This window comes from Hydrogenophaga sp., assembly GCF_050250835.1.
Classification (GTDB): domain Bacteria; phylum Pseudomonadota; class Gammaproteobacteria; order Burkholderiales; family Burkholderiaceae_C; genus Hydrogenophaga.
Genome location: NZ_JBFWNX010000002.1, coordinates 279620 through 335033 on the forward strand (window position 1 = coordinate 279620; position 55414 = coordinate 335033).

The following is a 55414-nucleotide window of genomic DNA, read 5'->3' on the forward strand; positions in this document are numbered from 1 at the left end:
CGTTCTTGCGCGGCGGGGGCTTCACCATTTCCTTGCGCGCCACGTACCACCAGGTGAAGCACAGCGCCGTCGCCAACATCAGGCCTGGGGCGATGCCGGCCAGAAACAGCTTGGAGATGGAGACGTTGGCCGCAACACCGAAGATCACGAATCCGATGCTCGGCGGAATGATCGGCGCGATGATGCTGGCCGATGCCAGCAGGCCGGCCGCCCTCGCCTTGTTGTGACCGGCATGCACCATCATCGGCAACAACAGGGCCGACAGCGCAGCCGCGTCTGCCACCGCAGAGCCCGACAGCGCGGCCATGAGCACCGCCGCCGTGATCGCCACATAGCCCAGGCCACCACGCACATGGCCGACCAGGGCCATGGCCAGGTGCACGATGCGGCGCGACAGGCCACCTGCGTTCATGATCTCGCCGGCCAGCATGAAGAATGGCACGGCCAGCAAGGGAAAACTGTTGGCGCCTTCGATCAGGTTCTGCGCCAGGATCTGCGCGTCGAACAGGTCCATGTGCCACATGAGTGCCACACCGCTCAGCAGCAACGCGAAGGAAATGGGAATGCCGATGGCCATGGCGGCCAGCAGAGCACCAAGGAAGATGGCAATGGTCATGGTGAGCGTCCTCGGCGATCAGGGGCGTGGGTCGCCGTGCGGCATGTCTTCAGACTCGCGGATGCCCACGAGCTCGCCGTCGGGCATCTGCCCGGCGAGAAGGCGCCAGAGATTGAACAGCAGCACCGGGGCGCCCAGAACAGCAAACGTCATGCCGCTCGCATAGAAGTACGCCATGGAGGTTTCCATGACAGCGCTGGTGGACTCCCAGTTGATCTTCACCTGCTCCCAGGCACCCTGGAAAACGAGCCAACAGACCAGCAGCATGAGCACCAGACTCAACGCCAGGCAAACCTTCTGCCCCGCCACCGGCAGGCGTGCCACCAGGGAATCGGTGCCCAGGTGCGCGCGTTCATGGAGCGCGACCACGGCACCCAGGAACGTCATCCAGACAAACAGCCAGCGAGACAGTTCCTCGGACAGGGTGATGCCTGAATTGAAGCCATAACGCATGACCACGTTGCCGAACACCATGACAACCATCAGCACCAGGCTGGCGACCATCAGCCACGACAAGGCGCGGCAGTACTGCTGGATGATTTTTTGAACCACGTTGGTCTCCTCTCGGGTAGGAGGCCATAATGTACGAACTGGTTAGTTTTTAATGATCAGGGAAAACCCTGAGACGAGCTGCCGCCCGTCGGCTGAGGTGGTGGAGCCTTGCCGGCTTCAGGCGCGCACGAAGCGCACGACCATGTCGGTGATGCTGGCGCGGCGTGCAGCCAGGGCTTCCGGCGAGTCCATGTCGCGCTTGAAGATCAGGCCGAAGGTGTGGCGGTTGGAAACGTTGAAGAACGACAGCGCCGAGATGGACGCGTGGATGTCGATCGGGTCCAGGCCCGGGCGGAAAACGCCGTCGGCCACGCCGCGCTCGTACAACTGCCGGATCGACGAGATCGCGGGCACGTTGAGCTCCTGGATGCTCTTGCTCTGCGCGAGGAACTGCCCGCGGTTCATGTTTTCCGACATGACCAGGCGGATGTAGTTTTCGTGGCTGTGGTGGTGGTCGTACGTGAACTCCACCAGCCTGCGCAGCGCGGCCTCAGGCGCCAGGTCTTGCAGGTGCTGCTGGCTCTCGATCTCGCGCATGCGGCGGTACGACTCTTCGAGCACGGCCAGGTACAGGCCCTCTTTGCTGCCGAAGTAGTAATAGATCATGCGCTTGCTGGTGCGCGTGGCGGCGGCGATCTCGTCGATGCGGGCACCAGCAAGCCCCTTGTCCGCGAACTCGGCCATGGCGATTTCCAGGATGTTGGCCATGGTGCGCTCGGGGTCGTTGGTGCGGCTGACCGCCTTCGCCTCCGGAGCAGTCCGTGCGCTGCGGCGCCTGGAATGTACCGTTTCGTTCATTTGCGCAGTATAGGGTCTGCGCCACCAGAAACGCTAGCTGTGGCTGGCCTCGAAGTGCTCGCGGCTCATCACACGCAGGTCGGTCGCGATCGCGGGCATGAACGCCATCTGGTCCAGCACGTCGCGCTGCAGGTCGATACCGGGCGCGATCTCGTAGAGCTCGATGCCCTGGGACGTGAGCCGGAAGCTCGCGCGTTCGGTGAGGTAGAGCACCTCCTGCCCGCGCACCAGGCCTTGCGGGCCACTGAAGGTGATCTGCTCGACCCGCGACACCAGCTTCTTCACGGCACCTTGCTGCAGCACGCGCATCTGGCCGTCGCCCGTCTGGAGTTTCACGCCCTTGGCCGCCAGCGTGCCGCAGAACACCACCTTGCGCGCATTCTGGGCAATGTCAATGAAGCCGCCCGGCCCCACGGTGAGGCCGCCCAGCTTGCTCACGTTGACGCTGCCTTGCGCGTCGAATTCGCCAAAGCCGAGAAAGGCGATGTCGAGGCCGCCACCAGCGTAGAAATCAAACTGCGTTGGCGCATCCAGCATGGCACTGGCGTTGCGTGCGTAGCCGAACAGCACGCCGTCCATGAGCGTGCCGCCATAGGTGCCGTGCTCGATGGTCTGGTAGAGGCGGTGTTGCTCGCCACGCGCGGCAATGAGCCGCGCCACCGCATCGGGCACGCCCACGCCGTAATTGACCACCGGGCGCGGCTTGCCGGTGTTGAACAGTTCCACCGCTGCGCGGCGGGCTATTGCCTGGCGCTCGCTGAAGGCTTCCTGCGCAGCGGCCACTTCGCGTGCCCGGTCGATGGCCTCACTGTGCTCGCGCGGCGTGCCGGTGAGCTCGCCGCTGAACGACGGGTCGAAGGGAATGTCGTAGCTGGTGCGCTGGTCGGGGTCCACCACGATGGCATCGACCCAGGCGCTGGGGATGCGCACCTCGCGGGCCTTCAGCGCACCCCGTGGCAGGCGCTCGGCCACCTGCACGATGACCTTGCCGCCACTGTTGCGAGCGGCCAGCGCGAGCGACTGCGCGTCCAGGTTCGCGGCTTCATGCTCAAAGCTGATGTTGCCCTCTTCGTCCGCTGCGCTGGCGCGCACGATGGCGATGTGAATCGGAAAGGGCTTGTACCGAAGGTACTCGCGCCCATCCATCTGCACCACGTCCGCCAGATCGTCCTTTGCGCTCGCGTTCATGCGGCCACCGCCCAGGCGCGGATCGCACACGGTACCCAGGCCGACGTGGGTGAACAGGCCTGGGCGGCCGGCGCCGATCTCACGCATGAGCTGGCTGCTCACGCCGCCCGGCAGGATGTAGGCCTCGATCTTTTCGTCCACGGCAAGTTGCTGCATGGCGGGCGACCACACCCAGTGCCCACCGATCACGCGCCGCACCAGGCCTTCGTGGGCAAAGCAGTTCATGCCCTTGGTCTTCTTGTCGCCGATGCCCAGCGCGTGCATCACCGTGAGGCCGCGCGGCTGCTGCGTGGCGAGAAAGCGTGCCTGCACGGCCTCGAACACGTGCGTGGCCTCCATCAGGCCGCCACCGCCGCCCATGAGACCCACGGTGTCGCCGTCGCGGATGAGCTCCACCGCCTGGGCGGCGGTCATGAATTTGCTCTCGCTCATGGCCAGCACCTGTTCACCGATGCACGTCAAACAAAGCGGCGCCTTTCTTCAGCGCGCTCTTGGCGATCACGCCTCGGTGGATTTCGCTGGTGCCGTCGAAGATGCGGTAGATGCGCGCGTCGCGGTAGTAGCGCTCGATCGGCAGTTCCTTGCAGAAGCCCATGCCGCCAAACACCTGCACTGCGCGGTCCACCACGCGGCCCAGCGTCTCGGCCGCGTGCACTTTCACCATGGCAATCTGTTCGCGCGCGTCCATACCCTGGTCGAGCATCCAGGCAGCCTGGTAGACCATCCAGCGCGCGGCGTTGATCTCGATCACGCTGTCGGCCAGCATCTGCTGCACCATCTGAAAGTCGCCGATGCGGGTCTTGAACTGCTGTCGCTCGCTGGCGTAGTCCAGCATGAGTTCGCACACGTGCGTGGCCTTGCCGACCGCGCGAGCGCCCACCTGCGCCAGCCGCACCACATTGAGCGCACCCATGGCAAGCTTGAAACCCTGGCCCTGTTCGCCGAGCAAGGCCAGCGGCTCCAGCGGCACGTCGTCAAAGAACAGTTCCAGGTGCGGTGTGCCACGAATGCCCATCATCTTCTGGTCCTTGCCCACGGTGAAACCGGGCAGGCCTTTGTCGACCATGAACATGGAGATCTCTTTGTCGCCTGTGCGCGCCGAGACCAGGAAGAAGTCGCTCCACTCACCGTCGCTGATGAAGTGTTTGCTGCCGTTGAGCACCCAGCCGGCCTCGGTCTTCTTCGCGTGGGTCTGGATGCCGGCAGCGTCCGACCCGGCACCGGGTTCGGTGATGGCGATGGCGCAGGTGCGTGTGCCATTCACTGCCGGCTGCAACCAGCGTGCGACCTGCTCGCCCTGGCAGTGCAGCAGCGGCTCGTAGACATTGCCGAAGGCGCGCCGGATCAGATAGTCGCTGGTGTGACCGAACTGTTCCTCGCACAGGATGCGATCCAGGTGGGACAGGCCCGCGCCGCCCAGATCGGCTGGCATGTTCAGCGCGTACAGCCCCAGTGCACGCGCCTTGTCGTGAATGGCCTGCGCCTGCGCGCGGTCCAGGCCACCCTGCGTTTCCAGTGCGTCTTCCAGCGGGCGAAGCTCTTCGGCGATGAACCGACGCACCGTGTCAATCATCATCTTCTGCTCGTCGTTGAGGGCAAAGTCCATGGATGCTTTCTGCCGGTTCAGGCCCGGGGTTCGACAAAAGGGCGGCTGGCGGCGAGGCACATGCCGGCCCACTCGCGCACGCCGGTGGTCTTCTCGCGCTCGACGTGGATCACTTCCACACTGATGGGCAGATCGGCCGGCAGCGCAGCGAACAATCCATGCAGGTCGATGCTGCCCTCGCCGGGCAACAGGCGCTCGCAGCGGGCGGTGTGGATCATTTCTTCGGTACTGAAGTGCGTGCCGGCCTGGGCGTCGCAGATCTGGGCGTAGTGCAGCAGCGCGCGCGGGATGGCACGGATGTCGTCCAGCGTGGTGTGCGAACGCCCGAAGTGCAGCGCGTCGACCAGGATGCCGGCGTTGGCAGGCTGCCCGGCACCACTGACCACGCGCATCGCCGACTTCGCATCGGGCACGCCGGTCCAGGGCATGAATTCGAGATCGGCCGTCAGGCCAAAAGGCGCCATCACTTCGCACAACCGGGCATAGCTGTCGGTCAGGCGCGCCTCGTTGCGGTCGTCCCCCGCCACCAGGATGGCCCGCGCGTGGAGCGCGGCGCCGGCGTCGTAGAGCGCATCCCAGGCGTGTGGATCGAAGCCTTCGTCGATGCGGATGATCTCCAGGTCGAACACGCCCACGCCGGTGTCGCGCTGCGCGGCCAGGGTCTCGCGCATGGCCTCGGGCCGGCCCAGCAGGAATTGCTGCGCAGCGCCCGGAGCGTTGGGCCACAGGCGCAGGCCCACATGTTGGTAGCCTTCGGCCGCCGCGACACCCATCGCCTCAGCGGGCGTGCAGCGGTGGGCGCCCAGATAGGCCAGGGAATAAATGCGCGTCATGGGGCGTAGATCGGTTTGCGCCCGGCGGCAGCGCCGCTGCCTCCGGTCTCGGCGGTGAGGTTGAAGAAAGGCGACGCACCACTGATGGCGGCGAGCTGGCTGGCCACCGAGAGCAACTCGGGGCCGAGCTCTCGCATGCGCTCGGGCGTGAAGCGCACCGTGGGTCCGGCGATGGTGATCACACCCATGGCCGCCTGGCCGGCGAAGCGCACCGGCGCCGACATGGCGGCCAGACCCAGGCTGTAGGTATCGGTGGTCATGCTGTAGCCGCGTTCGCGTGTGGCGCGGACGGCGTCCATGACCGCCTGCAGGCTGGTCGGCGCATGAGGACCGAACTCCTGCACCGAGCCCAGGCCCTGGCGCGCCAGCAGGCCCAGGCCCTCGTCATCGCTGAGCGTGGACAGCCACGCCCAGCCGGACGATGAACATGACAGCTGCGAATCGACGCCCATGTCAGGGTCGTAGCGCAGGCCCTGTCGCGCGCCCTGGGCACGGGCCACCCAGGTCAGGCGCTCGCCATCCACCACCGAGAGGCGCACCAGCTCGCCCGACACCTCGGCCAGGTGGTTCAGCAGAGGCTGGGCGACGTCCACGATGCCGCTCTGGCTGAGGTAGGACAGCCCCAGACTCACCAGGCGGGTGGTGAGCAGGTAGTCGCCGCGCCCACGCGCCTGGCGCACATAGCCCAGCCGCACCAGATCGGCCAGCAGGCGGTGCGCGGCGCTGCGCGGCATGCCGAGTTGATCGGCCAGCGCGGCCAGCTCCATGCCTTCGCCATGCCGCGACAGCAATTCCAGGATGCCCAGGGTTCGTTCCAGTACGCCACTCATGCAGGGGAGTCTAGCCAATTCTGGAAATAAGTTCAATAATTGAATTAAATTCCACTTTTTTCCTTTCTGCCTTCTCCCTTCTCCCTTCTCTTCTCATGTCCGCGCACCCTCCCTCTTCCTCCCTTGCCGTGCCGCTCGACGGCGCCACCCGCATCCACTACATCGTGGGCGACCCCATTGCGCAGGTGAAGTCGCCGTCCGAAGTCACGCGCGCGCTGCTGGCCCACGGACGCAACGCAATCGTGGTGCCCGCCCACGTGGCGCCGCAGCACCTGGCCGGCTGGGTGGCCGGCACGGCACTGGCACAGAACGTGGACAGCATCATCGTGACCGTGCCCCACAAGTTCGCCTGCTTCGACCTCTGCGTCAGCACATCCGGGCGAGCGGCCTTTCTCCAGACCGTCAACACCATGCGCCGCCACCCTGGTGGCGGCTGGCATGGCGACATGTTTGACGGCCTGGGGTTCGTGATGGCCCTGCGGGACAAAGGCTTCGAACCCGCAGGCAGGTCGGCCCTGCTGGCAGGGGCTGGCGGCGCCGGTTCGGCCATTGCGCATGCGCTGGTGACGGCAGGAGTAAGCCGGCTTGCCGTTCACGACACGGACACCGTGCGGCGCGGAACGCTGGTGGAACGCCTGGCGGGTCTGGGCCTGTGTCCGGTGGATCACGCCAGCGCCGACCCGGCTGGCTTCGATCTGGTGGTCAATGCCACGCCCGCCGGCATGCAGGCGGCAGATCCCTACCCGGTGGACGTGAGCCGGCTGCGGCCCGGCGCCATGGCCGCTTGCGCCATCACCGCCCCGGCGGTGTCCCCTTTCATCGCCGCCGCGCGTGAACGGGGTTGCGAGAGCCTCACCGGCATTGAAATGTTTGATCGCGTGAAAGATCTGATCGTTGAATTCCTGCTGAATCCCGGAACCCCTAAGGATTAACCCGCATTGCGTTCGATCATCGAACGAAACAGGGCGCTGATCGAACCCGCCACCCCAGATAAACATGGACCCCTGCGCAGCCTGCTTCTACATTGAAGACGGGGCCGGGGACGGCCAGAGAAAAACCCAGAAGCCCGGGTACGAGGGCTTGATACCTGACCAACGAAGGAGACCAAACCATGCAGAAGTTCAAACGTCAGTTCCTCGGGGCGGCCGTGGCCGCGCTGGCCGCCGCCACACTGGGCGGGCAGGCGCAGGCCCAGGGCTATCCCGAGCGCGACGTGACGGCCGTGATCCAGTGGGGTGCCGGCGGCGGTACCGATGTGGCCATGCGGGGCTATGCGCCCTACGCCGAAGAGGCGCTGGGCAAGAAGATCGTGCTGCAGAACAAGCCAGGTGCCGCTGGCGCCATCGGCGCGAACTTCGTGCTGCAGCAGCCCGCCGATGGCTACACCCTGCTCATGGGGGCGGAACCACAGGCGCTGTTCCGTGTGATGGGCATGGCCGACTTCGACTACGACAAGTTCTACCCCGTGAACATCGCGGCCATCGCCAACTCCATCATCCTCGTGGCACGCAACGACGCTCCCTGGAACACCATGCAGGATCTGCTCAGCCACGTGCAGGCAAACCCCAAGAAGCTCAAGCAGTACCTCGCCGGTCAAGGCACGGTGCCTTACACGGTCAACACCATGGTGAAAAGCCTCACCAACTTTGAAACCATCCTGGTGCCCTTTGACGGCGACGGCCCAGCCATCGCCGCGCTGCAGGGCGGCCACATCGACTTCGGGTTCATCGCCTCGGGCGCGGTCATCGAACACGTGAAGGCGGGCCGTCTCAAGGCACTGGGTGTGCTGGACAACAAGCCGTTCCAGGGCATCCCGCCCATGACGGATGCGCCTTCGCTGCGCGCCCTGCCCAAATACCTGCCGTGGGGCTCGTGGTACGGTGTGTTCGTGCGCAAGGAAACGCCTGACCCCGTCAAGGCCAAGCTGGTGGCCGCCTTCAAGAAGGCGGGCGAGAACCCGCAATACCGCAAGCTGATGGAAGGCCGTGGCACCACCATGCTCAACCTGAGCGGCGCCGAGGCCGAGGCCTTCATCAAGAAGTGGCAGTCCACCACCGCCTGGCTCTACCAGACCGCCGGCACGGCCAAGGTTGACCCCGCCACCCTGGGCATCGCCAAGCCCTGACGCCGGGACCTGGTGGTCCGGCGCCTGCCGCGACCGGACCACCCGCCCCATCCTCCGAGGAAACACAAGATGCACACCAGCCATCCGCGACTGGCCGGCGAGCTGACCTTCATGGTCCTGCTGGTTCTCGTGAGCCTGTTCCTGCTCTGGACGGCTTACCACATCTCCAGCTTCGATTCGCTGGCCGCGCCGGGCACGTTCCCGTCGTTCTGTGCCATCACGATGGCCATCACCGGCCTGTTGAACGTGGTGAAGTCGGCGCGCAAGAAACTGATTCTTGAGAACGGCGAAACCACCGTGCAGCAGTTCGTGCGCCGGATCACGCCGCTGCAACTGGTGCTGTTCTCCGCCCTCATCCTGCTCTACATGCTGGGCATGGAGTTGCTCGGGTTCCTGGTCGCGTCCTATCTTTTCCTGGCCCTTTCCATGTACCTGCTGGGCAGTCGCCGCGTGGTGTTCAATCTGCTCATCAGTGCGCTGGTGCTCGCAACCATCTTCATCGTCTTCCGTGCCGCCTTCTCGGTCATCCTGCCCGCCGGCAGCCTGGTCGGCCCCTACCTGCCGGAGCTGCTGAAATGATGGAAGCCCTGGGATATTTCCTGATGTCCTGGCTGGACATCCGGATGCTGCTGCTCACCGCACTGGGCACTTTTGCCGGCATCTATATTGGCGCCATTCCCGGCCTCTCGGTCACGATGGCGGTGTCGATCCTGATCTCCTTCACCTTCAAGTGGGAGGTCAACCACGCACTGGCGCTGATCTCGGGCATCTACCTCGGCGGCGTCTACGGCGGCTCCCGCAGCGCCATCCTGCTCAACATTCCAGGCTCGCCAGCTGCGATCGCCACAGGGCTCGATGGCTATCCCCTGGCCAAGCGCGGCGAAGCTGGCCAGGCCATCGGCCTCACCACCATCGTTTCGGTCTACGGCGGGTTCATCGGCATCCTCGCACTGGCGGTGGCCGCGCCTGCGGTGTCCAGCCTGGCGTTGAAGTTTGGCCCGCGTGAATACCTGCTGCTGGCGATCTGGGGCATCCTGCTCGTGGGGAGCCTGTCGGGCGAATCGCTGTCCAAAGGCATCTTTGCCGGTGCGCTCGGCGCCCTCATTTCCTGCGTCGGTCTGGACCCCATGACCGGCGAGCAGCGCCTGACCTTTGGCAACCTGCAAATGTCGGCTGGCATCTCCTACATCGCGGCCATGATCGGTTTCTTCGGCGTGTCCGAGGTGATCGCGCAGCTGCACGAGCTCAAGCTCAAGGCGATCAAGCAGAACGTCAGCAAGATCATTCCGTCCTGGGCGCTGGTTCGCAAGCACCTGCCGCTGGCCACGCGCACCTCGGCCATCGGCGTGGTGGTGGGCGCACTGCCCGGCGCTGGTGGTGACATCGCCTCGCTCATGGCCTACGACCACGCCAAGCGCACGGTGAAGGACCCATCCCGACCGTTTGGAGAAGGTGCCTACGAAGGACTGGTGGCGCCCGAATCGGCCAACAACGCGTCTGTTGGTGGTGCCTACGTGCCCATGCTCACGCTGGGCATCCCGGGCGATGCCGTCACGGCCGTCATCATCAGCGCGCTCTACATCCACGGCCTCAAACCCGGGCCGCTGCTGATGATCGAGACACCGCACCTGTTCTGGTTCATCGTCGGCTCGCTCACGCTGGCCAACATCTTCCTGCTGATCTTCGGCCTCACCGGCATCAAGCTCTTCGCCAAGATTGTCGAGACGCCCAAGCCGGTGCTGCTGCCCCTGATCCTGGTGCTCTCGGCAGTGGGCGCCTACGCCATCAACAACAACCCGGTGGACGTCTACTGGATGCTGGGCTTCGGCCTGCTCGGCTACTTCCTCAAGATGTATGGCTTCCAGGTCGGACCGGTGGTCCTGGGCATGATCCTGGGACCGCTCATGGACCGCAGCTACCGCCAGACCATGCTCTCCACCGGCGAAGACGTGGGCCTGTTCGTGACCGAGTTCTTCACCACGCCGCTGTCGGCCCTGATCCTGGCGGCGCTCGTCTTCACGGTGGTCAGCCAGACCGGCTGGTACAAACGCTGGCGATACGGCAAGTAGCCCGGCGCGCGATCGGCGCCGGGACCCAAGACACCTTGCAGCGTGAGATTCGCCGCACGGGACGGGCGGATTGGATAGGACAATGGCCCGGATGCAGCCCATCCCACACCCCACGGCGCCCTGGCCGGCCCCTGATCGGCAGGCCACGGGTCCGCTCGCCAGGCCCGCGAAGGTGGGGGGCGCTTGAAATCATCGGGCTCCAGCGTCTGGCCGGCGTCCACTTTCGAGCGCAGGTCGGTGCAGTCGCTGCCGCAGGCGCTCGCCCATGGGTGGCGGCGCGGCCGGGGCTGGGTGCCAGAGCACACGCGCATGCGGCTGGCGTTGCTCATCTCCGCGTTGGCGCACCTGCTGTTGCTGAGTCTGACCTTCGGCAGCCAGGCCTTCGGGCTGCCGGGCCTGGCCTTCCCGTGGCAGGAACGCCGCGCCGAAGCACCCCCGCTGCACGTGCGCCTGACGCCACTGCCCGCACCGTCGGCGGTGGCCGAAACATCGGTGCGGTCCGCCGCTGCGACCGCTGCCACCCGGCCCAAGCGCGTGCAGCAGGCCAAAGCCACGGCGCCCCCTCGGCCGGCCGCGCCGGTAACGCCCTCACCGGCGATCGACGCTGCACCCAGCCCTCCGCCCCCTGAGGCCCGCCCACAGCTCGTGCCCGCCACCGAACTGGCGATGGTGGACGCTGCCGTTCTGCTGGAGGCACAACGGCAGGAGGCCGAGCGCCTCGAAACCGCACGGCTGGAGACCGAGCGGCAGGAAGCGGCCAGGCAAGCTGCGATCCAGCGCGAGATGGCGCGGCAGGCTGCCGCTCGGGCAGAGGCGGCACGTCAGGAAGCAGCTCGGCAGGAAGCAGCTCGGGTGGACGCCGAACGCCAGGAGGCGGCGCAGCAAGAAGCCACGCGGGCTGAAGCCGCAAGGCTCGAAGTCGAACGGCAGGAAGCCGAGCGCCAGGAGCTGGCCCGGCAGGAAGTGATGCGACAGGAATCTGCCCGGGCCGATGAGGCGCGTGCCGAAACCGCCCGATTGGAGATGGAACGCCTGGACGCCGAACGGCAGCTCGCCGCCCGCCAGGAAGCCGAACGCCAGGAAGCCGAACGCCAGGAGGCCGCTGCGCGACAGGCCAGGGCAGCGGCAGAAGCCGAGCGCCAGGAAACCCTTCGCCAGCAGGCCGCGCGCACCGAAGCCGAACGGGTGGAGGCCGAACGGGTGGAGGCCGAACGGGTGGAGGCCGAACGGGTGGAAGCAGAACGGCGGGAAGCGGCCGCTCGGCAGGCTGCCGCCCAGGAAGCCGAACGCGCCAGGATCGAAGCCGAACGCCGGGAAGCCCTGGCGCGGCAGGCCGCTGCACAAGCCGAAGCGGCGCAGCGGGAACTGGATGCGAGACAGGCAGCCGCACAGGCAGCCGCACAGGCAGACGCGGCACGCCAGGCGCAAGCGCTGCAACAGGCCTCGCGCGCCGAAGCCGCGCGACTGGAAGCACAACGCGAGCAAGCCGCACAACAAGCCGCCGAGCGCGAGGAAGCCGCAGCGCGTGAGGCAGCGGAGCAGCGGGCAGCAGCCCAGGAGGCCGCTCGCCAACAAGCTGCCAGGCAAGAAGCCGAGCGCCAGGAAGCTGCCAGGGTCGAAGCCGCACGGCTTGAAAACGAGCGCGAGGCGGCCGCCCAGGCAGCGGCAGCCCAGCAAGCCGCAGCGCAGGCAGCGGCGGCACAGCAGGAAGCCGCGCTGCAGGAGCGCACCCGACAGGACGCGGCACGCACCGAAGCCGCTCGCCTGCAGGCGGAGAAACAGGAAGCGGAAGCCCGGCGAGAGGAGCGGCTGCGCGCCATCGGGCGGCAGTTGAACGAAGAAGCCGACCGCCGCGCCGCCGCGGAGGCCGCCCGCGACCTGCCCTCATCCTGGAGCAGCTTGCGCCGGGCGCGCCTCTACGGCCGATCAGACCCCAATGAGGAACTGGTCCGCTACGCCGAGGCATGGGCACGCAAGATCCAGATGAACATGACCATCGAAATGGTCCGTGAAGCCGCACGTCAGCCGCACGCCAATCCGGTCGTGACGGTGGCCATCCGCAGCGACGGCTCGGTGGAGTCGGTGACCTTCGTCAGCTCCAGCGGCGTGGCCGCGATCGACGAAGCGATCCCGCGCATTGTGAGCAGTCAGGCCATGTACCCGGCGTTCCCGCCCGCCCTGGCGCGGCAGTACGACGTGATCGAGATCCGCCGCACCTGGCACTTCGATGTCGCGGTGCGCCTGTACTGAGGCGGTACCCGCGCGGCCTCGCAAGTGCCGGGCGACCCTTCACCAGGGACCTGGGCGCTTTGGCGCGTTCCTGATGCGATCCTGACGCCAGGTGTGCTACGTTGCGGGCGATGCCGCCGCCGTACACCACACCGCCCCATGCACCGCACGCCCCGCTGCGCTGGCCAGGCGCGATGGTCTGGGCTCTGGCCTGGCTGGCCATGGTGGGGCTGCAGGTCGTGCTCGACCTGGCCAACCTGGCCATGCTGCTGGTGCTGGCCTCCGCACTGGCCGCCCTCTGGTTGCCACCGGTGGCCTCCATGGCGGCTTGCGCAGTGGCGGTGCTGGCCTTCAACTTTGTCTTCGTGCCACCCCAGGGCACCTTGACGGTCGATCTGCATCAGCATGCGCTGCTGCTCGTCACCATGCTCTCGGTGAGCTGGATGGTGGCCCTGCTCATGGCGCGCCAGCGCCGCCTGGCCGAGGCCGAGCGGCTGCTCGCACAGCGGGCGCGCCAGCTACAGGATTTTGGGGACGTGCTGCGCGATGCCGACGACCCGCACCAGCGCATCGCCGACCTGCAGGCCACGCTGGCCGCGCTGGTGCGCCGGCCGGTCGCGCTGCTGATTCACAGCGGCGGAACGACCCGCATCGGCAACGCCACCAGCGAAGAATGGGAAGGCCTGTGGGCGAGCCTGCGACAGGCCAGGGACATGGGCCCTGGCACGGGGCGCCACGAAGAGCAGAGAGCCTGGTACCTGCCGCTTCGCGGACGCAGCGGCGGCCTGGGCGCCGCGCTGCTGCCGACCGATGCGCTGCCCGAAGCCGATGCCACGTTGCGCGCTCATGGCCAAGCACTGTGCGACCAGATGGGCCTGGCTCTGGAGCGTGCCGCTGCCACGCGTGCGGCCGCTTCTGCGCGCGAAGAGGCCGCCGCCCAACGCCTTCGCAACACCTTGCTGGCGGCCATCTCGCACGACTACCGAACGCCACTGGCCACCATCCTGGGTGCGGCATCGTCGCTGCACGACCAGGCTGATCGACTTTCGGCGGGACAGCGCCAGCGCCTGGCCGCCACCATCATCGACGAGGCGGGACAACTCGGCCGCATCACCGACAACACGCTGCAGCTCGCGCGCCTGGACCAGCCGGGCCTGGCCCTGCACCTGGACTGGGAGTCGGCCGAGGAGATCGTGGGCACGGTGCTACGCCGCACGCGCCAACGCCAGCCTTCGCGGCAGGTTCTGGCCCGCGTGCAGCCCACCCTGCCCTTGCTGCGTTGTGATGCGGTGTTGCTGGTGCAACTGCTCGACAACCTGGTGGACAACGCACTCAAGCACGGCGGCGATTCGGCGCCGGTCGAGATCGTGGTGACACGCGAAGCCAACATGGTGTGCATGGCCGTGCGCGACCGTGGCCCGGGCATTGCACCCGCATGGCGCGAGCGCGTGTTCGATGCCTTCCAGCGAGGCGAGTCCGGTGCGGGGCCGCGCCGAGGTGCCGGCGTGGGCCTGGCGCTTTGCCGCCTCATCGCACGCGCCCACGGGGGAGAACTCGTGCTGCACGAGCGCGAAGGTGGCGGCTGCAGTTTCGAATGCATGCTGCCAGCGCCGGATTCGCAGGCTCTTGCCATGGAGGCCACGCCGTGAGCCTGCGCGTGCTGCTCGTCGAGGACGACCGCGAACTTCGCCACACCCTGAGCGAATCGCTTCGCGTGGAAGGCTATGAAGTCCTGTCTGCAGCGAGTCTGGCCGATGCGCATGCGCTGCGGGTCCACGCAGGCACACAGGGCGGTATCCACATCGTGCTGCTCGACCTCGGTCTGCCCGATGGCGATGGCGAGTCGCTGCTGGCGGCGTTGCGAGCAGGACGCGGCACCCCGGTGATCGTGATCTCCGCGCGCGAGACCGAAGACCCGAAGATTCGCCTTCTCGACGCCGGCGCCGACGACTACCTGGTCAAACCTTTCCCGCTGGGCGAACTGCTCGCACGCATGCGCGTGGCCTTGCGACATCGGGGTACTGCTACGCAGCCTGCGGTGACGCATTTCAGGCAGGCGGAACTGGACATCGACCTGCGTGCGCACCGCGTGCAACGCGCCGGCGAGGACGTACACCTCACGCCCACCGAGTTCAAACTGCTCGCGCGGCTGGTGCGAAGCGCTGGCCAGGTGGTCACGCACCGGCAGCTGCTGGCCGACGTGTGGGGCGCCGAGTTCACCGAGCACACGCACTACCTGCGCCTGTACATGGGCCAGTTGCGTGCCAAGCTGGAGGCCGACGCTGCCGATCCCAGACGCCTGTTGACAGAACCCGGCGTGGGCTACCGGCTCGTGGAGGGCGACGACTGACGAGGTGCAGACCATCCTTATGCGTTCCTGATGCACCCATCGGTACGCTGCGATTCCTCTCCACCTCGTCCGTCCATTCATGTCCTCGACCGCTTCTACGCTTGACGTCGATTCGCCTTCCAACACCTTGCGCCGGCAAGGCACCGCGGCCCTCACCCTCGGCGCCATCGGCGTCGTCTATGGCGACATCGGCACCAGCCCGCTCTACACCGTCAAGGAAATCTTCGCTCCCGCCACCGGTGTGGTCCTCAACGCGCAAAACCTGATCGGCGCGGTCTCGGTGATCTTCTGGGCGCTCATGCTGGTGGTCACCTTGAAATACGTCACCCTGATCCTGCGCGCCGACAACCGGGGCGAAGGTGGCGGCTTGGCGCTCACGGCACTGGCCGCGCGGGCAGTGCGCGGGCGCCCTGCGCTGCGCCGCGCCCTTTTGCTGCTGGGTGTGTTCGGCGCCACGCTGTTTTACGGCGACAGCGTCATCACGCCCGCCATTTCGGTGCTGGGCGCCATGGAGGGCCTGCAGCTCGTCACGCCGGTGCTCGGTCCTTTCGTCATACCGATCACCGTTGCCATTGTGCTGGGCCTGTTTGCCGTGCAGCGATTCGGCACCGGCCTGGTCGGCAAGCTCTTCGGCCCCATCATCGTGTTGTGGTTCATCACGCTGGGCATCACGGGCATCGTTCACATCGTCGACCAGCCCGCCATCCTGAGCGCGCTCAACCCGGTGTACGCCTGGAACTTCCTGATGGAGCGCGGCTGGAAGGTGTTTGCCGCCGTGGGGGCCATCGTGCTTGCGATCACGGGCGCAGAGGCGCTTTACGCCGACATGGGACATTTCGGGCGCAAACCGATCCAGCTGGCCTGGATGAGCCTGGTGCTGCCAGGCCTGGCCATCAACTACATGGGCCAGGGCGCGTTGCTGATGGGAGATCCCACCGCCATTGAGAATCCGTTCTACCGCTTGTTTTCTGAAGCCTGGGTGTTGCCGGCGCTGGTGCTCGCCACCATGGCTGCGATCATCGCCTCGCAGGCGGTGATTTCCGGTGCGTACTCGATGACCAAGCAAGCCATCCAGCTCGGTTTCCTGCCCCGCATGACGGTGCGCTACACCTCGGCGCGGGAGGCCGGGCAGATCTACATGCCCGCCGTGAACTGGCTGCTCATGGCCGGCGTGGTGGCGGCGGTGGTGGGATTCGGCAGTTCATCGGCGCTGGCCGGTGCCTATGGTATTGCCGTCACGCTCACCATGACGATCACCACGGTCCTCACCTACTTCGTCGTCAGCGAAGGCTGGCGCCTGCCCCGGACTGTGGCGGTGAGCGCCACCGTGTTCTTCCTCTCCATTGATGCGCTGCTGGTGGCAGGCTGCGCGATCAAGTTCTTCGACGGCGGCTGGTTCCCGCTGGCGCTGGGCCTGCTGCTGTTCGGCGTGATGAGCACCTGGTCGCGCGGGCGGGACATGCTGCTGGAGAGCATCCGCAAGGAGGGCCTGGAGCTGCAACCCTTCATCGACAGCCTCGATCCAGCCACCGCGAAACGCGCTTCGCGCACTGCCGTGTACCCGGTGGCCGATCCCTCCACCGTGCCGCAGGCGCTGTTGCACAACCTCAAGCACAACGAAGTGCTGCACGAGCGCAACGTGATCCTGACCGTGGTGTTCCATGAAGTGCCATGGGTGCCCATGGACGAAAGGGTGCAAGTGGAGCCGCTGGGGCGCGGCTTCTGGCGCGTCACGCTGCATTTCGGCTTCATGAACACGCCCGACGTGCCCAGGGCACTGACGTTGACCGAATCGCACGGTCTGCGCGTGCCCGTCTTCGAGACCAGCTACTTCCTCAGCCGCGAGACCGTGGTGCCCACGCCAGGCAGCGGCATGACGGCCTGGCGCGAACACCTGTTCGCCGCCATGAGCCGAAACGCAGGCGGCGTGGTGGACTACTTCCGCCTGCCTGGCAACGCGGTGGTGGAGCTCGGCACGCGTGTGACGATCTGAAACCCCTGTCTGCGAACCGGGTGACGATGTACGGTGCGTCGCCTTCGCGGCATCCCACCTCGCCAACGAGGCGTGCGCTCTGCGCCATGCGGCCCCCCGTGCACATCAGACGGGGAGCAGGCGACGCTCACTTCGACCGTGCTGACGCAACGAAAACCGCCAATCGCGTGATCCGCAGGCTTCAGCAGATCGGCTTTGCTTTGCAGGTCACACCGGCTTGAGAGGTTGAGTTTCATCCTGGTTGCGGCCATTCGGCGTTCGACATCGCGGCAGGCAGCCAGTTCTTGCCCGGCAGGGTGGTGAGAAAGGATGTCATGCGACGCCCTTTCGGCGCGGTCTTGTGCAGGAACCACGTACGGGGCAGGCAGCGCTCCCGCATCAACGGGTCGCCCGGCATGGTCCGACGCACCAGCGTCACCGGAGTTGCGGCAAAAATTGCCGATGAGCTCCGAAAGGTCTCAGGCGTTGAGCGTGATCTTGCCTTCGTCGAGATAGCGGGCGAAATCCACCAGGGGCATGGCGGCCGAGTTGTGTGTCTCTTCGTCTTCCCAGCTCAGGGTGGCGTCGATCAGGCCAGTCTCCACGCTCACCGGACCCGGACGGATGATGAGATTCGGGCCTTCACCCTCACGGAACTCGACTTTGCCAACAATGTGTGCGGTCTGTGCCATGGGTTCCTCCTGCAGGTTGAGATGTCCACTCCAGCGGCTGCTGGAAAACCATGCTAAGGCGGCGCGCCGCTCTCGCATCGCAACAACCCGGTAACACACGCAACCTGTGGATACAGGCTTCAGGCTTCGGGGTGACAGGCGCAGGCTTCACCGTGGGCCGCCGACACCAGCTCATCGAGAATGCCGCAGGGCCCGCCTTCTGCGTGCTCGCCGGTGCAGCGCGAGCGCAATTGCAGCAGCTGCTTCTCCAGCGCACGCATGCTCTTGAGCCGTGCACGCACGCGGCTGAGCTGCTCGTCCACCAGGTCGTCCACGTTGAGGCAATGCCCCCGGGGATCGTCCACGAAGCCCAGCAGGCGCTTCACGTCGACAAGCGGCATGTCCAGCGCGCGGCAATGGCGAATGAAGGAAAGCCGCTCCAGGTGGGGCTGCTCGTAGTTGCGGTAGCCGTTGTCCAGCCGCGCCGGCTCGGGCAACAGGCCTTCCTTCTCGTAGAAGCGTATGGTCTCCACGTCCACGCCCGTTGCACGGGCCAGTTCCTTGATCTGCATGGTGTGCTCCAGCGCGGGCACCGCCTGGTGCGGCATCCAGTGTCCACACTGTAGTGACAACAGGGATTCCCTTCGGAGAGGGCGGCCACTGTTCAGTGCGAGTAGCCGCGCTCCCGTGCCCCCTCGCCGCGCTCACGGATGCGCTGCGCCTCCAGACGCTCGAAGAGTTCCAGCATCCACACCACGCGCTCGCCCAGGGGCTTGGTGGCCACGGCGCCGCGCTCGCACATGTCCAGCGCCAGTGCGCCGGTATCGCAATGCTCCACCAGGTAAGCCACGGCGGCCAGCGGCGGCACGTCGTTGGCCGAAGGCCCCGTCCATGCCGAGGACACCGAGGCACTGGCCAGCAGCATCAACTTGCGCGTCGTCGGCACCACCGCGCGCTGACGCAGCGGGTCCAGGCCATCACGTCGCAACTGCTGACCGATTTCAGCGTAGATGAGGCGGGCGGCACGGATGGCCGAGCGGCAGTCGCGTGGCAGCATCCCGATGCCCGCGCCGGCCTGCTGGTAAAGCCGGTCGGCCTCGTCGAGCAGGCGCGAAACGACGCCTTGCAGCGCCGGGGTGCAGGCGGGCCGCTGCAACCAGGTGTGCGGGTCGATACCGGCCTGCACCAGCCATTGAGCGGGCAGGTAGAGGCGGCCGTTTCGGGCATCCTCGCCGACGTCGCGCGCGATGTTGGTCAGTTGCATGGCCACACCCAGCTCACACGCACGGGCCAGCGCCTGCGGGCTGCGAACGCCCATGATCCAGCACATCATGGCGCCCACACTGCCGGCCACGCGCGCGCCGTAGTCGTGCAGGTCTTCCAGCGTGTCGTAGCGGCGGCCCTGTGCGTCCCAGGCAAAGCCGTCGAGCAGGGCGTCCAGCAAGGCGCGTGGCAACTGGTGCCGCGCCACCACCACCGCCAGGGCATGGTCTTCCACGTGGTCCAGGGGCAAGCCGGCATAGATGCGATCCAGGCGGTGGGACAGGGAGGCCAGTGCCTGGTCAAGCGCGGTGCCGCCGTCGTCCACCAGGTCGTCGGCCACACGGCAGAAAGCGTAGAGCGCAATCGACGAGGCGCGCACGCGATGAGGCAACAGGCGACTGGCCGCGAAGAAGGTGCGGGAACCCGTGCGCATGAGCGCCACGCAGGCGTCCAGGTCGTCCACTTGCGGCTTCGAAGCAGATTCAGCGGATGCCAGCATGGATGTGGGCATGGGTGTGGGCATGGGTTGTGGCATCGGGCACCACCGAATCCAGCGCCTTGGCCGACATGAGCACGCCGGGTACGCCGGCGCCGGGGTGCGTGCTGGCGCCCACCATGTAAAGGCCCTCGATGTCCTCGCTGCGGTTGTGCGGGCGGAACCAGGCGCTTTGCAGCAGCAGCGGTTCCAGCCCGAAGGCGGCCCCCTTGAAGGACAGCAGTCGGTCGTGAAAATCCTGCGGGGTGGTGATGAGCGTTGCGCTGAGGCGGCTCTGCAGACCTGGCAGCACCGTGCGCTCCAGCAGCTCGGCCATCGAGCGGCGAAATGGTTCGGCCTGCGCTGCCCAGTCGGTGCCGCTGTCCAGGTGCGGCACCGGGGCCAGCGCGTAGAAGGTGTCGTGGCCAGGGGGCGCCATGGAGGCGTCGCTCGCGGTGGGCCGATGCAGGTACAGGCTGAAGTCGTCGGCCAGTTTGTGGCGGCGAAAGATGTCTTTCAGCAATTCCCTGTAGCGAGGACCCAGCAGCATCATGTGGTGGGGCACCTCGGGGTACTGCCGGTCGGTGCCGAAGTACCAGACGAACAGACTCATGGAATAGCGGCCGCGGTCGATGCGCCGATCGCTCCAGTGGCGACGGTGCTGCGGCTCGATGAGGTGCCTGTAGGTCCATGCCGTGTCGGCATTGGAGACCACGATGTCGGCCGAGATGCGCTCACCGCTGGCCAGCGTGACACCGCTGGCACGGCCTCGGTCCACTTCGATGCGCTTCACCTCGGCATCACAGCGCAGCACACCGCCCTGCCCCTCCAGGAGCGCCACCAGACCTTTCACCAGGCGCCCGGTGCCCCCCACCGCCCAGTGCACGCCGTATTGGCGCTCCAGTGCATTGATGAGGCTGTAGATACAGGTCACCGAAAACGGGTTTCCCCCGATCAACAGGCTCTGCAGGCTCATGGCCATCCGCAGCTTGGGGTGCCTGAGATGGCTGGCCACCATGGTGTGCAGGCTGCGCCAGCCGCGCATTTTCAGGATGGCGGGACTGGCCTGAATGAGGTCACCCACGGTGTCGAATGCCTTGGCACCCAGCGCCTCGAAGCCGAGCCGGTAGCAGTGATCGGCCTCGGCCATGAAGCGCTCGTAGCCGGCTGCATCCCCGGGGCTGATGCGGCGCACTTCGGCTCGCATCTTCGCCGGATCGCCGCTGTAGTCAAAGTGATCTCCGTCGGCGAATCGGATGCGGTAGAACGGATCGAGCGCGCGCAGTTCGATGTCGTCACTGAACTTGCGACCCGCAAGCGCCCAGAGCTCTTCGAACAGAAAAGGCACAGTGATGATGGTCGGCCCGGCGTCGAACACATGACCGTTCTGCTGGTGAACGTAGGCACGCCCCCCGGGCGCGTCGAGCTTTTCCAGCACCGTCACGCGCCAGCCCCTGGCGGCCAGGCGTATGGCCGAGGCCAGGCCACCAAAGCCGCTGCCGATCACCACCGCATGGGGCATCTCCGGTGCCGCCGCCCTCCGCGGGAGGGTGGCCCACAGATCGTCGGGCGTTCGGAAGGCGTTCATGCCTTCTCCATGGCCCAGCCCCACAGCTTTTGCATGGGCGTGGGGAAGGCCATGATCACGTGTTCCACGATGGCCAGGCCGAGCAGGGCCGCCAGCAGCACCCACCCGGTGGTGATGGTCGCCACGCCACCGGACACCTGCCAGACCATCCAGGCCCACACCGCGCACGACAGCGCGACGGCCAGGTAGAAGAAGACGCTGACGTGTCGCCGCCTGAAGTAGGAAGCCAGGTAGACCAGGTGGCGTGGCAGGTACTGTTCGCCGGTTTCGGGAACACCAAAGAACAGATTCATCTTGGCCGAGAAACGCATGCACCACAGCAGCGCGAAAGTGCAGATGGCCACGTGTCCCGACTGTCCCTGCTGCATCCAGAGCAGCACGCCGAAATTGGCCAGCAGCGCCAGTTCGTGCCACAGGATCACCTGAACCGACTGTGTGAAGCGCCTCCAGCCGTGCGCGCCTGCCTGCAGCGGTGCGCGGCGCGGGCCAGTGAGCCAGCCCGTGAGGAATGCCATCTCGTGCCAGCTCCACATCACGATGACGCTGGCGAAAGCAAGATAGGCGCTGCCCACCGTGTGGTCGCGCATGCTGATCGAGGTGGTCCACAGGCTGATCACCAGCAGCACGCTGAGCGCGCCCATGCTCCAGCGAAAGCTTGCGCGAGGCCGGCGCACCAACCACAGGATGGCACCTGTACCGAACCACCAGCACAGCAGAGCAAACAGCGTCGGCGCAAGCAGGTCGTTCATTGCAGGTTTCGACTCACCAGACCGGGTCCATGCGAATGTCACTGGGCAACTCGTGCTCGATGACGGGCACGAGGTATAGCCGACCGAAAGTCCAGGCCGCCTGCACCGCGCACACGCCCCTGCGCAACCGCCCCACCACACCGCCCCGCTTCGTGGCGCGATCGGCCGCCAGCGATATCTTCAGCAGGCGCTCCATGCTGCGGCGAAACACCGGGTGGTCGATGTCGACCTCGATAGGGAACACCTGGCGGCAGATGTCCGAGGTGATGCGGAACACGGTGTAGTCGTACTCGGTGGAATGAAGACCCATGGCCTCGTGCAGCAGCGGGCGGGTGTGATCGCGCACGTACATGGTGGCGTAGACGGCCAGGATGAAAAATCGGATCCACAGGCGGTTGCCTCCTCGCAGCAGAGCGGGCTGCGAACGCATGATCAGCGCGAACGATTCACCATGGCGGAATTCGTCGTTGCACCAGCGCTCGAACCAGCGAAAGATGGGGTGGAAGCGCTTGTCGGGGTGGCGCTCGAGCTGGCGAAAGATCGTGATGTAGCGTGCGTAGCCAATCTTCTCGCTGAGGTACGTGGCGTAGAAGATGTACTTGGGCTTGAAGAAGGTGTAGGCCTTGGTGCGCTTCAAGCTGCCCAGGTCGATGCCGAGATTGAAGTCCTTGAGCGACTGGTTGATGAAGCCGGCATGGCGTGACTCATCGCGCGCCATGTAGGTCATCAATTGCCGGATGTCGGGGTTGCTGACGTTCTTGCGAATCTCGTTGTAGAGGATGCAACCGGAAAACTCCGAGGTCAACGAACTGATGAGGAAGTCCAGGAACTCCTGGCGCATCTCGGGTGAGAGCTGCGGCATGAGCGTGCGCACCTCGTCGGCAAACGCCGCATCGCGCTGGAAGTGATCGTGGTTGTTGTCGCCCTCGTACTCTTTCATCATCACGTCCCACTCGGCGCGCACGCTGGACACGTCCAGCGCATCCATGGCCTTGAAGTCGGTGGTGTAGAAGCGCGGTGAGAGCACGGTGCTCTTCACGGCCTTGGCATTGGCGTCGGCCGCACTCTCCACGGAATCCATGAGCCGGTCGACGTGGTCGATTTCGGCGGTGACGGTGTTCATGGCGTGCTCCTGGGTGAGAAATTAGGGAACCGGCCGGGCCCACTGCAGTTGCGCGAACACAGCCGAGTTGGTGGGCCCGAAGGATTCGAGGGGAATGCGCTGGCCGGTGGCTCTGTCCATCAGCGTGATGCGGCCGCCCACATGACCGGTCAGCTCGAACGGCACGTCGGCTCCGAAATCGGTGCGCTTGCGCTCGCGCGCCAGTGCACGCAGGCTGCCGCGCAGAAAACCCTGCTCGCCCTGGAAGCGCGCCACCTCTTCGCGGCTGTGGGCGTCGATCACGGCAATGTCACCGTTGGGTCGATCTTCGAACTGAAGCAGGCGCTGCCATTGCACGGCCCCGGCCTCGTCGGACACCACACCGCCATTGACCTTGTATTGCCAGGTCACGGCCACCACAGTGGCCAGCAGCAGGGCGCCCAGCGCCCGTACCGGCCAGGGGGTGGCCATGCCCAGTGGTGACGGGTGGCGGGTGTTCATGCCGTCACCGCTGGTACGCGTTTCTCGCGCGGCGCACGCACCGGCAGCGCGATCACTTCACCACGCACCGGCAGCGCATCGGGGTGAACGGCGTTCCAGGCCTGCTGGATGCGCACACCCACCGCTTGCGCGTCGGGTACACAGCGCAGGCTGGGCTGGGGCTGGCGCAGCTGCCAGGGCCGCGCATGGGGCCAGAGGTTGAGCCAGGCAATGCGGTCCGTTCCCGACAGGGTGAGCGCGATGTCGCCATGGCCGCGGGCCTGTGGCCTGATGGCGGCGCCCGAAACCTGTCGAAGCGGCAGGTTGAAGGTGAGTGTGAGCACAATGCCGATGCGCATGACGATGCGACGGTCGGTCAGCGTGTAGAGCGTGGTGCGAGCGGAGAACCACGCCGTGGTGCCCAGCAAGGCCAGCGCCAACAACGCCATGCCAGCACTGGTGAGCAAGGGACGCAGCAGCGGTGCGCCCGGATCGCCGCTCAGGTAGACCCACTGCAGGGCCAGCATGGCCATGAAGTACAGCGCCAGCTTGCGCACATGAAAGGCGTGGATCGCCAGCATGCGCCAGTCCGGGCTGCCTTGCCAGATCAGCCGCTCGCCGCGAGGCAGCGGCTCGGGCAGGCCCGGCGCGGCCTCGAACTCATGCTCGTGGTGGGCGTTCACAGCATGGGCTCCTGGCGGCGCGGTGTCGCGTACAGCGTGCCCGCACCGTAGTAGGCGGTGATCTTTTCTTCTTCCAGGAAGGTCACCTGCTCGGGGTTGGCGAGGCCCGGCACGTTGGCGAACTGCTCGGCCAGCAGCGCCTGCACATGCACCCCGTTGCGGCGGATGCGCGAGAAGGTCATGGGCAGCAGCACCGAGCGGCCCGAGGCCAGTTGCACTTCCAGGTACCGGAACAGCATCTCCGATCGGTCCACCCACAGGTCCTTGACTTCGCCGGCCACCTCCCGGTCGGCGCCGATCACCGGCAGTCCCCGCGGGTCGATGTCCTGCAGTGCCACGCCGTGGTCGCTCGCCACCCGCAGGGGCACGATCTTCGCGTGGCCTTCAAGTGTCATGTCGGGCACGTCGGTTCGTTGCGCCCAGGCGCCCGGCCCCACACCAGCCAGCAACGGGTCGCCCACCGGCTCCAGCGGCGCACCGGCCCAGCGGTGCGTGGGCTGCGCGGTGTAGGCACCATCGGCGCGCCCCGGTGTGGGAATCTGCACTTCGCGGCCGTCGTGCAGCCTGTAGGTCTTGCTGTCGGGCAGGGGCCATCCGCCTGTTTTCGGACCGTTCTCCCGGCCAGGGTCCATGGGATAGCCTTCGCGGTGGTTCTCGCGCAGAAGGTAGTAGACCAGTCCGGCAAAGAAGATCCAGAACGCGTAGAGCACGAGCTGTGCCACGTCGACGTACTGGGTGATGGCGCCTGTTTCCATGGTGGTTCTCCTGGTGGTGTCAACCCGGCAACTCGGCCAGGCCTATCGGGTGAGGTTGGCGAACGGTGGTGCCCACCGGGTTGCGCCGCACGAGCGGACCCAACGCGATCAGCACCACGAAGAGCAGGTAGATCTCAAGGTGGAACACGAAGCTGTAGCCGGTGGCCGGCGAATTGAGCGATTCGCCCAGCCAGCCGTGGGTGGCCAGGCTGGAGACCACATCGCGCAGCACGCCGCCAATGGCCATGGACACGCCGGCTGCCGTGGCCTGCACGGCGCCCCAGGCACCCAGCACCAGGCCGGTGAGTTCGCGCTCGGGCAACTCCATGGCCGCCAGCAGCATGCTCACCGAGAACAGCCCACCCGAAAAGCCGATGAGGGCGGCGCCGATCTGGAACAGCAACGCCGATTGCAGGGGAGCCGCGAAGATCACGCAGGCAAAGGCAGGCAGGCCCAGCAGGGCACCGAATGCCGCGAGGCGGATGGTGTCGAGCCCGCGCGAGGTGAAGCGTGCCGAGAGCACAAAGGCCAGCAGCGCGCCGCCCGCACTCATGGCGGTGAGCGCGCTGGTCAGGCTCACGTCGAGCCCGAGCACCTGCCCGCCAAACGGCTCCAGCACGATGTCCTGCATGCTGAAAGCCACCGTACCCAGACCCACCGTCCACAGAAAGCGCTTGATCTTCGGAATCGCCATGAGCCGATGCCAGCTCCTCGAAAAGCCATCGGGGGGACGCGCGCCGCGCCGGGGCTGGCGCGGTTCCTGTTTCCAGAGCGAGGTGATGTTGAGCAGGGCCACCACCACCGCTGCGCCCTGCACCACCTGCACCAGGCGCGTGGGCGTGAAGTCGATCAGCACGAAACCCAGCAGCGCGCTGCCCAGGATCATGCCCACCAGCAGCGTGCTGTAGAGCAGAGCCACCACGCGCGGGCGCCGGTCCTCGGGGGAAAGGTCGCTGGCCAGCGCCATGCCTGCGGTCTGGGTGATCTGCATGCCGGCCCCCACCAGGAGAAAAGCCAGTGCCGCACCGATGCGCCCGGCCCATACGCCGGCATCGGCCACGGTGAGCAGCAACAGCGCGAACGGCATGATGGCCAGGCCGCCAAACATGAGCAGTGTGCCGATCCACATGTAGGGCATGCGCTTCAACCCGAGCGCTGAAGGATGCGTGTCGCTGCGGTAGCCGATGAGCGCTCGCAGCGGCGCAAACACCAGCGGCAGCGCCACCGAAAGTGCGACCCACCAGGCCGGCACATTCAACTCCACGATCATCACGCGGTTGAGCGTGCCCACCAGCAGGGCGATGGTCATGCCGATCGACGCCTGGAACAACGACAGGCGCAGCAAGCGGCCCAGCGGCAGGTCGGCCGAGGCCGCGTCCGCAAACGGTGCGTAGCGAAGGGTGATGTTCATCGCCCAGGAGGGCGACAGGAGGCGCTGCAGGTTCACCGCGTCCACTCCCAGGCCTGTGAGGTGTAGAAACCGCTGGAGACGCGCTGGCTGCGCCCTTCATTCCAGCCATCCAGGCGTTGCACCAGCGCGGCCCGCAGGCGGGCCTGCGACACCGGCGTGAGCGCGGGCGAGCGGTCGCTGCGCGGAAAGAAGCGGCCCAGCGTGTGGGCCACGCTCAGAAGCGGGCTGCTGGGCGCGATGGTGAAGAGCACGCTGCCGCGCGTGCGGGCGGCGAGCCGCGCGATGGCGTTGGCGATGTCGGGCGTGTCGTAGTGGATCACCGAGTCCATCGCCACCACGTGGTCGAACTGGCCCAGCGCGTCGTCCAGCATGTCGCCCGAGCGGTATTCGATGCTGCCACCGCGTCCGTTGGGTGGCAGCGTGACGTTGCGTTCGCGCCCGAGCGCCACCAAGGTGGGCGAAAGGTCAATCGCCACCACTTCGGCGCCGCGTTGCATGGCTTGCAGCGCCAGCGCGCCGGTGCCGCAGCCGGCGTCCAGCAGCCGCAGGCCCTGCATGTCTTGCGGCAACCAGCTCAGCAATGTGCTGCGCATCTGGTCACGCCCGGCGCGGACTGAGGCACGAATGCGGCCCACTGGCGCGTTGGAGGTGAGGCGCTCCCAGGCCTGGGCTGCCGTGCGATCGAAGTAGTTCTCGATCTCGGAGCGGCGCTCCAGGTAGTTGGCGTTGGACGTTTTCATGCGAGTCTGCTCGATCAGTCGAAGCCCAGCAGATCGAAGATGTCGCGGTCTTTCATGGGCACCGCCGCCAGCGGCTCCACGCCCAGCCACAGCGACGCGGCCAGGCGCATGTACTCGGCCTTCACCGCTTCGAGCTCGGGTGATCCCTCCATCTCGAACAGGGTGGACTTCTTGAGCCGGCTGCGGCGGATCACGTCCAGATCGGGGAAGTGCGCGGCCAGCTTCAGGCCGATCTGCTGGTTGTACTTGTCGATCTGGTCGGTCGCCGCGCTTCGGTTGGCGATCACGCCACCGAGGCGCACGTTGTAGTTCTTCGCCTTTGCGCCGATGGCCTGCACGATGCGGTTCATGGCGAAGATGGAGTCGAAGTCGTTGGCGGTGACGATGAGCGCGCGGTCGGCGTGCTGCAGCGGCGCGGCAAAGCCACCGCACACCACGTCGCCCAGCACATCGAAGATCACCACGTCGGTGTCTTCCAGCAGGTGGTGCTCCTTGAGCAGCTTCACGGTCTGCCCCACCACATAGCCGCCGCATCCGGTACCGGCAGGCGGGCCACCGGCCTCCACGCACATCACGCCGTTGTAGCCAGGGAACACGAAGTCCTCCACGCGGAGTTCCTCGGGGTGGAAATCCACCGTCTCGAGCACGTCGATCACCGTCGGCAGCATCTTCTTGGTCAGCGTGAAGGTGCTGTCGTGCTTGGGATCGCAGCCGATCTGCAACACGCGCTTGCCCAGGTGCGAAAAGGCGGCCGACAGGTTCGAACTGGTGGTGCTCTTGCCGATGCCGCCCTTACCGTAAATGGCGAACACCTTGGCGTTGCCGATCTTCAGCGAGGGGTCCAGCTGCACTTGAAGACTGCCCTCGCCGTCCTCGCGCGTGGACCGCCCGGAGGCGCGCCTCAGGTCGGTCAGGGGGACGGTGGTCTCGGTCATCATGCGGGGGCTCCTTCAAATACGCCTTCGAGGCGGTCTTCCAATTCGTCGCTGGCCTGGCGCAGGGCCTGCAGCACTTCGGGAGCGGGTTTCCAGAACTGGCGCTCGGAAGCCTCGATCAGGCGGCTGGCCACGCGGGCCGAAGCGGTGGGATTGAGGCGAGCGAGGCGTTCGCGCATCTCGGGATCGAGCATGAATGCCTGGGTGAGTTGCTCGTACACCCAGGGCTGCACCTGCCCCGTGGTGGCCGACCAGCCCATGGTGTTGGTCACGTGTACCTCGATCTGGCGCACGCCTTCGTAGCCGTGCTTGAGCATGCCCTCTGTCCACTTCGGGTTGAGCATGCGGGTGCGCGTTTCCAGTGCCACCTGTTCGGTGAGCGTGCGCACGGTGCCGCCACCATGGCTGTCGTGCGTCTGGTCGCCGATGTAGACCGGCGCCATCGGCGCATCGGTACCCTGCTCCACCGAGCGCGCGCGCTGAATGGCACGGCTGATGCCGCCCAGGGTGTCGAAGTAGGTGTCGACCGTGGTCACGCCCAGCTCCACCGAGTCCAAGTTCTGGTAGGCCAGCTCCACGCCGCCCAGCACGCTTTGCAGCAGCCGGGCCTGCTGCACCGGGCGCCCTGCGCGGCCATAGGCGAAGCCTTTGCGGCGGCTGTAGGTCTCGGCCAGTTCATCGCCGTCTTCCCAGCGGCTGTTATCCACCAGGCTGTTGACGTTGGAACCGTAAGCGCCTTCGGCATTGCCGAACACGCGCAGCGATGCCGTTTCCAGATCACCACCATGCGCGGCCAGGTAGGCCAGCGCGTGCTTGCGCACGAAGTTGCGCTCGGCTGGCTCGTCCGCCGACGCCGCCATGAACGCAGCTTCAGCCAGCAGCTTGATCTGCAGGGGCAGCAGGTCGCGAAAGATGCCCGAAAGCGTGATGACCACGTCCACGCGCGGCCGGGCCAGATCGGCCAGCGGTATGAGTTCGGCGCCCGCCAGGCGCCCGTAGCTGTCGAATCGCGGCCGCGCGCCCATGAGCGACAGGGCCTGCGCGATCGGCCCTCCCTCGCTCTTGAGGTTGTCGGTGCCCCACAGCACCATGGCGATGGTCTCGGGAAACGCGTGGCCATCGCCGCGGTGCTTTTCCAGCAGGCGCTGAGCCTGGCGCGCACCATCCTTGACCGCGTAGGCGCTGGGAATGCGGAAAGGGTCGAAACCATGCACGTTGCGCCCGGTGGGCAGGATGGCCGGCGTGCGCAGCAGGTCCCCGCCAGGGGCCGGGCGCAGGAAGCGGCCATCGAGCGCACGCAGGATGCCGTCGATCTCATGGTCCCCGGTGAGCAGGGCATCGGTCGCGGCCAGGCTCGAGAGTTGCGCGATCAGCGCGGTGTCGTCCACCGTGGGGGCCACCGGATGCTGCCTGCGCAGCGCCTTGAGCGCGTCGCTGGGCGTGGCGCCCTGCACCAGGGCTTGCACGGCCGGGCGCAAGAGCTTTGCGGCGGCACCCGGTTCGCCCATCATGGAGTCGGCGCAGGAGAGCAGCAGGTCCACGCGTTCGGCCTCGGTGAGCGCCTGCCCCACCACGTGCAGGCCGTAAGGGATGAGCGTGTATTCCAGTTCCAGCACCGAGTCGTTCAAGCGGGCGATGTGCGCCTCTGCCTGCGCACCCCAGGCGTCCTGCGTTTCGCACAGCGCCAGCGTGGTGGCCTGCGCCTGGATCATGGCCGCGATCTCGTCGCGCTCGACTTGCGCCTCTGGCTCCAGCGAGCGGAAGCGCTCGAGCAGGTCCTTGAGCTCCATCAGGCCCTGGTAGAGCCCCGCCTGTGCCACCGGCGGCGTGAGGTAGCTGATGAGCGTGGCGGCCGCGCGGCGCTTGGCGATGGTGCCTTCAGACGGATTGTTCGAGGCATACAGGTACATGTTGGGCAGGTCACCGATCAGGCGATCGGGCCAGCACAGTGCCGTCAGGCCGTTCTGCTTGCCTGGCATGAACTCGAGCGCGCCGTGGGTGCCAAAGTGCAGCGCGGCGTGGGCGCCGAAGTCCTCGCGAATCCAGCGGTAGAAGGCGGAGAACGCGTGCGTGGGGGCAAAGCCATGCTCGAACAGCAGGCGCATGGGATCGCCCTCGTAGCCCATGCCGGGCTGGATGCCGACGAACACGTTGCCAAAGCGTTCACCCAGCACGAAGAGGCGTGCGCCATCGCTGAGCTGCTGCCCGGGTGCCGGGCCCCATTGCGCTTCGATCTGGCGCAGGTGGCGTTCGCGCCGCACGTGGTCGTCGCCCTCAATGAGGGCATGCACGTTGGCAGGAGCACCGTACTGCGCGGCGTTGCCATGGATGAGGCGCTCGCGCAAGTCGTCCACGCTCGCAGGCATGTCCACCGTGTAGCCCTGCGCCTTCATGGCCGCCAGCGTGTTGAACAGCGACTCGAACACCGCCAGGAATGCGGCGGTGCCGGTGTTGCCTGCGTTGGGCGGGAAGTTGAAGATCACCGCCGCCACCTTGCGCTCGGCGCGCCTGGCGCGGCGCAGATCAATCAGTCGCCCCACGCGCGCGGCCAGCGCGTCGGCTCGCTCGCTGCAGGTCTGCATGTCGTGCGCGTCTTCCACCGCATCGAAACTGCAGGCCTTGGCGCATCCGGTGCACCGCACGTGTGAAGCGCTGCCGCGCCCGCCGTAGACCATGGAGCCCGTGGCACCATCGAGTTCGGGGATCGCCACCATCATGGTCGATTCCACCGGCAGCAGGCCACGCGACGAGGCGCCCCAGTGGTCCAGCGTCTGGAACTCCACCGGCGTGACCGCCAGGTAGGGGACGTCGAGTCGAGCCAGGATGTCCTCAGCGGCGTGCGCGTCGTTGTAGGCCGGACCACCAATCAGCGAGAACCCCGTGAGCGAGACCATGGCGTCGATCACGGGCTGGCCGTCCTTGCGCAGGAAATAGCCCTCGATGGCGGGCCGGTTGTCCAGCCCTGTGGCGAAAGCGGGAATCACCTTCATGCCACGTGCTTCCAGCGCGGTGATCACGCCGTCGTAGTGGCCGGTGTTGCCCGCGAGCAGGTACGAACGCATGACCAGCAGGCCCACCGTGCCACGCTGGCCGGTGGTGGCCACCAGAGGCAGATCGGCCACGGAGGCCGAGAGCCGTTGCTTCATGCGCGGGTGGTAGACACCCACCTCAGGGTACTCCAGCGGCGCACCCACCACGCAGCGCGGACGCAGGGCGCGCCTTGGGCCACTGGCGTAGCGCTCCACCAGGAATTGCACCAGGTTGACCATGTTTTCTTCGGAACCGGCCAGCCAGTACTGCATGCACAGGAAATACGCGCGCACGTCCTGCGCGGTGCCGGGGATGAAACGCAGGATGCGCGGCAGGCGACGCAGCATCTTCATCTGCCGGACGCCGGCCGTGCTCTTGTCTTCGGGCGAGGTGTTCACGTCGGCGGTGGACTTGCCGCGCAGTTTCTTCAGAAAAGCCATGGGGCCGCTCACCGGGCCGCTCATGTCGAACTTGCCCATGCGCGTGAGCTTGGTCACTTCGGTGGCCGACATCAGGCAGACCATGGCGTCGCAGTGGTCGCGGCGCGCGCGCAGCGCCGCAAGCACCGGCAGGAAATGGTCTTCCATGAACAGCATGGTGGCGATCACGATGTCGGCACGCGCGATGTCGTCGATGCAGCGCCGCAGTGCGGCTTCGTCGTCGCCCCACTCGGCGGCGGCGTGGACCGCGAGCGAGAGACCTGGCACAGTGCGGGCCAGGCTGCGGTGCGCGCGTTCGGCCGCACTGGCGAGGTGGCTGTCCATGGTCACCAGCACGACCCGCATGCCGGGCGAGAGCGCCTGGCTCTCAGCGGCTGAAATGGGCTTTGGCATCGTAGAGCGTCTCCAGCGTGATCACGGGCAGGCCTTTGTCCCTGGCGTACAGCTCGGTGTTGCGGCGGGCCTTGCCGCGCACGAAGAACGGAATCTTGCGAAGCTCCTTCTCGGCTTCCACACCCCAGGTGGTCAGCACCGCAGGGGACGTCGTGGGCATGGCGGGCTGCGGCACCGCAGGTGCAGGCGTGTGCCCACCCCCCAGATGCGAAGGCGCGGCATCTTCATGGAACTCGGCATCGCCCCGGAACATGCCGATGAGGTGCTCTTCCAGGCCCATCATGAGCGGGTGCACCCAGGTGTCGAACAACACGTTGGCGCCCTCGAACCCCATCTGAGGCGAGTAACGTGCGGGGAAGTCCTGCACATGCACGGGTGCCGAAATCACGGCGCATGGAATACCGAGCCTTTTGGCAATGTGGCGCTCCATTTGCGAGCCCAGCACCAGCTCCGGTTGCAACTCGGCGATGCGCGCTTCCACGTCCAGGTAGTCGTCGCTGATGAGCGCCTCCACGCCGTAGCGTTTCGCGGCCTCGCGCACTTCGCGGGCGAACTCGCGGCTGTAGGTGCCCAGCCCGACCACGGTGAATCCCATCTCGGTGGCGGCGATGCGCGCGGCGGCCACCACGTGGGTCGCGTCGCCGAAGACGAACACGCGCTTGGACGTGAGGTAGGTCGAATCGACCGATTTCGCGTACCAGGGCGCGCGGGCGTCGGCGTTGGCGAGCACGCTGGTAGGGTCCACGCCAGCCAGGGCGGCAACTTCCATGATGAAGTCGCGCGTGGCCCCCGAGCCGATGGGCACCGTGCGCGTGGCAGGCTGGCCGAACGTGCGCGTGAGCCATCCCGCCGCTACCGACGCGATCTCCGGGTACAGCACCACGTTGAAGTCTGCGTCGCCCAGGCGGGCCAGATCGGCGGGCGACGCGCCCAGTGGCGCGGTGACGTTGATGTCGATCCCCATGTCGCCCAGCAGGTGGCTGATCTCACGCAGATCGTCTCGGTGGCGAAAGCCCAGCGAGGCCGGGCCGAGGATGTTGCAACGCGCGCGCTGCCCCGGGTCGCGCGGCGCACGCTTCACGTCGGGGTCGGCCAGCTGGCGAACCATCTGGTAGAAAGTCTCGGCCGCGCCCCAGTTTTCCTTGCGCTGGTACGAGGGCAGTTCGAGCGCCACCACCGGCACCGGCAGATCGAGCGCCTTGCACAGGCCGCCTGGATCGTCCTGGATCAGTTCAGCGGTGCAGGAAGAGCCGACGATCATCGCCTGAGGGTGAAAGCGCTCGAAGGCCTCGCGCGCAGCGTCCTTGAAAAGCTGCGCCGTGTCGCCGCCCAGGTCGCGCGCCTGGAAGGTGGTGTAGGTCACCGGCGGGCGCCTGGCGTCGCGCTCGATCATGGTGAAAAGCAGGTCGGCGTAGGTGTCGCCCTGCGGCGCGTGCAGCACGTAGTGAACGCCCTTCATGGCAGCGGCAATGCGCATGGCGCCCACGTGGGGCGGTCCTTCGTAGGTCCAGAGCGTGAGTTGCATCGCGGTTCCTGCGTTCAGGCCGCCAGGCGCAGGCGGCGCACCAGCGGGCGGCTGAAGAGTTCGGCCAGATCGGCGGCCTGCTCGTAGCCCTGGATGGGCGTGAACACCAGCTCGATGGCCCACTTGGTGGTCAAGCCTTCGGCTTCGAGCGGGTTGGCCAGCCCCAGGCCACAGACCACCAGGTCCGGGCGCTCGGCTCGGCAGCGGTCCAGTTGCCGCTCGACGTGCTGACCCTCGCTCAGCAAGGTGCCCGAGGGCAGGCGTGCGAGCTCTTCGGCCATGTGGGTGCGGTGCAGGTAGGGCGTGCCGACCTCTGTCAGTTGCATGCCGAGTTCGCGCGAGAGAAATCGCGCCAGCGGAATCTCCAGTTGCGAATCGGGGAAAAAAAAGATGCGCTTGCCTTCAAGCTGCACGCGCTGGCGCGCCAGGGCGCTGGTGGCGCGTTCACGGCCCGGGGTGGTCACGGCGTCGAAGCGCTCGGCGTTCACGCCGAAGGCGGTGGCTGCCGCATGCAGCCAGGCTGTGGTGCCCTCCACGCCCAGCGGGAACGGCGCACACAGGCGCTGCGCGCCGCGCGCTTCCAGCGCCACGGCGGTGTCAGCCAGAAACGGCTGTGCCAACAGGAAGCGCGTGTTTGGCCCCACCGGCGGCAACTGCGCGGCGCGGCGCGGCGGCAGGAAACGCACAGGGCCGATGCCCAACTGCTCGAACAGGCGGATGAACTGGTCTTCCACCACATCGGCGAGCGCACCCACCACCATCAGTTCGGCCGGCGCGGTGCCCTCCAGGGCGGGCAGGCCGGGCACGAGTGAGGCCAGGCAGGCGTCCTCGCCCTGCGTGAAGGTGGTCTCGATGCCGCTGCCGGAGTAGTTGAGGACGCGCACATCGGGCGAAAAGCGGCCCGAAAGGCGCTGCGCGGCGCGCGAGAGGTCGAGCTTGATGACTTCAGACGGACAGGAGCCCACCAGGAACAGCAGCTTGATCTCGGGCCGTCGCTCGACCAGCCGCGTGACCACGCGGTCCAGCTCCTCGTTGCAATCGGCCAGGCCGGCGAGGTCGCGCTCGTCGATGATGGCGGTGGCGAAACGCGGCTCGGCAAAAATCATCACGCCGGCGGCGCTCTGGATCAGGTGGGCGCAGGTGCGCGAGCCCACCACGAGGAAAAACGCGTCCTGGATCTTGCGGTGCAGCCAGATGATGCCGGTGAGGCCGCAGAACACCTCGCGCTGGCCGCGCTCGCGCAGCACGGGAGCGTCGGAACAGCCCGGCGTGTCGGCGCGGATGGGAATGACCGGGGTCATTCGAACACCTCCCTCGGCGCCAACGCGCCCTGCAGACGCGCCATGCGCAGCTTCCACAGGAACTGGCCGGCGTTGACCACGTAAGCCGCGTACGCCGCCAGCGCCAGCAGCATCAGGCCACGCGGTGCCAGCCAGCCAGCCCACAGCGCCACCAGGTAGGCCGTGTGCAGCGCCAGCACCAGCATGCTGAACACGTCCTCCCAGTAGAAAGCCGGTGCAAACAGGTAGCGGCCAAAGACCACCTTCTCCCAGAGGCAGCCGGTGATCATGATGGTGTAGAGGGTGAGCGTCTTGATCACCACCGACACGGTGGCAGCCCCCTCGCCCTCACCGGTGGCCAGGAAACGCAACACCAGCACCAGGCTGACCAGAAACACCATGAACTGCACCGGTGCCAGCACGCCTTGCACCAGTGTCCACACCGTCGAGTCGCGCCGCTGACGCTCCTGCGAGGTGTAGAGGATGCGGCCGGCGGGCGGCCGCGTGGTCTCGGGATGCATCGGATCTGTCTCCATGGAGCCTTTGAGACTCGCTGGAACCCAATTTAGATGGTCCCGGGAATTGTGTCAACTTTTATTGACGTCTTGTTTGATTGACATTTCGGTTCAACGTAGTAAAGTTTTCTGGACGGGTATCTGGAAAAGTTTTGACGCCGTCGGTGGACGGCTGTACAAACCTTCCAGCCATCGACACCGACGCATTTCCGAAGGTGCACAAGAGCTCGGTATCAACCTGGCCTCTGCGATCCGCACAAGCGCAAGAGCGCAAGGAGACATGGAATGGGCTCGTATTCAAGGACCTCCCCTCCGAAGGAGAGCGGGCCATTCGGCGCCGTCCCTCCCTCCGAGCCGTGGCCGGACGGGCACGCCGCAGCGGGTTTCCCCCCCGCCATCGACGATCTACTGCGCACCGACGCGAGCGAACCCACGACCGAGGACAGCGTGCGCTCGGTGCTGCTGGCCAAGGCGGTCGAATACGAGATCATTCCCCGCCTCATGCTGGCGCACCGCGTGCCGCAGGAATGCGCGTCCTTTCCGGTGGCGGGCAACCAGCGCATCTCCGCCGAAGACGTGGCCGTGTTTGCCGAACTGGTGCTGCATGAGGACGATGCGGCCATCAGTGCCTGTGTGATCGCGCTGCGCGACCGGGGCGTGCCGGTCGAGTCCATCTTCATGGACCTGCTTGCGCCCGTGGCCCGGCACCTGGGCGAGATGTGGGAACGCGACCTGTGTACCTTCACCGAAGTGACCGTGGGCCTGGGCCGCCTGCAGCAAGTGCTGCGCGAGAACAGCGCGACCTTCGCGCAGTTCAACGGCGCCACTTCCACGCTGGAAGGTCGGCGCCTGCTGCTCATGCCCTGCCCGGGCGAACAGCACACCTTCGGCCTGTCCATGGTGGGTGAGATCTTTCACCGCGCGGGCTGGGACGTGGTCACGAATTTCCTCTCCAGCCACGCTGCACCGGCCATGGTGGAGAAGGACTGGTACGACGTGGTGGGATTTTCGCTGGGCTGCGAAACCGGCATCGCGCGGCTTCAGGAGGTGATGGCGCTGGTGCGCAGGAAGAGCCAGAACCCCCGGGTCTCTATAATCGCCGGCGGAGCGATCTTTGCCCTGCATCCCGAGTACGGCAACCAGATTCCGGCCGACGCCATCGTCACCGATGGGCCCAGGGCGCCGGCTCTGGCAGAGAAGCTGGTGAACGACAGGCACCAGCGGAGTTGAAGGTCACGAAGCAGTCAGAAGATCCGAGCAGGCCCCGTGTAACCATCTGAAAGCTCAACATGTCACAGGCGCCGCAAGCGTATGCCGGAAAGACCTTTGAAAAGGCCGGTCAGTACCTTGCCCATCTCGATGCGCAATCGGCCGCCGAACTCATCACGGCAGCCTCTGACGTGGTGCTTGTCCTGGACAAGGATGGCGTGATCCGGGACATGGCCCTCGCCAGCGAAGACATGCTGGGCCTGGGCTGCCAGCAGTGGCTGGGCAAGGCCTGGACCGACACCGTGACAGTGGAGAGCAAGCCCAAGATCGAAGCCCTGCTCAAGAACCCCGAGGACGCTTCTGGCGAAGGCCTGCGCTGGCGCCATGTGAACCACCCGGTGGCCGACAAGCCCGACCTCGCGCTGTCGTACTCCGTGGTTCAACTGCATTCCCCGCAAGGCGAGAGCGACACCGCGCACGCCGTGGCCTTCGGCCGCGACCTGCGCAGCCAGGCCGCGTTGCAGCAGCGGCTGGTCACGGCGCAGCTCTCCATGGAGCGAGACTACTGGCGCCTGCGCCAGGTCGAGACGCGGTACCGCCTGCTGTTCCAGATGGCCTCCGAGCCGGTGCTCATCCTCGAAGGTTCGATCGACAAACTCGAAGAAGCCAACCCGGCCGCCTACGAACTCTTCGGCGAGAAGGCCCGAGCGCCCGGCTGGAACCTGGCCGCCAGTCTGGATGCCGCCAGCCACAGCGCCCTGCGCGAGATGCTCGACCGGCTGCGCGCCAGCGGCAAGGCCGACCCCTGCGAGGTGCGCCTCATCGACGGCGCGCAAGACCTGATCGTGGCGGCCTCCCAGTTCCGCCAGGAAAACACCCTGCACTTCCTGCTGCGCTTCACGCGCCCTCAGGACAGCCTGGCACCGAGCCTGGCGCGCGGCAAGCAAAGGCTGTTGCAGGTCATGGAAAGCGCGCCCGATGCGCTCGTGGTGACCGACATGGAGGGCCGCGTGCTCAGTGCAAACCGAGCCTTCCTCGACATGGGCCAGCTCGGCACGGAAGACCAGGCGCGCGGCGAGGTGCTCGACAAATGGCTGGGCCGCACCGGGGTTGATTTCCGCGTCCTGCTGACCAACCTGCGGCAGCACGGCACGGTGCGCCTCTTTGCCTCGCAGATGCGAGGCGAGTACGGCTCCACCTCTGAAGTCGAGATCTCTGCCGTGGCCGTCAACAGCGGACCGCAACGCTGCCTGGGATTCACCATTCGCGACATGGGCCGCCGCCTCACCAGCGACGGCCGCAGCACCAAGGAATTGCCGCGCTCGGCCAGCCAGATGACCGAACTCGTGGGCCGCCTTCCGCTCAAGGACATCGTGCGCGAGACCACCGACCTGATCGAACAGCTCTGCATTGAAGCCGCGCTGGAGCTCACCGGCGACAACCGCGCTTCGGCCGCCGAGATGCTGGGCCTTTCGCGCCAGAGCCTCTACATCAAGCTGCGACGGTTCGGGATTCTGGAGGGCGTGGGCGAAGACACGCATTGAAGGCTCACCCGCCGTCAAAAAGCCAGCTCCGAAAGAGCTGGCTTTTTGCTTTCGGGGTCAAGGAGGGCCAACCTCCTTTTCGATTTTTCTTTTACATCGAAATGTGTCAGTATTAATTGACACTTCCAGGGGCGAGGTGTACAAGCTTTGCCATGAAGCTCCCCGCCTTGTCCGCCGTCACCGAGCTGTTCAAACCCATCACCTGGTTTCCGCCCATGTGGGCCTTTGCGTGTGGGGTGGTGGCTTCGGGTGTGTCGATGGATGGACGCTGGCTGGTGGCCATTGTGGGCATCGCACTGGCCGGGCCGCTGGTGTGCGCCACCAGCCAGGCGGTGAACGACTGGTTTGATCGCCACGTCGATGCGATCAATGAGCCGCAGCGTCCCATACCTTCGGGGCGCATGCCCGGTGCCTGGGGTCTGTATCTCGCCATCACCTGGACGCTGGTCTCGCTCGTGGTGGCCACCGTGCTTGGCCCTTGGGGCTTTGGCGCTGCTGCGCTGGGGCTTTTGCTGGCCTGGGCCTACAGCGCACCACCGGTGCGCCTGAAAGAAAACGGCTGGTGGGGCAATGCCGCCTGCGGGTTGAGTTATGAAGGCATTGCGTGGATCACGGGAGCGGCCGTGATGGCGGGCGGCGCCATGCCCGGCGGCGAGTCGCTGGTGCTGGCTGCGCTCTACAGCGCCGCCACGCACGGCATCATGACGCTCAACGATTTCAAGGCGGTGACCGGCGACCGCCAGATGGGCGTGCGGTCGTTGCCGGTGCAGCTCGGCGTGGACCGCGCTGCGCGCGTGGCCTGCTGGTTCATGGCGGTGCCGCAGATGGTGGTGATCGTGCTGCTGGTGGCGTGGAACCAGGAACGGCACGCCGCCGCGCTTGTGGTGCTGCTCATGCTGCAGTTCTTCATGATGCGCCGCTTCATGGCAGCGCCGGTGGAGCGCGCGCTGTGGTACAGCGGCTTTGGCGTGCCGCTGTTCGTGGCGGGCATGATGGTCAGCGCCTTTGCCCTGCGCGGCCTGGCTGGAGGCGCGCCGTGACCCACTTCGGCTGGACACATGTCGCGCGCCTGGGCCTGGTTCAGATGGCGCTGGGTGCCATCGTGGTGCTCACCACTTCCACGCTCAACCGCGTGATGGTGGTCGAACTGGCTTTGCCCGCCCTGCTGCCCGGGGTGCTGGTGGCACTGCACTATGCGGTGCAGTTGGCGCGACCTCGCATGGGATTCGGCTCCGACGTGGGCGGGCGCCGCACGCCCTGGATTGTGGGCGGCATGGTGGTGCTGGCCAGCGGCGGCGTGCTGGCTGCATTCGCCACCGCCTGGATGGCGACCCACCCGGCAGCCGGCATGGTGCTTGCGCTGGTGGCGTTCGGCCTGGTCGGCCTGGGCGTGAGCGCGGCAGGCACTTCGCTGCTGGTGCTGCTGGCCAAGCGCGTGCCCGAGGGCCGACGCGCGGGTGCGGCCACGCTGGTCTGGATGATGATGATCGCCGGCTTCGCGCTCACCGCCGGACTGGCCGGACATTGGCTCGACCCCTACTCCCCAGCCCGCCTGCTGCTGGTGAGCAGCGGCGTCTCCTTGCTGGCGTTGTTGCTCTCGCTGGTGGCGCTGCGCGGGCTTGAGGGCACGGTGCCCGCAGAAGGAGCGCGCGCCTCACGCAGCCGCGACAAGCCACGCTTCCGTGTGGCGCTGGCCCAGGTGTGGCAAGAACCTGTGGCGCGCCGCTTCACCGTCTTCGTGTTCGTCTCCATGCTGGCCTACAGCGCGCAAGACCTGATCCTTGAACCTTTTGCGGGCACGGTGTTCGGCTACACGCCGGGCGAGTCCACACAGCTCTCGGGCGTCCAGCACGGCGGCGTGCTGGCGGGCATGTTGCTGGTGGCGGCGGCCGGGGCTGTGGGCGCGCGCTTCAAGCACCACGCGCTGCTGCGCCACGCCGGCTCGCTGCGCGCATGGACCATTGGCGGCTGCCTGGCCTCGGCGCTGGCGCTGTTCGCGCTCATGTTCGCGGGCCTGCAAGGCACCGGCTGGCCGCTGAAGGCGACAGTGTTGGCACTCGGTGTGGCCAACGGCGCTTTTTCCATTGGTGCCATCGGTTCCATGATGCGACTGGCCGGCGAAGGCCGGCAGGCCCGTGAAGGCGTGCGCATGGGGCTATGGGGTGCGGCGCAGGCGGTGGCCTTCGGTCTGGGTGGGCTGGTGGGCACCGGAGCGAGCGATCTTGCTCGCTGGCTGATTGCCGCACCTGGCGTGGCCTATGCCATGGTGTTCGCTCTGCAGGCACTGGCCTTTCTGCTCTCGGCCGTGCTGGCCTGGCGCCTCGCAGCACCATTGGCCCCCGCCCCATCTTTCACCGGTTTCCACCCCGCAGGCGACGCCTTCGCTGCGGGCTCTTCACCAAGGCCACAGCCATGAAAACCACCGAAGAGATCTTCGACGTCGTCGTCATCGGTGGCGGACCCTCGGGCGCCACCGCGGCCCACGAACTCGCCCGCCAGGGGCACTCGGTGTTGCTGCTCGATCGCGCCGGGCGCATCAAACCCTGTGGGGGCGCGATACCACCGCGCCTCATCAAGGACTTCGCCATCCCCGACGAACTTCTGGTGGCCCGCGCCCAATGCGCGCGCATGATCGCGCCGTCCAACAAGCACGTGGACATTCCCATCGAAAACGGCTTCGTCGGCATGGTGAACCGCGAAGCGTTCGACGAATGGCTGCGCGAGCGCGCCCGCACGGCGGGTGCGGTGAGGCGCACAGGCCAGTTCGAGAAACTCGAGCGCGATGCCACCGGTGTGAGCGTGGTGCACTACCGGGTGCGAGAGCGCCACCAGCGTGACGAAGGCACGCCGGCCAGCGTGCGCGCCAGAAGCATCGTGGGTGCAGACGGGGCGCGCTCCGAGGTGGCGCGCCAGGGTGGCGTGCCGGGCGCCGAGCGCACGAAATACGTCTTTGCCTACCACGAGATCGTGCGAGCACCCGCGCCCGAGGACCGCTCGGCCGATTACGACGGTGCACGCTGCGACGTGTACTACCAGGGCCGCTTCTCACCCGACTTCTACGGCTGGGTGTTTCCCCACGGTGACACGCTCAGCGTGGGCACCGGCAGCGCCGACAAGGGTTTTTCGCTGCGCGGCTCGGTGCAGCACATGCGCGAAGCCAGCGGCCTGTCAGGCGCTCAGACGCTTCGCCGCGAAGGCGCGCCGATTCCCATGAAACCGCTGCCACGCTGGGACAATGGCCGCGATCTCGTGCTGGCTGGCGATGCGGCGGGCGTGGTCGCTCCCGCCTCGGGCGAAGGCATCTACTACGCCATGGTGGGCGGCCAGTTCGCCGCACAGGCCGTACACGAAATGCTGCTCACCGGCAACGCGCAAGCGCTCAAGCTGGCGCGGCAACGATTCATGAAGCTGCACGGCACGGTGTTCTGGGTGCTGGGCGTCATGCAGTCGTTCTGGTACGGAAGTGAAAAGCGGCGCGAGCGCTTCGTGAAAATCTGTGAAGACCGCGACGTGCAGCAGCTCACGTTCGAGTCCTACATGAACAAGCAGCTCACGCGCAGAAAGCCCATGGCGCACGTTCGCATCTTCTTCAAGGACCTGGGTCACCTGCTCGGCCTGGCGCGGGTGTGAACCTGGGCGACCCGGGCGCGATGCGCCTGTTGCTCGATGCGGTGATCGTCTTCACCCTGCTCGAAGCGCTGGCCTTGTGGTCATTTCACGCCATGACCGGCAGGGGGCTGGCGCCACACGACTACGCACTCAACATGGTGTCTGGCGTGTGTCTCATGCTGGCCGTGCGGGCTGCGCTGGATACGATGCCCTGGCCGTGGATCGCCACGTGCCTGGCGGCCTCTGGCCTGGCACACGGCCTGGACCTCTGGCGCCGCTGGCAGCGTGCGGCGCGAGAAAAGAAAGAGCGAACTCAGCCTTTCTTGACGTAGGCGCTGCACCAGGCGTTGGCCGAGACCATCTTGCCGGGGAAGATGCCGCATCCACCGGCGGGGTCGCCGGCCTTGCCGGTGTAGAGCTGGCAGGTGCTGCATTTCTGCCCTGCAGCGTATTTGGGGTATTTCTTGGTGTCCACCTTGGTGGCATCGGCCGTGTAACCCAGTGCCACGGCGGTGGCATCCTTTTCATTGACCATGGCGGCGGTCTGGGCCTGGGCGGTGGCGGCCAGCAGCGCGGAGCCGCCTGCAGCCACCTGGAGCATGAAGACGCGACGATTTGAACCGTTCATTGTGGACCTCGTGGGGAAATGCAGGATTGCCAGACCATGCTACTTCCCGCCTGTTAACGCTGCCTTAATGACCCGAACGCCTGAGTGCGGCACTCACCCATTGCCGCCAGCCCCCCGGCAGGGCATGGCAGGCGTGGTGCTTACACTTGGGCGGTGACACGCACCACGATGAGCCCACAAGACTACGTCCAGCAAAAGGCCGCTGCCTCGGGCAGCAGCTTCTACTACGCCTTCCTGTTCCTGCCGCCGGAGCGTCGCGCCGCCATCACCGCGTTCTACGCCTTCTGCCGTGAAGTGGACGATGTGGTGGACGAGGTGAGCGACCCCGCCGTGGCCCAGACCAAGCTTGCCTGGTGGCGGCGCGAGGTCGCGCAGGCCTATGCAGGCGAGCCCACGCACCCGGTGATGCGCGCGCTCATGCCGCTGTGCAAGACCTACGAGATCGAGGCTCGCCACCTCTCGGCCGTGATCGACGGCTGCCAGATGGACCTGGAACAGAACCGCTACCTGGACTTCGCCAACCTGCAACGCTACTGCCACCTGGTGGCCGGTGTGGTGGGTGAAGTTGCCGCACGCATCTTTGGCCAGACGCAGGTGCGCACCACAGAGTACGCGCACCGTCTGGGCCTGGCGTTCCAGCTCACCAACATCGTCCGGGACGTGGGCGAGGACGCCACGCGCGGACGCATCTACCTGCCGGTGAACGAACTCCAGAGCTTCAACGTGAAGGCCCACGAACTGCTGCAACGCGGCGGCGCCCCCGGCACCGACGCGGCCGATTTCCGCCGCCGCTTCACCGCGCTCATGCAGTTCCAGTGTGCGCGAGCCCTGCAGACCTACACCGATGCCCTGGCCCTGCTGCCCGAGGCCGACCGGCGCGCCCAGAAGCCCGGCCTGATGATGGCCAGCATCTACCGCACCCTGCTGCAGGAAATCGCGTCTGACCCCATGCTGGTGCTGACACAGCGCGTGAGCCTGACGCCTTTGCGCAAGTTCTGGCTGGCCTGGAAAGTCCAGGCGCTGGGCAGACTGTGATCTCCCCACTGCCCCGCCGCGCGGGTCGCAGCCCCCAGGGGATGCTGGCCATCGTCGGGGCGGGCTGGGCCGGCATGGCGGCCGCCGTGCAAGCTGCATCCCATGGCATGGACGTGACCATCTTCGAAGCGACCCGCGTGCTCGGTGGCCGGGCCCGCGCCCTGCCTGCGCATCGGCCCGACGGCATGCCCCTGACGCTGGACAACGGGCAGCACATCCTGATTGGCGCCTACAGGGACACGCTGGCGCTCATGCGTCAGGTGGAGATGGACCCGAGCGAGCACCTGCTGGCTCTGCCGCTCATGCTGCCTTACCCCGACGGCTCCGGCCTGCGCACCCCCGAGTGGGCCGCACGCTGGCCTGCGCCGCTCGATGCCCTGGCCGCCATCGCCACCGCGCGTGACTGGCGGTGGCGGGATCGGTTCGCGCTGCTGCGCATCTCGATGGCGTGGAAACGCTCGGGTTTTGCGTGCCCGCCCACGCACACCGTGGCGGATGTCTGCCGGGGTCTGCCGGTTCGCGTGATGAACGAACTGATCGAGCCGCTGTGCGTCTCGGCCCTGAACGTGCCGGTGCAGCAAGCCAGCGGCGACGTGTTCCTGCGCGTGATGCGCGACGCGCTGTTCGGCCCTGGCAGCCACGGCTTCAACGCTTCGAGCCTGTTGCTGCCGCGCAGCGATCTCTCTGCCCTGTTTCCGCTGGCCGCGGCCGCCTGGCTGAAGAAGAGTCACGGCCAGCACACCCGCATCCGCATGGGCACCCGTGTGCGCGGGCTGCGCGCCGCGGGAGCGCAATGGCTGCTGCGAACCGAGGAAAAAGAAGAGGCAGAAGAGGCCTTCGACCAGGTGATCTGGGCCACCTCGGCAAGCCCGGCAGCCCAGGTGATGGGCCAGGCTATTGACGCGCCGGACACCTTGCGCAGCTGGGCAGGTTCAGCAGAGCAACTCCCTTTCACCGCCATCACCACTGTCTACGCCTGGGCGAAGGGCGCTCGCCTCGCTTCGCCGCTGCTGGCCCTGCGCGATGGCCCGGCGCAGTTCGTTTTCGACCGGGGCCAGCTCGACCCGGCCAACCCCGCCGCACAAGGCGTGCTGGCCTTCGTGGTGAGCGCGAGCCAGGGCGAACGCGAAGCGTTGCAGGCGCGTGTGCTCGCGCAGGCCGAAAGCACGTTGCACCTGCCGTCGCTGCAAGCCTTGCAGACGGTGGTGGAAAAGCGCGCCACCTTCGCCTGCGTGCCCGGCGTGCATCGACCCGCCGCCTGCATCGCACCCGGCCTGTGGGCCGCAGGCGACTACGTGCAGGGCCCCTATCCCGCCACGCTCGAAGGTGCTGTTCGCAGTGGTCTTCAGGCGGCGGCGGGAACCTCTTCCCACGCAGGTGTTCCCACCTGTGCCATTCAGCAACCAGACGAAAGGAATCTCTCAGGATGATCGCCACTTCCTCCACCCGAACCCTCATCGCAGCCCTGGGCATGGGCCTGCTGGCACTGGCCAGCGGCGCGGCCCACGCGCAGAGCATGGTCAGCGTCAAGGGAAATACCCTGAACATGCGCGAAGGCCCGGGCACCCACACCGCGGTGCTGTGGGAACTGAAGAAGGGGTACCCACTCCAGATCACCCAGCGCAAGGGAAGCTGGGTAAAGGTGCGCGACTTCGAGGGCGACACCGGCTGGGTGGCACGCTCGCTCACCGGCAGCACGCCGCACCACATCGTCAAGTCGCCGGTCGCCAATATCCGCAGCGGCCCCGGCACGCAGCACCGCGTGGTGGGCAAGGCAAGCTACGGCGACCTCGTGCGCACACGCGAGAAGCGCGCCGACTGGGTGCGCGTCGAGCGCAAGGAAGGCGTGGGCGGCTGGATCGCCAGGCGATTGCTCTGGGGGTTCTGAGGAGCGGCCTCAGCCGTTCTCGCGCACCTTCAGGTAGGCCGGGCGCGCCATGCAACGCAACAGCCAGGCGTGCGTGAGCGGGTTCGCCTTCATGAGCGTGGCACAGGGCCGCGCCCAGTTCAGCACGCTGGCCACACAGAGATCGGCCACGGTGAAGCGCTGTGCAGCCAGGTGCGCCAGGCCGGCGGCCTGCTGCTGCGCCAGGTGTTGTTCGATCACACGAAAGGGCACCGCCAGGCGCCGTTCAGCGGCTTCGGCCAGCGCTGGCTTGCGGCGCTCTTCGGGCATGGCGTGGCGGTACATGAGCACGGTGAGCGCATCGGCCTCGACCTCCGTCATGGCCCAGAAGCTCCAGCGCAGCGCCTCGGCGTCTTCCCTGGCGGTGGCCGGCGCAATGCTGGCGCCGTCGGCCGGGCCGTGGTGGCGGGCAATGTACAGCGCGCAGGCCATGCTCTCCCAAACCACCACATCGCCCTCGGGCCGGGCGTCCACCACCGCGGGCACATGGCCGTTGGGGTTGATCGCCAGAAACCCGGGGGTGCGCGTGCCGCCTCCCTGATAGGGCAGCGACACGTGTTGAAAGTGCAGGCCAAGCTCGGTCGCAGCCCACAGCGGGCGAACGGCGCGCGACGCCGGAATGCCGTAGATGGTGAGGCTCATGCGCGCCGCGTGATCAACCGAGCTGGCGGCAAAGCGCCATCAGGTCCGGCACGGTGGTGTGTGGTTGCAGCGGCGCATGCTCCCAGGCATGGCCACCTCGGTTGAGCCAGGCCACCTGCATGCCCGCGCCCAGCGCACCCAGGGCGTCCAGGTGCGCGTCGTCACCGATGTGCAGCACCTGCCCGGCACTGGCACCTGCGGCCTGCGCTGCGGCGTGGAAGATGCGCGCATCGGGCTTGCCCACGCCGAACACGTGCGCACTCAGCGCCGCCCGGAAATGCCGCCCCAGGCCCACGCGGTGGACATCGGCATTGCCATTCGACAAAGCCACCACGGGATAGCGGCGGGCCAGCCATTCGAGCGCAGGCAAGGCGTCCTCGAACAGCTCCACGCGCTGGCGCTCGGCAAAGAACACCTCGAAAGCGGCCTCGGCCAGAGCAGGGTCTTCACCCTCGCGCTGCAACACCAGGCGAATCGACTCGCGCCGCAGCGCGCTCATGTCGTTGGCCAGTTCGGGGCGCAACGTGTGCATCTGGTTGCGCACCTCGCGCAACGCCACAGGATCGCCCCACCTCGCGGCGGTGGCCGGCGCGTGTTCGACGAGCCACGCGGCCAACGCGGCTTCGGCCCGCGCGATGGTCGGCCAGATGGGCCAGAGCGTGTCGTCCAGATCGAGGGTGATGGCGCGCACCCGGGACGGGTCCAGCGTGGCGGCGGCTGGGGCCGCTGGGGTACTCGGGGGCGTGTTCATGCTTGCGAGAGAATAGCGCATGCCATTCCAGCCCGAACCGCCTTATTCCCACGGCCAGGCCGCCCGCACTGCGGTGCTGCTGTGCAACCTGGGCACCCCGGACGAACCCACCGCACCGGCCTTGCGGCGCTATCTCGCTGAATTCCTGGGCGACCCGCGAGTGGTCGAGATTCCACGTCCGGTCTGGCTGCTGATCCTGCACGGCATCATCTTGCGGGTTCGGCCGAAGAAGTCGGCCGCGAAATACGCCGGCATCTGGATGCCTGAGGGATCACCCCTGAAAGTGTGGACCGATAGACAGGCCACGCTGCTGCGCGGCTACCTCGGCGAGCGTGGCCATCAGGTCACCGTGCGCTACGCCATGCGCTACGGCAATCCGTCCATCGCCTCGGTGATGGACGAACTCATGGCCCAGGGCGTCACACGGGTGCTGGTGCTGCCGGCCTACCCGCAGTACAGCGGTACCACCACCGCCAGCGTGGTCGACGGCGTGATGAACTGGGCGCGCCAGGTGCGCCACCTGCCCGAACTGCGGTTCGTCAACCGCTACCACGACGACGCCGGCTACATTCAGGCCCTGGCGCGCACCATCCGCGCACACTGGGCGGCTCACGGCCAGAGCGACCAGCTGGTGATGAGCTTTCATGGCGTGCCCGAGCGCACCCTGCAACTGGGCGACCCCTACCACTGCGAATGCCACAAGACCGCGCGCCTGCTGGCCGAACAGCTCGACCTGGCGAAAGACCGCTACAAGGTCACTTTCCAGTCGCGCTTTGGCAAGGCCAGGTGGCTCGAACCCTACACCGAGCCCACACTCATCGACCTCGCGAGCAAGGGCCTCAGGAGCGTGGACGTGGTCTGCCCAGGCTTCACCAGCGACTGCCTGGAAACCCTTGAAGAAATCAACATGGAGGCTCGCGAAGCCTTTCTTCACGCAGGGGGTGAACGCTTCGCGTACATCCCCTGCCTCAACGACCACCCCGAGTGGATTCGAGCGCTGGCCGATGTCGCCGAGCGGCACCTCCAAGGCTGGTCCACGAAGCGCGCCGACAACCCCATGGAGTTGCAGGCCAGCCGCGAGCGCGCACTGGCCTTGGGCGCGAAGGACTGAGCGAAGTCTCAGAACTTGAACCGAGCCCCCACGTACAGCGAACGCGATTCGCCCGGCGAGAGGATCGCGGCGTTGGCGGCCGCCACGTCGCGCACGCTGAACTGCGAGACGTAGTTCCGGTTCGCGAGGTTGCGCGCCTCGGCGAACACCTCCCAGTCCTTGCCGGTCCAGCCCGCACGCAGGCCCCACAGGGCGTACGAGTCCACCTGATAGGTGTTGCTGAAATCGGCAAAACGGCTGCTCACCAGATCAAACGTGGGGCCGAAGAAAAAGCCAGTGGCCGCATGCCGGTACAGCACCTCCCCCTTGAGGGCCACCTTGGGTGCGGCCGGCAGCACGTTGTTGCCGTAGATCGCATCGCCCTGGAAACGGAAGCGGTTGAACGTCAGATTGACCAGGGGTTCGATCCGGTGCGCACTGCTCCCGCCCAAGGCGAAGCTGGCACCCACCAGGGCTTCGATGCCAGCGTGCACGGTGCGGTCCGCGTTGATGGACAGGCTGGTGCCCGGGGCACCTGGGTCGTCGCGCGACAGGATCTCGTTGCGCAGCCGCGTGTGGTACACGGCGACGTCCCAGTTCCAGCGGTGCTTCTGCCCAAACTCCTGCTTGCCGCGCGCACCCACTTCGAACACCGTGCCACGCATGGCTTCCAGCAGCGTGTTGGGCGGACCGCCTGGGGTCTCGTCCTGCAGTTCGTACAGCGTCGGCGCCTCATACACGCGGCTGACGTTGGCGAACAGCTGGGACGACGGCGAGAGCTGGCGAATCAGGCCGGCACGCGGGTTGATGCTGTTGAAATCGCCCTTGAGGCTGGACGCCCTCACCTCGCGGCTGGTGGACACGCCCTGCGCACCGTAAACGGCCGTCCAGTCTGGTGCGAACTGCCAGCGGTCCATCACGAACAACTCCAGTTGGCTGGCGCGGTTGGCCACGGCGGTCGTCAGCGTCTGAGCGCCACCTGGCACATAGCTGAAATTGCCGCCGTCGACCGTGGTGCGCGCCAGGTTCATGCCCACCAGCAGATCGTGCGCGCCCATGCGGCGCTGATACCGCACGGTGCTGCCCAGCGTGCGCTGCGTGGTGTCGATCAGCAGCGAGAAGAACGGGGGCGCATAGACGATGGGGTGGTAGAGCTGCTGGTTCTCATACGAAAGGCCGAGCGTGAGCTTGCTGTCCGTGTCGATGTCCCACACCGTCCTGTTGGCCAGTCGCCAGGTCTCCACGTTGTAGCGGTAGTTGCCGGCCACGGCCGCAGCCTGGGCCTGCTTCGGATCGTCCAGCCACTGCTGGCGCGTGAGCACGCCCGGCAACTGTTGCTGGTTGTCGATGTAAGTGGCGTAGAAGCGGGTGTGTACAGCATCGTTCAACTGCCAGCCGCCATTGGCATACAGGCTGTTGCGCTCCTGCTTCTGGTGCCGGCGGTAGCCGTCGTAGTGCCGGGTCTCGGCCGAAACCAGGCCATCGAAGGTGCCCACGATCTTGCCCAACGTCACGCTGCCCTGCCGATGTCCGTGGCTGCCCAGGTTGAGCAAGAGTTCGTTCGGCGCGCCGTCGCGAGCCGTGGGGGTGGTGAAGTCGATGGCACCACCCAGCGTGCTGGCGCCGTAGGTCAGCGCGTTGGCGCCCCGGGCCACCACCGCATGGCTGGCGGCCAGCGGGTTGGGCTGGCGGTTGTGGTTGTTGCCGTCGGCCGCCGAGACCGGCAGGCCATCCTGCAGGTACTTGATACCGTTGCCGTCGTAGTTGGTGGCATCGAGGTTCGAGCCCCGGCTGGAGATGAAGGACGAGTCGCCTGTGGAGCCGCTCGCGGTCCACAGGCCCGGCACGTAGCGCAGCATGTCACCCACGCTCACCACGCTGCGCTGGCGCAGGCTTTCGCCATCGACCAGCGAGACGCCGCCCGGCGTGAGGGCCTGCTCGGCCTCCAGCTCGGCACGGACTTCGTCGGCGTCATGGCGGGCCTTGATGACGACGGTGGGCAACTGGCCTGCCACTTCGGCCGGCGCGGGTGTGGGGGTCTGGGCAAAGGCGCAAGGCGCCAGCACGGCTGCGCACAGCACAGCGCATGAAGATCGGTTCATGGAGTTCGATTCCGGAGAAAAAAATGGCCAACGCGGCCGCAGCCCGAGGGGCGGGGCCGCCACAAAGGGCGGGAGCGGTCAGGCGCGCTCGGGCGGCCCGTGTGAAGGGGGCGGCAGCGCGTGCCGACGCACCGCCACCGTGGGCGAACGCGGCGTGGCGGGCGCTGCCTTGGCGATGCGCGGCAAGGCAGCCGGACTTGCCGTGGGCAGCGGCGCAGGTGTGGAACCCACGGCGCACAACTTGGCGCAGTTCGCCAGATGATCAAGGCCAATGCCGTCCTGCGCCAGCGCGTCGCGGATCTCGGCGGGCAGCAGCGCGGCGGCTTCCCGGGCAGAGCCGGGGTCGCCGCACCAGGCCGCCATGACGCCAGGCGGCGCCGCCTGCATGGCCGCATGAGCCACGGGCAGCCCAAGCTGCGCGAACCAGGCCAGGAAGACCAGGGTCCAGTTCAGGCGCAAGCGCAACAGGCGGGAAGACATGGAGCGCATTCTAATTTGGGCCTGTCCATCACGGCGGCAACAGCGCGCTGCCCGCCGCAGACACCACCTGCCGCGTCAGTCCGTCGAGCAGCGAAGACGCGGCTCGCGCCTGCTGCCAGTGCAGGGGCACGTCCATCGGACTGTCCGGCACCAGCTCCACCAAGGCACCCGACTTCAACTGGGCACGAATCATCAGCTCGGGCTGCAGGCCCCAGCCCATTCCTGCGACTGCCGCGATCACAAAGGCGTGCGGCGAAGGCAGGCTGTGCCGGGGCAACTCCACGTGTCGATGGCACAGGCGCCGCACCCAGCGCGACTGCAACTCGTCCTTGGTGTTGAACTGAAGGCTGGGAGCACGCGCCAGGCTGCCCGCACCAACACCCTCGGCGAAGTACCGTGCGACAAAACGAGGGCTGACCGTGGCCAGGTAGCGCATGGCGCCGAGCGGCTGGCTGTTGCAACCCACGGCAGGCCGGGCAGACGATGTGACCGCCGCCATCACCTCACCGGTTCGCAACCATTCGGCGGTGTGATCCTGATCGTCCACGGCAACCTCCATCAGTGCAGGCGCCTTCGTGGCAAAGCCCGCTACGGCGGGGGCGAACCAGGTGGCCAGGCTGTCTGCGTTCACGGCCACCGGCAGCGTCACGCGCGCAACGCCCTCTGGCGCCCAGGCGGGCAAGGTGCCGTGCAGTTCATGCTCCAGCAATCGCACGCGGTCCACGTGCTGACAGAGGCGCCGGCCCGTTTCAGTGGCCACGCAGGGCTGCCCCCGCACCACCAGCGCACAGCCTGCCCGCTCTTCCAGCAGACGGATGCGTTGCGAAATCGCCGACGGTGTGACGTGAAGCGTGCGGGCCGCGCGCTCGAAACTGCCTTCGCGAACCACAGCGGCCAGGGCCGAGAGTGAAGCATAGTCCAGCATGAACGTAGTTTTCCTAAATCGGAGTTATGAAAGATAGTTTGCCTTCATCGCAGAGGGCTGGCAATCTGGGCGCATGTCGACACTTTCGTCCCATCTTGAAATCGCGTGGCCTGCGTTCACTCAGGCGTTGCTCCTGAGCTTTGGGCTGATCGTGGCCATAGGCGCGCAAAACGCCTTCGTGCTGCGCCAGGGGCTTCGCCGTGAACACGTGGGCAGCGTGGTGATGTTCTGCGCCGTGGCCGATGCGGCGCTGATCACGGCGGGCGTGCTGGGCATGGCACAGGCGCTGGCGGGCAGCCCTGGCATCGCACGCGCGCTGGCGGTGGCGGGAGCGCTCTTCCTCTCGTTGTACGGATGGCGCGCCCTTCGCCGTGCGCAACATCCGCAATCCATGCGCGCCAGCGAAGAAGGCCTCACGCTCAGCCGTGGTGCAGCGCTGGCACAAGCTGCGGCCTTCACCCTGCTCAACCCACACGTCTACCTGGACACCGTGCTGCTGGTCGGCAGCATTGGCGCGCAGCAGCCGGCCGCATTGCGCGGCTGGTTCGTGGCCGGCGCGAGCGTCGCCAGCTTCCTGTGGTTTGGTTTGCTGGGCTTTGGCGCACGCTGGCTGGCGCCCGTGTTCGCTCGCCCGAAAGCCTGGCAGGTGCTGGACGCGCTGATCGGCGTAACCATGTGGGTGCTGGCCGCCCTTTTGCTGCGGCATGCGTTGCCGGCAGTCTGAGGAGACCGGATGTACATCTCAAAGCATCACCAGTTCAACGATCGGGAGGCCATCTGCTCGCTCATGGCATCGCGTCCGCTGGCCGCCTGGGTGCGCCAAGGCCCGAGCGGGCTTGTGGCAAACCACGTGCCTTTCCTGCTGGATCGCCAGCGGGGAGCGTTCGGCACACTCATTGCATCGTCGGTATCGAGATACCGATTGACCGGATCGAGGCCAAGCTCAAGACCAGCCAGGATGAAGACATGCAGGACAGGCTAGGCACCGTCAGCGCGCTGCGCAAGGCCTCGTGCCAGGAGGAACAAGCGATGGCCGATCTGGTCATGATGGCCGTTGATGGCGACCATCGCGGTCCATAGCCTGGCCTACAGCTGGATGGGAGGCCACGGAAGCAACGGAGGCTATGGACTGCCGCTGGACAAGGTGGTGACCTGCACCTCCAAAGCCACGGCCGCGCGCGACCTCGCCCACCTTGGGGCTGAAGGCCTGCTGTTCAGGCGGGGCCAGGGCAAGGTGTTGCGCTACTTTTTGAACGTGCCCGGCTTGGCGCACGCGGATCGCAGCTGAGTCCGCAACGGCAGCCGGCTCAGTGCCCCGCCAGAAACCGCTGCACCAGTTCCAGTTGGTCTGGCACGTTCAGCGCCGGCGCGTGCCCGCAGCCTGCAATGGTCACCACCAGCGCCCTCGGTCCGCGGTCGCGCATGGCTTCGGCAGTGTCGGCCAGCAGCAGGTCTGAATCCGCGCCGCGCAGGCACAGCACGGGCGCGTCGATGCGGTCGTAGGTGGGCCAGAGGTCGTAGTCGTTCGGGTGGTCGGTGAACTGGCGCACCATCGCGGGGTCGTAGTGCGGGGTCACGCGGCCGTCGGGCAGGCGGCGGGTGGAGCTTTCGGTGAACAGGCGCCACTGCGCATCGCTGATGTAGCCATAGGGCTTGTAGATGGTGCGGAAATACTGTTCCAGTTCGCTCACGGTGTCGAAGGCGGGCGGGCTGCCAGCGTAACTGCGGATGCGTTGCACGGCGGCATCGGCCAGCCTGGGGCCGATGTCGTTGAGCACCAACCGTTCAATGCGGCCGTGCAGCGGGCCGGCCGCGCACACCATGCCAATGGCGCCGCCCATGGAGGTGCCGACCCAGTGAAAGCGTTTGAGGGCGAGCTGGTCCACCAGCGAAGTGGCGATGCGGCTGTAAAAGTCCAGGCAGTACTCGGCTTCGGGCCTGGGGCTCCACTGGCTCAGTCCGCGGCCGATCGTGTCGGGGCAGACAACCCGCCAGCCCAGGGCGCACAGATGTTCGGCCAGCGGATCCATGTCGCGCCCGGTGCGGGCCAGGCCGTGCCAGGCCACCACCACGGGACCGGTGGGTTCGTCCGGCTCCCAGTCCATGAAGTGGATTTCGCGGCCTTCGCACTTCAGATAGCGCGAGCGCGGCAGGGGTTTGGTCAGGTTCATTTCGTGCCCTTCATGCGCACGAGCACGGCACGCTCCCTGAGCTTGCCCACGATGCCGGTGGGAAAGTAGTAGACCGAGAGCACGAACAGCAGGCCCAGCCAGAGCAGCCATCGGTCGGGCGTGAGCAGCGCGGGCAACATCGGTATGCCCTGGGTCGCCTCGCCGGCCAGGCGCAGCAGATCCTGCAGGTAGCTCTGCGCCACGAGGAACAGCACACTGCCAATGAGCGCGCCGTACAGCGTACCCATGCCGCCGATCACAACGATCAGCAGGATGTCCAGCATGATCTCGAACGACAGCGACGTATCGGGTCCGTTGTAGCGTAGCCAGATGGCAAGCAGGCAACCGGCGAGCGTGGCGAAGCTGGCCGAGAGCACGTTGGAAAGCGTGCGGTAGACAACAGTGCGGTAGCCGAGCGCTTCGGCGCGGAAATCGTTTTCTCGAATGGCTTGCAGCACGCGGCCAAAGGGCGAGTTCACGATGCGCAGGATGGTGAGAAAGATCGCCGTGACCGCGAGGAAGATCAGGTAGTAGGTGATCAGCCGGCCGTTCAGGTCCACCTCACCCAGGGGCGTGCTGATGGGTTCCTCGCGCAGGCTGAAGCCGGGCGACAACAGCTCAGGCACGCGGAAGCTCAGACCGTCTTCACCACCGGTGAAGTCGGAGAGTTGCGAAGCCAGCGTGAGGAAGGCCGAGGCCACAGCGAGCGTGATCATGGCAAAGAAAATCGCCTTCACGCGCAGCGAGAACAGGCCGATGAGCAAGGAGAGCACCAGCGAGATCAGCAGCGCGCAGACGATGCCCACGGCCATGGCACTCCAGCTCGCCTGCTCCACCGAATTCAGCGCAATCGCCACGCCATAGGCGCCGATACCAAAGAACATGGTGTGAGCAAAGCTCACGATGCCGGTGTATCCCAGCAGCAGATCGAAACTGGCCACCAGTGCCACGAAGATCAGCACCTTGGCCGCCACGTTGAGCGCCTTCACGCCCGGGAACAGAAACGGCGCGAACGCCAGGCCAAGGAACAGCACGATCAGCAACAAGCCGAGCCAGCGGCTGCGCGGGAGGTCGTTGGAGAGGAGTCTGCTCAGCATGTCTTGATCCTTTTGCTCGAGCCATTCCCGTTCGCCCTGAGACTGTCAAAGGGTTCTGGCAGTGCATCGACAGAGGGCTTCGACAAGCTCAGCCCGAACGGGGTGGTGGGGCTCAGACCGAACGGGTATCTGGCGCGAGCGCACCTCCGTTCGCCCTGAGCTTGTCGAAGGGTTGCATCTCGAACGAGTGGCTTCGACAAGCTCAGCCCGAACGGGGTGATGAGGCTCAGTCCGAACGGGATGGTGGGGCTCAGACCGAACGGGTATCTGGCGCGAGCGCACCTCCGTTCGCCCTGAGCTTGTCGAAGGGTTGCATCTCGAACGAGTGGCTTCGACTAGCTCAGCCCGAACGGGGTGGTGAGGCTCAGCCCGAACGGGGTGGTGAGGCTCAGCCCGGACAGGTATCTGGCGCGAGCGCACCTCCGTTCGCCCTGAGCTTGTCGAAGGGTTGCATCTCGAACGAGTGGCTTCGACAGGCTCAGCCCGGACGGGGTGGTGGGACTCAGCCCGGACGGGGTGGTGGGACTCAGCCCGGACAGGTATCTGGCGCGAGCGCACCTCCGTTCGCCCTGAGCTTGTCGAAGGGTTGCATCTCGAACGAGTGGCCTCGACAGGCTCAGCCCGAACGGGGTGGTGAGGCTCAGTCCGAACGGGATGGTGAGGCTCAGCCCGGACAGGTATCTGGCGCGAGCGCACCTCCGTTCGCCCTGAGCTTGTCGAAGGGTTGCATCTCGAACGAGTGGCTTCGACAGGCTCAGCCCGAACGGGGTGGTGGGGCTCAGCCCGAACGGGGTGGTGAGGCTCAGTCCGAACGGGATGGTGGGACTCAGCCCGAAGGGGGAAGTGAGGCTCAGGCCGTACCAATGGGGGCAGGTGCACATGGCGTGACAGACTTTCATCGGTTCGTCACGGGATAGACGCCTTGCGGCCGCCACAACAGGATGGCCACCATCAGTGCGATGTTGGAAAACAGCGCCACCTTCGGGGCCAGGAAGCCGGTGTAGTTGGCCATCAGGCCCACC

At 66.7% G+C, this 55414-nt stretch carries 53 protein-coding genes (2 of these 53 cut by a window edge); 21 read left to right on the top strand and 32 right to left on the bottom strand.

Annotation, left to right across the window (positions count from 1 at the left end):
• From AB7F11_RS04525 to AB7F11_RS04555, 7 genes are all read right to left on the bottom strand, one after another.
• Positions 1-616: the start of a TRAP transporter large permease subunit gene (locus tag AB7F11_RS04525; protein ID WP_428288520.1), read on the bottom strand. 665 nt of this gene lie to the left of the window's left edge; only the first 616 of its 1281 coding nucleotides appear in the window; the start codon lies at positions 614-616; its stop codon lies off the left edge, out of view.
• Between the two features lie 18 nt (positions 617-634).
• Positions 635-1168, bottom strand: coding sequence for a TRAP transporter small permease (locus AB7F11_RS04530; RefSeq protein WP_428288521.1), 534 nt, complete (start codon positions 1166-1168; stop codon positions 635-637).
• 117 nt (positions 1169-1285) lie between these two features.
• Entirely contained in the window at positions 1286-1966 is a 681-nt protein-coding gene (locus AB7F11_RS04535; protein WP_428288522.1) for a TetR/AcrR family transcriptional regulator, read from the bottom strand.
• 33 nt (positions 1967-1999) lie between these two features.
• A complete protein-coding gene (locus AB7F11_RS04540) occupies positions 2000-3586 on the bottom strand; it encodes an acyl CoA:acetate/3-ketoacid CoA transferase (RefSeq protein ID WP_428288523.1) in 1587 nt (528 codons plus the stop codon).
• 13 nt (positions 3587-3599) lie between these two features.
• A complete protein-coding gene (locus AB7F11_RS04545) occupies positions 3600-4760 on the bottom strand; it encodes an acyl-CoA dehydrogenase family protein (protein WP_428288524.1) in 1161 nt (386 codons plus the stop codon).
• 17 nt (positions 4761-4777) lie between these two features.
• Positions 4778-5593 carry a sugar phosphate isomerase/epimerase family protein gene (locus AB7F11_RS04550; RefSeq protein ID WP_428288525.1) on the bottom strand — a complete coding sequence of 272 codons (816 nt, stop codon included), beginning with the start codon at positions 5591-5593 and terminating at the stop codon, positions 4778-4780.
• The gene (locus AB7F11_RS04555) at positions 5590-6423 is read right to left on the bottom strand and encodes an IclR family transcriptional regulator (protein ID WP_428299858.1); all 834 of its coding nucleotides are present in this window, start codon (positions 6421-6423) and stop codon (positions 5590-5592) included. Before AB7F11_RS04555 ends, AB7F11_RS04550 begins: the two co-directional genes overlap by 4 nt.
• Positions 6424-6518: 95 nt before the next feature.
• Between AB7F11_RS04555 and AB7F11_RS04560 the strand changes: the two genes are divergently transcribed.
• The 8 genes from AB7F11_RS04560 to AB7F11_RS04595 all read left to right on the top strand — a co-directional run bounded on the left by AB7F11_RS04560 (position 6519) and on the right by AB7F11_RS04595 (position 17189).
• Entirely contained in the window at positions 6519-7355 is an 837-nt protein-coding gene (locus AB7F11_RS04560; protein WP_428288527.1) for a shikimate dehydrogenase family protein, read from the top strand.
• Between the two features lie 179 nt (positions 7356-7534).
• Positions 7535-8548, top strand: a complete 1014-nt coding sequence (locus tag AB7F11_RS04565) for a tripartite tricarboxylate transporter substrate binding protein (protein ID WP_428288528.1) — start codon at positions 7535-7537, stop codon at positions 8546-8548.
• A gap of 69 nt (positions 8549-8617) precedes the next feature.
• Complete coding sequence (locus AB7F11_RS04570; protein ID WP_428288529.1) at positions 8618-9127, top strand: tripartite tricarboxylate transporter TctB family protein; 510 nt, start codon at positions 8618-8620, stop codon at positions 9125-9127.
• Positions 9124-10617: a tripartite tricarboxylate transporter permease gene (locus tag AB7F11_RS04575; protein ID WP_428299859.1), complete on the top strand. Its 1494-nt coding sequence runs from the start codon at positions 9124-9126 to the stop codon at positions 10615-10617. Before AB7F11_RS04570 ends, AB7F11_RS04575 begins: the two co-directional genes overlap by 4 nt.
• A 183-nt stretch (positions 10618-10800) precedes the next feature.
• Entirely contained in the window at positions 10801-12867 is a 2067-nt protein-coding gene (locus AB7F11_RS04580; RefSeq protein ID WP_428288531.1) for a TonB C-terminal domain-containing protein, read from the top strand.
• A gap of 110 nt (positions 12868-12977) precedes the next feature.
• Positions 12978-14495, top strand: coding sequence for a sensor histidine kinase (locus tag AB7F11_RS04585; protein WP_428288532.1), 1518 nt, complete (start codon positions 12978-12980; stop codon positions 14493-14495).
• Entirely contained in the window at positions 14492-15196 is a 705-nt protein-coding gene (locus tag AB7F11_RS04590; protein WP_428288533.1) for a winged helix-turn-helix domain-containing protein, read from the top strand. Before AB7F11_RS04585 ends, AB7F11_RS04590 begins: the two co-directional genes overlap by 4 nt.
• A 79-nt stretch (positions 15197-15275) precedes the next feature.
• A complete protein-coding gene (locus AB7F11_RS04595; protein WP_428288534.1) occupies positions 15276-17189 on the top strand; it encodes a potassium transporter Kup in 1914 nt (637 codons plus the stop codon).
• Positions 17190-17647: 458 nt separating this feature from the next.
• Here the strand turns inward: AB7F11_RS04595 and AB7F11_RS04600 are convergent, their stop codons facing one another.
• From AB7F11_RS04600 to bchF, 16 genes are all read right to left on the bottom strand, one after another.
• Entirely contained in the window at positions 17648-17860 is a 213-nt protein-coding gene (locus tag AB7F11_RS04600) for a hypothetical protein (protein ID WP_428288536.1), read from the bottom strand.
• A 119-nt stretch (positions 17861-17979) separates the two neighbouring features.
• Positions 17980-18411, bottom strand: coding sequence for a Cd(II)/Pb(II)-responsive transcriptional regulator (locus AB7F11_RS04605; RefSeq protein ID WP_428288555.1), 432 nt, complete (start codon positions 18409-18411; stop codon positions 17980-17982).
• Positions 18412-18503: 92 nt separating this feature from the next.
• Positions 18504-19613 (bottom strand): phytoene/squalene synthase family protein, encoded by a 1110-nt coding sequence (locus tag AB7F11_RS04610; protein WP_428288537.1) that lies wholly within the window; start codon positions 19611-19613, stop codon positions 18504-18506.
• The gene (locus AB7F11_RS04615) at positions 19585-21165 is read right to left on the bottom strand and encodes a phytoene desaturase (RefSeq protein ID WP_428288538.1); all 1581 of its coding nucleotides are present in this window, start codon (positions 21163-21165) and stop codon (positions 19585-19587) included. Before AB7F11_RS04615 ends, AB7F11_RS04610 begins: the two co-directional genes overlap by 29 nt.
• Positions 21162-21914 (bottom strand): putative photosynthetic complex assembly protein PuhE, encoded by a 753-nt coding sequence (gene puhE / locus AB7F11_RS04620; protein WP_428288539.1) that lies wholly within the window; start codon positions 21912-21914, stop codon positions 21162-21164. Before puhE ends, AB7F11_RS04615 begins: the two co-directional genes overlap by 4 nt.
• A 13-nt stretch (positions 21915-21927) precedes the next feature.
• Complete coding sequence (gene acsF, locus AB7F11_RS04625; protein WP_428288540.1) at positions 21928-23037, bottom strand: magnesium-protoporphyrin IX monomethyl ester (oxidative) cyclase; 1110 nt, start codon at positions 23035-23037, stop codon at positions 21928-21930.
• A 21-nt stretch (positions 23038-23058) separates the two neighbouring features.
• Entirely contained in the window at positions 23059-23517 is a 459-nt protein-coding gene (gene puhC, locus AB7F11_RS04630; RefSeq protein WP_428288541.1) for a photosynthetic complex assembly protein PuhC, read from the bottom strand.
• Positions 23514-24179: a photosynthetic complex putative assembly protein PuhB gene (puhB, locus tag AB7F11_RS04635; RefSeq protein WP_428288542.1), complete on the bottom strand. Its 666-nt coding sequence runs from the start codon at positions 24177-24179 to the stop codon at positions 23514-23516. Before puhB ends, puhC begins: the two co-directional genes overlap by 4 nt.
• Positions 24176-24934, bottom strand: coding sequence for a photosynthetic reaction center subunit H (puhA, locus tag AB7F11_RS04640; RefSeq protein ID WP_428288543.1), 759 nt, complete (start codon positions 24932-24934; stop codon positions 24176-24178). Before puhA ends, puhB begins: the two co-directional genes overlap by 4 nt.
• Before the next feature lie 19 nt (positions 24935-24953).
• Complete coding sequence (locus tag AB7F11_RS04645) at positions 24954-26345, bottom strand: BCD family MFS transporter (RefSeq protein WP_428299860.1); 1392 nt, start codon at positions 26343-26345, stop codon at positions 24954-24956.
• Between the two features lie 32 nt (positions 26346-26377).
• Entirely contained in the window at positions 26378-27085 is a 708-nt protein-coding gene (gene bchM, locus AB7F11_RS04650; RefSeq protein ID WP_428288545.1) for a magnesium protoporphyrin IX methyltransferase, read from the bottom strand.
• A gap of 14 nt (positions 27086-27099) precedes the next feature.
• Positions 27100-28020, bottom strand: a complete 921-nt coding sequence (gene bchL / locus AB7F11_RS04655; protein ID WP_428288556.1) for a ferredoxin:protochlorophyllide reductase (ATP-dependent) iron-sulfur ATP-binding protein — start codon at positions 28018-28020, stop codon at positions 27100-27102.
• Positions 28020-31883: a magnesium chelatase subunit H gene (locus AB7F11_RS04660; protein WP_428288546.1), complete on the bottom strand. Its 3864-nt coding sequence runs from the start codon at positions 31881-31883 to the stop codon at positions 28020-28022. Before AB7F11_RS04660 ends, bchL begins: the two co-directional genes overlap by 1 nt.
• Complete coding sequence (bchB, locus tag AB7F11_RS04665) at positions 31858-33408, bottom strand: ferredoxin:protochlorophyllide reductase (ATP-dependent) subunit B (protein ID WP_428288547.1); 1551 nt, start codon at positions 33406-33408, stop codon at positions 31858-31860. Before bchB ends, AB7F11_RS04660 begins: the two co-directional genes overlap by 26 nt.
• 14 nt (positions 33409-33422) lie before the next feature.
• Positions 33423-34709: a ferredoxin:protochlorophyllide reductase (ATP-dependent) subunit N gene (locus AB7F11_RS04670; protein ID WP_428288548.1), complete on the bottom strand. Its 1287-nt coding sequence runs from the start codon at positions 34707-34709 to the stop codon at positions 33423-33425.
• The gene (gene bchF, locus AB7F11_RS04675) at positions 34706-35209 is read right to left on the bottom strand and encodes a 2-vinyl bacteriochlorophyllide hydratase (RefSeq protein WP_428288549.1); all 504 of its coding nucleotides are present in this window, start codon (positions 35207-35209) and stop codon (positions 34706-34708) included. Before bchF ends, AB7F11_RS04670 begins: the two co-directional genes overlap by 4 nt.
• Before the next feature lie 279 nt (positions 35210-35488).
• On the opposite strand from bchF, the gene AB7F11_RS04680 reads away from it, so the two are divergent.
• The 6 genes from AB7F11_RS04680 (at position 35489) to AB7F11_RS04705 (ending at position 41897) form a co-directional block, all read left to right on the top strand.
• On the top strand, positions 35489-36433 hold the full coding sequence (locus AB7F11_RS04680; RefSeq protein ID WP_428288550.1) for a cobalamin B12-binding domain-containing protein: 945 nt from the start codon (positions 35489-35491) through the stop codon (positions 36431-36433).
• 59 nt (positions 36434-36492) lie between these two features.
• On the top strand, positions 36493-37956 hold the full coding sequence (gene ppsR, locus AB7F11_RS04685; protein ID WP_428299862.1) for a transcriptional regulator PpsR: 1464 nt from the start codon (positions 36493-36495) through the stop codon (positions 37954-37956).
• Positions 37957-38108: 152 nt separating this feature from the next.
• A complete protein-coding gene (chlG, locus tag AB7F11_RS04690) occupies positions 38109-38996 on the top strand; it encodes a chlorophyll synthase ChlG (RefSeq protein WP_428291395.1) in 888 nt (295 codons plus the stop codon).
• A complete protein-coding gene (locus tag AB7F11_RS04695; RefSeq protein ID WP_428291394.1) occupies positions 38993-40372 on the top strand; it encodes a BCD family MFS transporter in 1380 nt (459 codons plus the stop codon). Before chlG ends, AB7F11_RS04695 begins: the two co-directional genes overlap by 4 nt.
• Complete coding sequence (locus tag AB7F11_RS04700) at positions 40369-41586, top strand: geranylgeranyl diphosphate reductase (protein WP_428291393.1); 1218 nt, start codon at positions 40369-40371, stop codon at positions 41584-41586. Before AB7F11_RS04695 ends, AB7F11_RS04700 begins: the two co-directional genes overlap by 4 nt.
• A complete protein-coding gene (locus tag AB7F11_RS04705) occupies positions 41583-41897 on the top strand; it encodes a hypothetical protein (protein ID WP_428291392.1) in 315 nt (104 codons plus the stop codon). Before AB7F11_RS04700 ends, AB7F11_RS04705 begins: the two co-directional genes overlap by 4 nt.
• On the opposite strand, the gene AB7F11_RS04710 is transcribed toward AB7F11_RS04705, so the two are convergent.
• On the bottom strand, positions 41879-42193 hold the full coding sequence (locus tag AB7F11_RS04710) for a high-potential iron-sulfur protein (RefSeq protein WP_428291391.1): 315 nt from the start codon (positions 42191-42193) through the stop codon (positions 41879-41881). The genes AB7F11_RS04705 and AB7F11_RS04710 overlap by 19 nt on opposite strands.
• A gap of 168 nt (positions 42194-42361) precedes the next feature.
• Between AB7F11_RS04710 and hpnD the strand changes: the two genes are divergently transcribed.
• From hpnD to AB7F11_RS04725, 3 genes are read left to right on the top strand one after another with little or no spacing between them, the layout of a single operon-like run.
• The gene (gene hpnD / locus AB7F11_RS04715; protein ID WP_428291390.1) at positions 42362-43228 is read left to right on the top strand and encodes a presqualene diphosphate synthase HpnD; all 867 of its coding nucleotides are present in this window, start codon (positions 42362-42364) and stop codon (positions 43226-43228) included.
• Between the two features lie 41 nt (positions 43229-43269).
• Positions 43270-44658 (top strand): hydroxysqualene dehydroxylase HpnE, encoded by a 1389-nt coding sequence (hpnE, locus tag AB7F11_RS04720; protein WP_428291389.1) that lies wholly within the window; start codon positions 43270-43272, stop codon positions 44656-44658.
• A complete protein-coding gene (locus AB7F11_RS04725) occupies positions 44655-45116 on the top strand; it encodes an SH3 domain-containing protein (protein ID WP_428291388.1) in 462 nt (153 codons plus the stop codon). Before hpnE ends, AB7F11_RS04725 begins: the two co-directional genes overlap by 4 nt.
• A gap of 9 nt (positions 45117-45125) precedes the next feature.
• Here AB7F11_RS04725 and AB7F11_RS04730 read toward each other — a convergent pair whose 3' ends face one another.
• Together AB7F11_RS04730 and AB7F11_RS04735 are read right to left on the bottom strand one after the other, a co-directional pair.
• A complete protein-coding gene (locus AB7F11_RS04730) occupies positions 45126-45776 on the bottom strand; it encodes a glutathione S-transferase family protein (RefSeq protein ID WP_428291387.1) in 651 nt (216 codons plus the stop codon).
• Between the two features lie 13 nt (positions 45777-45789).
• Positions 45790-46527: an HAD family hydrolase gene (locus AB7F11_RS04735; RefSeq protein WP_428291386.1), complete on the bottom strand. Its 738-nt coding sequence runs from the start codon at positions 46525-46527 to the stop codon at positions 45790-45792.
• A gap of 19 nt (positions 46528-46546) precedes the next feature.
• Between AB7F11_RS04735 and hemH the strand changes: the two genes are divergently transcribed.
• Positions 46547-47638, top strand: a complete 1092-nt coding sequence (hemH, locus tag AB7F11_RS04740; protein WP_428291385.1) for a ferrochelatase — start codon at positions 46547-46549, stop codon at positions 47636-47638.
• 8 nt (positions 47639-47646) lie between these two features.
• Here the strand turns inward: hemH and AB7F11_RS04745 are convergent, their stop codons facing one another.
• From AB7F11_RS04745 to AB7F11_RS04755, 3 genes are all read right to left on the bottom strand, one after another.
• Complete coding sequence (locus AB7F11_RS04745; protein ID WP_428291384.1) at positions 47647-49719, bottom strand: TonB-dependent receptor family protein; 2073 nt, start codon at positions 49717-49719, stop codon at positions 47647-47649.
• 78 nt (positions 49720-49797) lie between these two features.
• On the bottom strand, positions 49798-50199 hold the full coding sequence (locus AB7F11_RS04750; protein ID WP_428291383.1) for a hypothetical protein: 402 nt from the start codon (positions 50197-50199) through the stop codon (positions 49798-49800).
• Positions 50200-50227: 28 nt separating this feature from the next.
• A complete protein-coding gene (locus AB7F11_RS04755) occupies positions 50228-51124 on the bottom strand; it encodes a LysR family transcriptional regulator ArgP (protein ID WP_428291382.1) in 897 nt (298 codons plus the stop codon).
• A 73-nt stretch (positions 51125-51197) separates the two neighbouring features.
• On the opposite strand from AB7F11_RS04755, the gene AB7F11_RS04760 reads away from it, so the two are divergent.
• The 3 genes from AB7F11_RS04760 to AB7F11_RS04770 all read left to right on the top strand — a co-directional run bounded on the left by AB7F11_RS04760 (position 51198) and on the right by AB7F11_RS04770 (position 52412).
• Entirely contained in the window at positions 51198-51848 is a 651-nt protein-coding gene (locus AB7F11_RS04760) for a LysE/ArgO family amino acid transporter (RefSeq protein WP_428291381.1), read from the top strand.
• A gap of 63 nt (positions 51849-51911) precedes the next feature.
• Positions 51912-52106 (top strand): hypothetical protein, encoded by a 195-nt coding sequence (locus tag AB7F11_RS04765; RefSeq protein WP_428299865.1) that lies wholly within the window; start codon positions 51912-51914, stop codon positions 52104-52106.
• Positions 52107-52181: 75 nt separating this feature from the next.
• Entirely contained in the window at positions 52182-52412 is a 231-nt protein-coding gene (locus tag AB7F11_RS04770; RefSeq protein WP_428291379.1) for a hypothetical protein, read from the top strand.
• A 19-nt stretch (positions 52413-52431) separates the two neighbouring features.
• Here AB7F11_RS04770 and AB7F11_RS04775 read toward each other — a convergent pair whose 3' ends face one another.
• The 3 genes from AB7F11_RS04775 to AB7F11_RS04785 all read right to left on the bottom strand — a co-directional run.
• Complete coding sequence (locus AB7F11_RS04775) at positions 52432-53295, bottom strand: alpha/beta fold hydrolase (protein WP_428291378.1); 864 nt, start codon at positions 53293-53295, stop codon at positions 52432-52434.
• Complete coding sequence (locus tag AB7F11_RS04780; protein ID WP_428291377.1) at positions 53292-54392, bottom strand: branched-chain amino acid ABC transporter permease; 1101 nt, start codon at positions 54390-54392, stop codon at positions 53292-53294. The genes AB7F11_RS04775 and AB7F11_RS04780 overlap by 4 nt, the downstream gene beginning before the upstream one ends.
• Before the next feature lie 895 nt (positions 54393-55287).
• Positions 55288-55414: the 3' end of a branched-chain amino acid ABC transporter permease gene (locus tag AB7F11_RS04785; protein WP_428289665.1), read on the bottom strand. 860 nt of this gene lie beyond the right edge of the window; only the last 127 of its 987 coding nucleotides appear in the window; its start codon lies off the right edge, out of view; the stop codon is at positions 55288-55290.

What these genes read in the sequence shown, in the direction of transcription:
- AB7F11_RS04535 (WP_428288522.1), bottom strand. Translation starts at nt 1,966, where the DNA reads ATGAACGAAACGGTACATTCCAGGCGCCGCAGCGCACGGACTGCTCCG.
- AB7F11_RS04540 (WP_428288523.1), bottom strand. Translation starts at nt 3,586, where the DNA reads ATGAGCGAGAGCAAATTCATGACCGCCGCCCAGGCGGTGGAGCTCATC.
- AB7F11_RS04545 (WP_428288524.1), bottom strand. Translation starts at nt 4,760, where the DNA reads ATGGACTTTGCCCTCAACGACGAGCAGAAGATGATGATTGACACGGTG.
- AB7F11_RS04550 (WP_428288525.1), bottom strand. Translation starts at nt 5,593, where the DNA reads ATGACGCGCATTTATTCCCTGGCCTATCTGGGCGCCCACCGCTGCACG.
- AB7F11_RS04555 (WP_428299858.1), bottom strand. Translation starts at nt 6,423, where the DNA reads ATGAGTGGCGTACTGGAACGAACCCTGGGCATCCTGGAATTGCTGTCG.
- AB7F11_RS04560 (WP_428288527.1), top strand. Translation starts at nt 6,519, where the DNA reads ATGTCCGCGCACCCTCCCTCTTCCTCCCTTGCCGTGCCGCTCGACGGC.
- AB7F11_RS04565 (WP_428288528.1), top strand. Translation starts at nt 7,535, where the DNA reads ATGCAGAAGTTCAAACGTCAGTTCCTCGGGGCGGCCGTGGCCGCGCTG.
- AB7F11_RS04570 (WP_428288529.1), top strand. Translation starts at nt 8,618, where the DNA reads ATGCACACCAGCCATCCGCGACTGGCCGGCGAGCTGACCTTCATGGTC.
- AB7F11_RS04575 (WP_428299859.1), top strand. Translation starts at nt 9,124, where the DNA reads ATGATGGAAGCCCTGGGATATTTCCTGATGTCCTGGCTGGACATCCGG.
- AB7F11_RS04585 (WP_428288532.1), top strand. Translation starts at nt 12,978, where the DNA reads ATGCCGCCGCCGTACACCACACCGCCCCATGCACCGCACGCCCCGCTG.
- AB7F11_RS04595 (WP_428288534.1), top strand. Translation starts at nt 15,276, where the DNA reads ATGTCCTCGACCGCTTCTACGCTTGACGTCGATTCGCCTTCCAACACC.
- AB7F11_RS04600 (WP_428288536.1), bottom strand. Translation starts at nt 17,860, where the DNA reads ATGGCACAGACCGCACACATTGTTGGCAAAGTCGAGTTCCGTGAGGGT.
- AB7F11_RS04605 (WP_428288555.1), bottom strand. Translation starts at nt 18,411, where the DNA reads ATGCAGATCAAGGAACTGGCCCGTGCAACGGGCGTGGACGTGGAGACC.
- AB7F11_RS04610 (WP_428288537.1), bottom strand. Translation starts at nt 19,613, where the DNA reads ATGCCCACATCCATGCTGGCATCCGCTGAATCTGCTTCGAAGCCGCAA.
- AB7F11_RS04615 (WP_428288538.1), bottom strand. Translation starts at nt 21,165, where the DNA reads ATGAACGCCTTCCGAACGCCCGACGATCTGTGGGCCACCCTCCCGCGG.
- puhE (WP_428288539.1), bottom strand. Translation starts at nt 21,914, where the DNA reads ATGAACGACCTGCTTGCGCCGACGCTGTTTGCTCTGCTGTGCTGGTGG.
- acsF (WP_428288540.1), bottom strand. Translation starts at nt 23,037, where the DNA reads ATGAACACCGTCACCGCCGAAATCGACCACGTCGACCGGCTCATGGAT.
- puhC (WP_428288541.1), bottom strand. Translation starts at nt 23,517, where the DNA reads ATGAACACCCGCCACCCGTCACCACTGGGCATGGCCACCCCCTGGCCG.
- puhA (WP_428288543.1), bottom strand. Translation starts at nt 24,934, where the DNA reads ATGGAAACAGGCGCCATCACCCAGTACGTCGACGTGGCACAGCTCGTG.
- AB7F11_RS04645 (WP_428299860.1), bottom strand. Translation starts at nt 26,345, where the DNA reads ATGAACATCACCCTTCGCTACGCACCGTTTGCGGACGCGGCCTCGGCC.
- bchM (WP_428288545.1), bottom strand. Translation starts at nt 27,085, where the DNA reads ATGAAAACGTCCAACGCCAACTACCTGGAGCGCCGCTCCGAGATCGAG.
- bchL (WP_428288556.1), bottom strand. Translation starts at nt 28,020, where the DNA reads ATGACCGAGACCACCGTCCCCCTGACCGACCTGAGGCGCGCCTCCGGG.
- AB7F11_RS04660 (WP_428288546.1), bottom strand. Translation starts at nt 31,883, where the DNA reads ATGCCAAAGCCCATTTCAGCCGCTGAGAGCCAGGCGCTCTCGCCCGGC.
- bchB (WP_428288547.1), bottom strand. Translation starts at nt 33,408, where the DNA reads ATGCAACTCACGCTCTGGACCTACGAAGGACCGCCCCACGTGGGCGCC.
- AB7F11_RS04670 (WP_428288548.1), bottom strand. Translation starts at nt 34,709, where the DNA reads ATGACCCCGGTCATTCCCATCCGCGCCGACACGCCGGGCTGTTCCGAC.
- bchF (WP_428288549.1), bottom strand. Translation starts at nt 35,209, where the DNA reads ATGCATCCCGAGACCACGCGGCCGCCCGCCGGCCGCATCCTCTACACC.
- AB7F11_RS04680 (WP_428288550.1), top strand. Translation starts at nt 35,489, where the DNA reads ATGGGCTCGTATTCAAGGACCTCCCCTCCGAAGGAGAGCGGGCCATTC.
- ppsR (WP_428299862.1), top strand. Translation starts at nt 36,493, where the DNA reads ATGTCACAGGCGCCGCAAGCGTATGCCGGAAAGACCTTTGAAAAGGCC.
- chlG (WP_428291395.1), top strand. Translation starts at nt 38,109, where the DNA reads ATGAAGCTCCCCGCCTTGTCCGCCGTCACCGAGCTGTTCAAACCCATC.
- AB7F11_RS04700 (WP_428291393.1), top strand. Translation starts at nt 40,369, where the DNA reads ATGAAAACCACCGAAGAGATCTTCGACGTCGTCGTCATCGGTGGCGGA.
- AB7F11_RS04710 (WP_428291391.1), bottom strand. Translation starts at nt 42,193, where the DNA reads ATGAACGGTTCAAATCGTCGCGTCTTCATGCTCCAGGTGGCTGCAGGC.
- hpnD (WP_428291390.1), top strand. Translation starts at nt 42,362, where the DNA reads ATGAGCCCACAAGACTACGTCCAGCAAAAGGCCGCTGCCTCGGGCAGC.
- hpnE (WP_428291389.1), top strand. Translation starts at nt 43,270, where the DNA reads ATGCTGGCCATCGTCGGGGCGGGCTGGGCCGGCATGGCGGCCGCCGTG.
- AB7F11_RS04725 (WP_428291388.1), top strand. Translation starts at nt 44,655, where the DNA reads ATGATCGCCACTTCCTCCACCCGAACCCTCATCGCAGCCCTGGGCATG.
- AB7F11_RS04730 (WP_428291387.1), bottom strand. Translation starts at nt 45,776, where the DNA reads ATGAGCCTCACCATCTACGGCATTCCGGCGTCGCGCGCCGTTCGCCCG.
- AB7F11_RS04735 (WP_428291386.1), bottom strand. Translation starts at nt 46,527, where the DNA reads ATGAACACGCCCCCGAGTACCCCAGCGGCCCCAGCCGCCGCCACGCTG.
- hemH (WP_428291385.1), top strand. Translation starts at nt 46,547, where the DNA reads ATGCCATTCCAGCCCGAACCGCCTTATTCCCACGGCCAGGCCGCCCGC.
- AB7F11_RS04745 (WP_428291384.1), bottom strand. Translation starts at nt 49,719, where the DNA reads ATGAACCGATCTTCATGCGCTGTGCTGTGCGCAGCCGTGCTGGCGCCT.
- AB7F11_RS04750 (WP_428291383.1), bottom strand. Translation starts at nt 50,199, where the DNA reads ATGTCTTCCCGCCTGTTGCGCTTGCGCCTGAACTGGACCCTGGTCTTC.
- AB7F11_RS04755 (WP_428291382.1), bottom strand. Translation starts at nt 51,124, where the DNA reads ATGCTGGACTATGCTTCACTCTCGGCCCTGGCCGCTGTGGTTCGCGAA.
- AB7F11_RS04760 (WP_428291381.1), top strand. Translation starts at nt 51,198, where the DNA reads ATGTCGACACTTTCGTCCCATCTTGAAATCGCGTGGCCTGCGTTCACT.
- AB7F11_RS04765 (WP_428299865.1), top strand. Translation starts at nt 51,912, where the DNA reads ATGGCATCGCGTCCGCTGGCCGCCTGGGTGCGCCAAGGCCCGAGCGGG.
- AB7F11_RS04770 (WP_428291379.1), top strand. Translation starts at nt 52,182, where the DNA reads ATGGCGACCATCGCGGTCCATAGCCTGGCCTACAGCTGGATGGGAGGC.
- AB7F11_RS04775 (WP_428291378.1), bottom strand. Translation starts at nt 53,295, where the DNA reads ATGAACCTGACCAAACCCCTGCCGCGCTCGCGCTATCTGAAGTGCGAA.
- AB7F11_RS04780 (WP_428291377.1), bottom strand. Translation starts at nt 54,392, where the DNA reads ATGCTGAGCAGACTCCTCTCCAACGACCTCCCGCGCAGCCGCTGGCTC.